53 protein-coding genes and 6 tRNA genes (1 of these 59 running past the window's edge) are annotated in these 57,671 nt (G+C 51.1%); 35 read left to right on the top strand and 24 right to left on the bottom strand.

Annotated elements, in window-relative coordinates; genetic code table 11:
• From ACTBZS_RS00810 to ACTBZS_RS00760, 11 genes are all read left to right on the top strand, one after another.
• Positions 1–163, top strand: partial view of a monovalent cation/H+ antiporter subunit D gene (locus tag ACTBZS_RS00810; protein ID WP_463043008.1) — the final stretch only. 1,355 nt of this gene lie to the left of the window's left edge; 163 of the gene's 1,518 nt are visible here — the last part of the coding sequence; its start codon lies beyond the left edge, outside the window; it ends in the stop codon at positions 161–163.
• Positions 164–165: 2 nt separating this feature from the next.
• On the top strand, positions 166–687 hold the full coding sequence (locus ACTBZS_RS00805) for a Na+/H+ antiporter subunit E (RefSeq protein ID WP_022654417.1): 522 nt from the start codon (positions 166–168) through the stop codon (positions 685–687).
• Entirely contained in the window at positions 680–949 is a 270-nt protein-coding gene (locus tag ACTBZS_RS00800; RefSeq protein ID WP_022654418.1) for a K+/H+ antiporter subunit F, read from the top strand. Before ACTBZS_RS00805 ends, ACTBZS_RS00800 begins: the two co-directional genes overlap by 8 nt.
• A 23-nt stretch (positions 950–972) precedes the next feature.
• Positions 973–1,368, top strand: a complete 396-nt coding sequence (locus tag ACTBZS_RS00795; protein ID WP_460429532.1) for a Na+/H+ antiporter subunit G — start codon at positions 973–975, stop codon at positions 1,366–1,368.
• Between the two features lie 11 nt (positions 1,369–1,379).
• Entirely contained in the window at positions 1,380–2,717 is a 1,338-nt protein-coding gene (locus ACTBZS_RS00790) for a deoxyguanosinetriphosphate triphosphohydrolase (RefSeq protein ID WP_022654420.1), read from the top strand.
• A 142-nt stretch (positions 2,718–2,859) separates the two neighbouring features.
• Positions 2,860–4,236 (top strand): Trk system potassium transporter TrkA, encoded by a 1,377-nt coding sequence (trkA, locus tag ACTBZS_RS00785; protein ID WP_022654421.1) that lies wholly within the window; start codon positions 2,860–2,862, stop codon positions 4,234–4,236.
• Between the two features lie 2 nt (positions 4,237–4,238).
• Positions 4,239–5,693: a TrkH family potassium uptake protein gene (locus ACTBZS_RS00780; RefSeq protein ID WP_463043007.1), complete on the top strand. Its 1,455-nt coding sequence runs from the start codon at positions 4,239–4,241 to the stop codon at positions 5,691–5,693.
• An 18-nt stretch (positions 5,694–5,711) separates the two neighbouring features.
• Entirely contained in the window at positions 5,712–7,166 is a 1,455-nt protein-coding gene (locus ACTBZS_RS00775) for a TrkH family potassium uptake protein (RefSeq protein ID WP_460429530.1), read from the top strand.
• A gap of 39 nt (positions 7,167–7,205) precedes the next feature.
• Positions 7,206–9,092: a lytic transglycosylase domain-containing protein gene (locus tag ACTBZS_RS00770; protein WP_463043006.1), complete on the top strand. Its 1,887-nt coding sequence runs from the start codon at positions 7,206–7,208 to the stop codon at positions 9,090–9,092.
• 40 nt (positions 9,093–9,132) lie between these two features.
• A complete protein-coding gene (locus tag ACTBZS_RS00765) occupies positions 9,133–10,080 on the top strand; it encodes a complex I NDUFA9 subunit family protein (RefSeq protein ID WP_463043005.1) in 948 nt (315 codons plus the stop codon).
• Between the two features lie 28 nt (positions 10,081–10,108).
• Positions 10,109–11,332: a multifunctional CCA addition/repair protein gene (locus tag ACTBZS_RS00760; protein WP_463043004.1), complete on the top strand. Its 1,224-nt coding sequence runs from the start codon at positions 10,109–10,111 to the stop codon at positions 11,330–11,332.
• Between the two features lie 25 nt (positions 11,333–11,357).
• On the opposite strand, the gene ACTBZS_RS00755 is transcribed toward ACTBZS_RS00760, so the two are convergent.
• Positions 11,358–12,497 (bottom strand): Fic family protein, encoded by a 1,140-nt coding sequence (locus ACTBZS_RS00755; protein WP_463043003.1) that lies wholly within the window; start codon positions 12,495–12,497, stop codon positions 11,358–11,360.
• Between the two features lie 209 nt (positions 12,498–12,706).
• Between ACTBZS_RS00755 and ACTBZS_RS00750 the strand changes: the two genes are divergently transcribed.
• Positions 12,707–12,783: transfer RNA gene (locus tag ACTBZS_RS00750), tRNA-Pro, on the top strand.
• A gap of 81 nt (positions 12,784–12,864) precedes the next feature.
• Here the strand turns inward: ACTBZS_RS00750 and ACTBZS_RS00745 are convergent.
• Both ACTBZS_RS00745 and ACTBZS_RS00740 read right to left on the bottom strand, forming a co-directional pair.
• On the bottom strand, positions 12,865–14,718 hold the full coding sequence (locus ACTBZS_RS00745) for a methyl-accepting chemotaxis protein (protein WP_463043002.1): 1,854 nt from the start codon (positions 14,716–14,718) through the stop codon (positions 12,865–12,867).
• 297 nt (positions 14,719–15,015) lie between these two features.
• Entirely contained in the window at positions 15,016–15,792 is a 777-nt protein-coding gene (locus tag ACTBZS_RS00740; protein WP_460429525.1) for an alpha/beta fold hydrolase, read from the bottom strand.
• Between the two features lie 274 nt (positions 15,793–16,066).
• On the opposite strand from ACTBZS_RS00740, the gene ACTBZS_RS00735 reads away from it, so the two are divergent.
• The 6 genes from ACTBZS_RS00735 to ACTBZS_RS00710 all read left to right on the top strand — a co-directional run bounded on the left by ACTBZS_RS00735 (position 16,067) and on the right by ACTBZS_RS00710 (position 17,751).
• Positions 16,067–16,142 (top strand) — tRNA-Val (locus ACTBZS_RS00735).
• Between the two features lie 4 nt (positions 16,143–16,146).
• Positions 16,147–16,223: transfer RNA gene (locus ACTBZS_RS00730), tRNA-Asp, on the top strand.
• Between the two features lie 7 nt (positions 16,224–16,230).
• Positions 16,231–16,307, top strand: a tRNA-Asp gene (locus ACTBZS_RS00725).
• Between the two features lie 26 nt (positions 16,308–16,333).
• Positions 16,334–16,410 (top strand) — tRNA-Val (locus ACTBZS_RS00720).
• Positions 16,411–16,421: 11 nt separating this feature from the next.
• Positions 16,422–16,498: transfer RNA gene (locus ACTBZS_RS00715), tRNA-Asp, on the top strand.
• Positions 16,499–16,566: 68 nt separating this feature from the next.
• Complete coding sequence (locus tag ACTBZS_RS00710) at positions 16,567–17,751, top strand: alpha/beta hydrolase (RefSeq protein WP_463043001.1); 1,185 nt, start codon at positions 16,567–16,569, stop codon at positions 17,749–17,751.
• Here ACTBZS_RS00710 and serA read toward each other — a convergent pair whose 3' ends face one another.
• Entirely contained in the window at positions 17,752–18,978 is a 1,227-nt protein-coding gene (gene serA / locus ACTBZS_RS00705) for a phosphoglycerate dehydrogenase (RefSeq protein ID WP_463043000.1), read from the bottom strand. It lies immediately after the preceding gene.
• A 93-nt stretch (positions 18,979–19,071) separates the two neighbouring features.
• Here serA and ACTBZS_RS00700 point away from each other — a divergent pair, with 93 nt between their 5' ends.
• The gene (locus tag ACTBZS_RS00700; RefSeq protein ID WP_463042999.1) at positions 19,072–20,463 is read left to right on the top strand and encodes an FAD-binding oxidoreductase; all 1,392 of its coding nucleotides are present in this window, start codon (positions 19,072–19,074) and stop codon (positions 20,461–20,463) included.
• Between the two features lie 41 nt (positions 20,464–20,504).
• Here ACTBZS_RS00700 and ACTBZS_RS00695 read toward each other — a convergent pair whose 3' ends face one another.
• Positions 20,505–22,193 (bottom strand): AMP-binding protein, encoded by a 1,689-nt coding sequence (locus ACTBZS_RS00695; RefSeq protein WP_463042998.1) that lies wholly within the window; start codon positions 22,191–22,193, stop codon positions 20,505–20,507.
• Between the two features lie 115 nt (positions 22,194–22,308).
• On the opposite strand from ACTBZS_RS00695, the gene ACTBZS_RS00690 reads away from it, so the two are divergent.
• From ACTBZS_RS00690 to ACTBZS_RS00650, 9 genes are all read left to right on the top strand, one after another.
• Positions 22,309–22,716, top strand: a complete 408-nt coding sequence (locus tag ACTBZS_RS00690) for a MerR family transcriptional regulator (RefSeq protein WP_463042997.1) — start codon at positions 22,309–22,311, stop codon at positions 22,714–22,716.
• Positions 22,717–22,824: 108 nt separating this feature from the next.
• The gene (locus ACTBZS_RS00685) at positions 22,825–23,994 is read left to right on the top strand and encodes an isovaleryl-CoA dehydrogenase (protein ID WP_444541695.1); all 1,170 of its coding nucleotides are present in this window, start codon (positions 22,825–22,827) and stop codon (positions 23,992–23,994) included.
• A gap of 21 nt (positions 23,995–24,015) precedes the next feature.
• A complete protein-coding gene (locus tag ACTBZS_RS00680) occupies positions 24,016–25,614 on the top strand; it encodes a carboxyl transferase domain-containing protein (protein WP_022652556.1) in 1,599 nt (532 codons plus the stop codon).
• 12 nt (positions 25,615–25,626) lie between these two features.
• Positions 25,627–26,415 carry an enoyl-CoA hydratase/isomerase family protein gene (locus tag ACTBZS_RS00675; RefSeq protein ID WP_022652557.1) on the top strand — a complete coding sequence of 263 codons (789 nt, stop codon included), beginning with the start codon at positions 25,627–25,629 and terminating at the stop codon, positions 26,413–26,415.
• Between the two features lie 13 nt (positions 26,416–26,428).
• Positions 26,429–28,390 (top strand): acetyl-CoA carboxylase biotin carboxylase subunit, encoded by a 1,962-nt coding sequence (locus ACTBZS_RS00670; protein WP_463042996.1) that lies wholly within the window; start codon positions 26,429–26,431, stop codon positions 28,388–28,390.
• Positions 28,391–28,414: 24 nt separating this feature from the next.
• Positions 28,415–29,314 (top strand): hydroxymethylglutaryl-CoA lyase, encoded by a 900-nt coding sequence (locus ACTBZS_RS00665; protein ID WP_463042995.1) that lies wholly within the window; start codon positions 28,415–28,417, stop codon positions 29,312–29,314.
• Between the two features lie 46 nt (positions 29,315–29,360).
• On the top strand, positions 29,361–31,301 hold the full coding sequence (locus ACTBZS_RS00660) for an acetoacetate--CoA ligase (RefSeq protein WP_463042994.1): 1,941 nt from the start codon (positions 29,361–29,363) through the stop codon (positions 31,299–31,301).
• A 129-nt stretch (positions 31,302–31,430) separates the two neighbouring features.
• Positions 31,431–32,585, top strand: coding sequence for a sialidase family protein (locus tag ACTBZS_RS00655; RefSeq protein WP_460429515.1), 1,155 nt, complete (start codon positions 31,431–31,433; stop codon positions 32,583–32,585).
• The gene (locus ACTBZS_RS00650) at positions 32,582–33,205 is read left to right on the top strand and encodes a hypothetical protein (RefSeq protein ID WP_460429514.1); all 624 of its coding nucleotides are present in this window, start codon (positions 32,582–32,584) and stop codon (positions 33,203–33,205) included. Before ACTBZS_RS00655 ends, ACTBZS_RS00650 begins: the two co-directional genes overlap by 4 nt.
• Here the strand turns inward: ACTBZS_RS00650 and ACTBZS_RS00645 are convergent.
• A complete protein-coding gene (locus ACTBZS_RS00645; protein WP_463042993.1) occupies positions 33,202–35,379 on the bottom strand; it encodes a patatin-like phospholipase family protein in 2,178 nt (725 codons plus the stop codon). The genes ACTBZS_RS00650 and ACTBZS_RS00645 overlap by 4 nt on opposite strands.
• Positions 35,379–36,461, bottom strand: coding sequence for a pyridoxal phosphate-dependent aminotransferase (locus ACTBZS_RS00640; RefSeq protein ID WP_463042992.1), 1,083 nt, complete (start codon positions 36,459–36,461; stop codon positions 35,379–35,381). The genes ACTBZS_RS00645 and ACTBZS_RS00640 overlap by 1 nt, the downstream gene beginning before the upstream one ends.
• Before the next feature lie 131 nt (positions 36,462–36,592).
• On the opposite strand from ACTBZS_RS00640, the gene ACTBZS_RS00635 reads away from it, so the two are divergent.
• From ACTBZS_RS00635 to ACTBZS_RS00625, 3 genes are all read left to right on the top strand, one after another.
• Positions 36,593–37,357, top strand: a complete 765-nt coding sequence (locus ACTBZS_RS00635; protein WP_460429511.1) for an endonuclease/exonuclease/phosphatase family protein — start codon at positions 36,593–36,595, stop codon at positions 37,355–37,357.
• Between the two features lie 7 nt (positions 37,358–37,364).
• The gene (gene clsB / locus ACTBZS_RS00630; RefSeq protein WP_463042991.1) at positions 37,365–38,531 is read left to right on the top strand and encodes a cardiolipin synthase ClsB; all 1,167 of its coding nucleotides are present in this window, start codon (positions 37,365–37,367) and stop codon (positions 38,529–38,531) included.
• Positions 38,532–38,601: 70 nt separating this feature from the next.
• The gene (locus ACTBZS_RS00625) at positions 38,602–39,042 is read left to right on the top strand and encodes a hypothetical protein (protein ID WP_463042990.1); all 441 of its coding nucleotides are present in this window, start codon (positions 38,602–38,604) and stop codon (positions 39,040–39,042) included.
• Here ACTBZS_RS00625 and rarD read toward each other — a convergent pair.
• The 11 genes from rarD to ACTBZS_RS00570 form a co-directional block, all read right to left on the bottom strand.
• The gene (gene rarD, locus ACTBZS_RS00620) at positions 39,035–39,931 is read right to left on the bottom strand and encodes an EamA family transporter RarD (protein WP_463042989.1); all 897 of its coding nucleotides are present in this window, start codon (positions 39,929–39,931) and stop codon (positions 39,035–39,037) included. The genes ACTBZS_RS00625 and rarD overlap by 8 nt on opposite strands.
• 177 nt (positions 39,932–40,108) lie before the next feature.
• Positions 40,109–40,369: an acyl-CoA-binding protein gene (locus ACTBZS_RS00615; RefSeq protein WP_022653146.1), complete on the bottom strand. Its 261-nt coding sequence runs from the start codon at positions 40,367–40,369 to the stop codon at positions 40,109–40,111.
• A 78-nt stretch (positions 40,370–40,447) separates the two neighbouring features.
• Positions 40,448–41,191, bottom strand: a complete 744-nt coding sequence (locus tag ACTBZS_RS00610; protein WP_463042988.1) for a DsbC family protein — start codon at positions 41,189–41,191, stop codon at positions 40,448–40,450.
• A gap of 10 nt (positions 41,192–41,201) precedes the next feature.
• Positions 41,202–42,371: a UbiH/UbiF family hydroxylase gene (locus tag ACTBZS_RS00605; RefSeq protein ID WP_463042987.1), complete on the bottom strand. Its 1,170-nt coding sequence runs from the start codon at positions 42,369–42,371 to the stop codon at positions 41,202–41,204.
• Between the two features lie 3 nt (positions 42,372–42,374).
• Positions 42,375–43,562: an FAD-dependent oxidoreductase gene (locus ACTBZS_RS00600; RefSeq protein WP_463042986.1), complete on the bottom strand. Its 1,188-nt coding sequence runs from the start codon at positions 43,560–43,562 to the stop codon at positions 42,375–42,377.
• 6 nt (positions 43,563–43,568) lie between these two features.
• Positions 43,569–44,885, bottom strand: a complete 1,317-nt coding sequence (pepP, locus tag ACTBZS_RS00595) for a Xaa-Pro aminopeptidase (protein WP_463042985.1) — start codon at positions 44,883–44,885, stop codon at positions 43,569–43,571.
• Positions 44,886–44,917: 32 nt separating this feature from the next.
• Positions 44,918–45,646: a YebC/PmpR family DNA-binding transcriptional regulator gene (locus ACTBZS_RS00590; protein WP_460429477.1), complete on the bottom strand. Its 729-nt coding sequence runs from the start codon at positions 45,644–45,646 to the stop codon at positions 44,918–44,920.
• Between the two features lie 57 nt (positions 45,647–45,703).
• The gene (locus tag ACTBZS_RS00585; RefSeq protein WP_463042984.1) at positions 45,704–46,477 is read right to left on the bottom strand and encodes an ATP-binding cassette domain-containing protein; all 774 of its coding nucleotides are present in this window, start codon (positions 46,475–46,477) and stop codon (positions 45,704–45,706) included.
• Positions 46,471–47,415: a FecCD family ABC transporter permease gene (locus ACTBZS_RS00580; RefSeq protein ID WP_463042983.1), complete on the bottom strand. Its 945-nt coding sequence runs from the start codon at positions 47,413–47,415 to the stop codon at positions 46,471–46,473. The genes ACTBZS_RS00585 and ACTBZS_RS00580 overlap by 7 nt, the downstream gene beginning before the upstream one ends.
• A 3-nt stretch (positions 47,416–47,418) precedes the next feature.
• Positions 47,419–48,222, bottom strand: a complete 804-nt coding sequence (dapB, locus tag ACTBZS_RS00575) for a 4-hydroxy-tetrahydrodipicolinate reductase (RefSeq protein WP_460429480.1) — start codon at positions 48,220–48,222, stop codon at positions 47,419–47,421.
• A 31-nt stretch (positions 48,223–48,253) separates the two neighbouring features.
• Complete coding sequence (locus ACTBZS_RS00570; RefSeq protein ID WP_460429481.1) at positions 48,254–48,616, bottom strand: outer membrane protein assembly factor BamE; 363 nt, start codon at positions 48,614–48,616, stop codon at positions 48,254–48,256.
• Between the two features lie 101 nt (positions 48,617–48,717).
• On the opposite strand from ACTBZS_RS00570, the gene fur reads away from it, so the two are divergent.
• Genes fur through ACTBZS_RS00555 form a run of 3 tightly spaced genes read left to right on the top strand, consistent with a single transcriptional unit; the run spans position 48,718 to position 50,577 of the window.
• Positions 48,718–49,155 carry a ferric iron uptake transcriptional regulator gene (gene fur, locus ACTBZS_RS00565; RefSeq protein ID WP_460429482.1) on the top strand — a complete coding sequence of 146 codons (438 nt, stop codon included), beginning with the start codon at positions 48,718–48,720 and terminating at the stop codon, positions 49,153–49,155.
• Entirely contained in the window at positions 49,152–49,862 is a 711-nt protein-coding gene (gene aat / locus ACTBZS_RS00560; protein ID WP_460429483.1) for a leucyl/phenylalanyl-tRNA--protein transferase, read from the top strand. Before fur ends, aat begins: the two co-directional genes overlap by 4 nt.
• The gene (locus ACTBZS_RS00555; protein WP_463042982.1) at positions 49,843–50,577 is read left to right on the top strand and encodes an arginyltransferase; all 735 of its coding nucleotides are present in this window, start codon (positions 49,843–49,845) and stop codon (positions 50,575–50,577) included. The genes aat and ACTBZS_RS00555 overlap by 20 nt, the downstream gene beginning before the upstream one ends.
• Here the strand turns inward: ACTBZS_RS00555 and ACTBZS_RS00550 are convergent.
• The 6 genes from ACTBZS_RS00550 to rluC are packed head-to-tail and all read right to left on the bottom strand — an operon-like array spanning position 50,574 to position 55,469.
• Positions 50,574–51,734: a quinone-dependent dihydroorotate dehydrogenase gene (locus ACTBZS_RS00550; RefSeq protein ID WP_463042981.1), complete on the bottom strand. Its 1,161-nt coding sequence runs from the start codon at positions 51,732–51,734 to the stop codon at positions 50,574–50,576. The genes ACTBZS_RS00555 and ACTBZS_RS00550 overlap by 4 nt on opposite strands.
• A 35-nt stretch (positions 51,735–51,769) precedes the next feature.
• On the bottom strand, positions 51,770–52,570 hold the full coding sequence (gene motD / locus ACTBZS_RS00545; RefSeq protein WP_460429486.1) for a flagellar motor protein MotD: 801 nt from the start codon (positions 52,568–52,570) through the stop codon (positions 51,770–51,772).
• A gap of 22 nt (positions 52,571–52,592) precedes the next feature.
• Positions 52,593–53,537, bottom strand: coding sequence for a S49 family peptidase (locus ACTBZS_RS00540; protein WP_460429487.1), 945 nt, complete (start codon positions 53,535–53,537; stop codon positions 52,593–52,595).
• Positions 53,534–53,833: a Rieske (2Fe-2S) protein gene (locus tag ACTBZS_RS00535; RefSeq protein WP_463042980.1), complete on the bottom strand. Its 300-nt coding sequence runs from the start codon at positions 53,831–53,833 to the stop codon at positions 53,534–53,536. Before ACTBZS_RS00535 ends, ACTBZS_RS00540 begins: the two co-directional genes overlap by 4 nt.
• A 17-nt stretch (positions 53,834–53,850) precedes the next feature.
• Complete coding sequence (locus ACTBZS_RS00530; RefSeq protein ID WP_022653163.1) at positions 53,851–54,537, bottom strand: HAD family hydrolase; 687 nt, start codon at positions 54,535–54,537, stop codon at positions 53,851–53,853.
• Complete coding sequence (gene rluC / locus ACTBZS_RS00525; protein ID WP_460429490.1) at positions 54,534–55,469, bottom strand: 23S rRNA pseudouridine(955/2504/2580) synthase RluC; 936 nt, start codon at positions 55,467–55,469, stop codon at positions 54,534–54,536. The genes ACTBZS_RS00530 and rluC overlap by 4 nt, the downstream gene beginning before the upstream one ends.
• A gap of 534 nt (positions 55,470–56,003) precedes the next feature.
• On the opposite strand from rluC, the gene ACTBZS_RS00520 reads away from it, so the two are divergent.
• A partial coding sequence (locus tag ACTBZS_RS00520; protein ID WP_463043023.1) for an Rne/Rng family ribonuclease occupies positions 56,004–57,671 on the top strand: 1,668 nt, incomplete at its 3' end.

Raw genomic sequence — 57,671 nt, 5'->3', positions numbered from 1 at the left:
TTCGGTCTTGCCGTGGGTGGCGGTTGGTTTGTTATTGAGTGGTATCGTTGCGCTCACCGTGGGTGCCGGTGGGGTACATGACTACCTCAGCCAAACCGCACAACAGCTCTATCAACCACAGCTCTATATCAATGCCGTGTTGTTTCCCCAAGGAGGACAATAACGATGGCCTCGACCACGCCAAAACGCAGTTGGCGACAACGCCATTTTCCCCATCCCTTACTCAGCCTCACCTTATTTGTTGTATGGATGTTGCTACAAAATAGCCTCTCTCTGGCCCATGCCGTCTTAGCACTGTTTTTGAGCTGGGGCATTCCCCTGCTGACGCACAGCTTATGGCCAGAACGACCTAAAATCCGCCATTACGGTAAAGCCATGGCTTATGTGTTGTTGGTGATGTGGGATATTGTGGTGGCAAATATTCAGGTTGCGGCGATTATTCTGTTTCGGCGCAATAACAGCCTGCAAAGCTGTTGGTTGGAAATTCCACTGAGCGTGCGTTCGCCTGAAGCGATTACCGCCTTTGCCGGCACCATCACCATGACCCCCGGCACAGTCAGTTGTGATTTGTCGGCTGATGGTCGCAGCCTGTTGGTGCATTGTTTGGATGTCAGCGATCAAGCTGAAGCGATTGCCGGCATGAAGGCACGCTATGAAGCTCGGTTACAGGAGATTTTCCATGATTGACTACGCCCTACATTTTGGTTTTTTTGCCTTGTCATTGGCCTTACTGATGAATATCTGGCGCGCCATCAAAGGCCCAACTGATATGGATCGCATTTTAGCGGTCGATACGATGGTGATTAACTTAATTGCAGTGATTATCTTGTATGGTATCTACGAGAAAACCACCCTCTATTTTGAAGCGGCCTTGTTATTTGCCATGTTTGGTTTTGTCTCAACCGTTGCCTATTGCAAATTTATTTTGCGCGGCGATGTGATTGAATAATTTGACCAGTTTAAGGAATTACCGTGCATTTGATTCATGAATTGCTTATCTCTGGCCTCATCGTATTGGGTGCTATTTTTGCCTTAGTGGGTTCGTATGGCATGTTGAAGTTCCCCGATCTGATGACGCGCCTCCATGCGCCAACCAAGGCCACTACCTTGGGTGTCGGGGGGGCGTTGGTGGCTTCAATGGTGTATTTCCTCACCTTGGAAGGCCATGTCTCTATCCATGAGGTATTGATTTCGCTGTTTTTATTTCTCACAGCACCGATTACAGCGCATTTCATTGCCAAAGCGTATATGCACAAGCATTTGAAGCCAAAACAGTTGCCCAAAACACAAAGCGGTTGGAGCACCTATAGCGCCAGCCCAGCGGAGCAAAGCCACAAGCACAGCCAATCTTCCACCTCTCATCAGTGATGCCTCATGTCATGGACTGGACACAGTTGCTCTCCACCACCCGTTTTAAAGTACGCGGTGGGCGGGTGTTGCCGGCGAAAAACAATGGCAGCTTGCCCGGCCATGATGGTTTACGCAGCGATTTTCATGTTGATCACGACCGTGTGGTGTTCTCCAGTGCCTTCCGGCGCTTAGGACGGAAAACCCAAGTCCATCCCCTTGCCGTTCACGACCATACCCACAATCGCCTCACCCACAGTGTGGAAGTCGGCTGTGTTGGGCGCAGCCTAGGCAATCGGGTCGGTGCCATGTTGCAAGCAGGGGGACAGCTGCCACCCCACAACACGCCTTTTGATATTGGTAACGTGGTGCAAGTCGCTTGTTTGGCACACGACATTGGCAATCCGCCGTTTGGCCATACCGGCGAAGAAGCCATTCGCGATTGGTTTCGACAACCACGCCATGCCCATTGGCTTGCCAGTTTACCGCCGGCACAGCGGCTGGATATTCAAACCTATGAAGGCAACGCCCATACCCTGCGTATGGTTTCAACGCTGGAAATGTATCGTCATGCAGGGGGAATGCGCTTAACCGCTGCAGCCATTGGCAGCTTAATTAAATACCCTTGGGCGGTAGAGCACGGTGGCAAACGCGGCAAATTCAACCTTTATCAAGCCGAATTGGCCTATTTCCGCACAGTGGCACAAGAGCTTGGGTTGCCAGAATATCAACCACGCCGATGGGCACGACATCCCTTGTCTTATCTGATGGAAGCGGCTGATGATATTTGCTATGCCATTCTTGATTTAGAAGATGCGGTCGAAATGGGATGGCTAGATGCGATTGAATTCGAGCGTTTGCTATCGCCGTTGGTTGATACCGAACGGGTGTGGCATGAACCCGATGTACGGCAAAGATGTGCCATGCTGCGCGGCATGGCGGTGGGACATTGTGTTGTTGATATCGCTGACGTGTTTATGCGCCATCATGATCGTTTGTTAGCCGGCGATCTGCCAGCCCACGATTTATTAGAACTGGCCAGCGAACCCGTGGGAGCCACTGTTGCAGCGGCGAAAGACTTTGCCAGCCGCCGCATTTATCGCCATCGCAACAAACAAGTGATGGAAATTGCTGCCTATCCCTGCCTTGCCGCTTTGCTTGATGTATTAGTCCCTGCCGCACATCAGCTCTGCACCAAAGGCGATATTTCCACCCGCCAACGGGCAGAGTTGAGCTTATTAGACTATCCTCTCAATCCAGAGCAAGGCTTGTATGCGGCTTATATGGCGATTCTGGATTTTGTTGGTGGCTTAACCGATAACGCTGCGGCGCGCTTGGCGCGGGATATTTCTGGCCTCGGTTTGGGCTAAAACGCTGCACTGCAACATCTTTACGCCACAAAGCGGCGCAAGGCATTCGCAAAGCCCCGATTTGCTCAGTACAATGGGCGCCATTTTTGTGCACGCTCAACCTGATCGTGTGCGTGGCCTCGGTCATTGAAGGACAAATGACGTGAAGATTCTGATTCTTGGTGGTGGGCAAGTCGGTTCAACGGTGGCAGAAAATCTTGCCAATGACGCCAACGATATTACGGTAGTCGATCAAGATGAAGTCGTGCTTAAACAACTGCGCGACCGGCTGGATATTCAAACCTTAGTGGGTAACGCCGCCCACCCTTCGGTGTTAGCCGCCGCCGGTGCCGACGACAGCGATATGCTGTTAGCCCTCACCCGCAATGACGAGACCAATCTGGTTGCGTGTAAGTTGGCAAAAGACTTATTCAATATCCCCACCAAAATCGCCCGTGTTCGTGCCGCCGATTATATGGAATATGGCGACAACAAAGCACTGAACTACTTTAGTGTCGATACTTCGATTTGTCCCGAGCAAATTGTTACCGACAATATCTATCAGCTCTTTGAATACCCCGGTGCACTACAGGTACTCGATTTTGCCGAGGGGCGTGCTCAATTGGTCGTAGTCAAGGCCCTAAAGGGCGGTTTATTGGTTGAACGGCCACTGCGCCGCATCCGTGAAGACCTACCGCGTGCCGAATGTCGTATTTCTGCCATCTATCGCCGTGATCGTTTGATTATTCCCGATGGCGATACGGTGATTGAACAGGATGATGAGGTGTTTTTTATTGCCTCACGGCGTTTTATTCCCGCGATGTTGCGTGAACTGCGTAAAACGGAAAAACCGATTAAACGGGTGATGATTGCCGGCGGGGGGAATATTGGTTTTCGCTTGGCCTCTCGCCTAGAAAACGATGGCTACGAAGTCAAAATCATCGAAAACCGCACGCCACGTTGCGAATGGCTGACGCAGAATCTGTCACATACTTTGGTTTTGAATGGCGAAGCCACCGATGAGGAATTGCTCGAGGACGAAAATATTGATGAGATGGATGTGTTTGTCGCCATCACCAATGACGACGAAGACAATATCATGTCCTCTCTCCTTGCCAAACGGCTAGGCGCACGCAGCGTTATCGCCTTGGTCAACCGCACCAGCTATGTCGATTTGTTACAAGGCAACCGCATCGACATTGTGATCTCGCCCCATTTATCTACCATCGGCTCATTATTAGCCTACATCCGCCGAGGGGATATTGAAGCTGTCCATCCCCTGCGACGTGGGGCGGCTGAAGCCATTGAAGCCGTGGTACATGGCAATCGCAAAACATCACGCATTGTCAGCCGTCGTGTCGATGAATTACCGCTGCCACAAGGCTGTTATCTCAGCGCGGTGGTACGCGGTGAAGAAGTATTAATGGCACATCATGATTTGGTCATTGAATCCGGCGATCATCTGATTATCTTTGTCTCTCGCCGCCGCCAAGCGAAACAGGTCGAGAAACTGTTAGAAGTGAAGTTTGGATTCTTATAATCATGCACAAAATCCTGCCGATTGCTCATGTCTTTTCCAAACTGGTGATGCTGTTTTCTTGTATGTTTGTCTTCCCAGTGTTGGTATCGCTGTATTACCGTGATGGCACAGTGGATGATTTTTTAGTGTCAACGTTTGTCGGGCTGGCCATTGGCTTATTTTTATGGGCCACCACTCGCCAATATGAACGAGAACTGAAACCCCGCGATGGGTTTATCTTGGTCACTTTGCTGTGGCTGGGTTTCTCGGCCACAGCCACCACGCCGTTTTTATTGCATTTTCCGGGGATGAGTTTTACCGATGCCTATTTCGAGGCACTGTCCGCCCTAACCACCACCGGCGCTACCGTATTAACTGGCTTGGATACCCTGCCACCGGCGATTAACTTTTGGCGACACTTCCTGAATTGGTTAGGCGGCATGGGGATTATTGTGCTGGCGGTGGCGGTATTACCATTGCTGGGGGTGGGGGGGATGCAGCTGTATAAAGCCGAGATGCCCGGTTTGATTAAAGACAGCAAACTCACACCGCGCATCGCGACCACAGCTAAAAATCTGTGGGTGTTATACAGCGCGCTCACGCTGGCATGTGCCGTCTGTTTACATTTTGCAGGCATGAATTGGTTTGACTCGGTGTGCCATGCTTTTGCCGCGCTCTCCCTCGGCGGTTTTTCGACTAAAGACAGCAGCATCGGTTTCTACAACTCGCTGGAAATCGAGTTGGTGTTATCGTTTTTTATGTTGTTGGCTGCCATGAATTTCACCTTGCACTTTGTTGCATGGCGCAGCCGCTCTTTACGCAGCTATTGGCAAGACAGTGAAGTCAAAGCGATGTTGCTATTGGTGACGGGCAGCATTCTTTTGCTCAGTTACTATCTTTACCGTCATGGCTTATACGATTTCCCTACCGCCTTACGTCATGTCAGCTTTAATCTGATTTCGATTGCCACCGATAGCGGCTTTGCCAGTGTCGATTTTGGCGCATGGCCTACCCTAGCACCAATGTGGATTTTGGTGTTGTCCTGTATTACCTGTTGTGCTGGCTCAACCGGCGGTGGGGTCAAGATGGCGCGTAACTTGGTGTTATTACGTCAAACCACCTCGGAAATGCTGCGCTTACTCCATCCAAACGCTGTTGTACCGCTAAAAATCAACAGCAAGGTATTACCCAACCAAATCGTGTTATCCGTATTGGCTTTTGTGTTTGTGTATATTGCCAGCGTGATTGTCTTGGGTTTCGTTTTAATGTTCAGTGGCTTAGACTACATCACCGCCTTCACTGCGATTGTTGCCTGTATTAATAATGCAGGGCCGGGTTTAGGCGAGGTGGGCCCAGCATCGAATTACGGTGGTCTTACTGATTTTCAAACATGGGTCTGTTCCTTAGCAATGTTGCTAGGACGTTTAGAAATTTTTACTCTGCTTATTCTGTTCACCCCCGCCTTTTGGCGTAAATAAAGTTTATCTCCGCCAGCTATGCATAAAATTCTTCCCATCGCCCATGTGCTGTCGAAATTCATCATGTTATTTTCGTGCATGTTTGTTTTTCCGGCCTTGGTTTCTCTGTACTACCGCGATGGCACGCTCGATGAATTTTTGCTGTCTATCTTTGCTGGTTTGGCTGTCGGTTTGTTTTTATGGGCTGCCACCCGCCGTTATGAACGAGAACTCAAAGCCCGCGATGGCTTTATTTTGGTGTGCTTAATGTGGTTTGGCTTTGCGGTCACGGCGACCACGCCGTTTATGCTGCATTTCCCGGGGATGAGTTTTACCGATGCCTGTTTTGAAGCGCTCTCTACCCTCACCACCACCGGTGCCACCACCTTAACCGGACTCGACGACCTACCGCCCTCCATCAATTTCTGGCGCCATTTTCTAAGCTGGTTGGGTGGAATGGGGATTATTGTGCTGGCAGTCGCTGTATTGCCGATGTTGGGTATCGGGGGGATGCAGCTCTATAAAGCCGAAATGCCAGGGTTGATCAAAGACAATAAACTCGCCCCCCGTATCGCCAGCACAGCCAAAAGCCTGTGGATTATCTATACCGGCCTGACCATCCTCTGTACCTTCGCCTTATGGATTGTCGGCATGCCGCTATTTGATGCGGTGTGCCATGCTTTTACCACGATTAGCCTTGGCGGTACGTCAACCAAAGACGCCAGCATTGGCTTTTATAATTCTGTCGAGATTGAGATGGTCATCTCATTCTTTATGGTGCTCTCGGCCATGAATTTTGCCCTACATTTCATCGCATGGCGTGAAGGCTCGGTTCGAGTCTATTTTCGTGATACCGAAGCAAAATCGATGTTGGTGTTGTTGGCGGTGAGTATCGTCGGGATCAGTTATTATCTACACCACCACGGCGTGTTTGACTTTATGACCGCGCTGCGTCATGTCAGCTTTAACCTGATTTCAATTGCCACCGCCTGTGGCTTTGCCAGCACTGACTTTGGCGCTTGGCCTACCTTTGCGCCAATGTGGATTTTAGTCATGTCCTGCTTTACCGCCTGTGCAGGCTCTACCGGCAGTGGGATTAAAATGGCGCGCAATTTGGTGTTGATTAAACAGACTACCTCTGAAATCACCCGTTTATTACACCCGAATGCCGTGGTTCCCCTGAAAATCAACGGTAAAATTTTACCGAATCAGATTGTGTTATCAGTGTTAGCCTTTGTTTTTGTCTATATCGCCAGCATCATCTTGCTTGGCTTTATTATGATGATCAGCGGCTTAGACTACATTACCGCCTTTACTGCCATTGTCGCTTGTATGAATAATGCCGGCCCAGGCTTAGGTGAAGTTGGCCCTGCTTCGAATTATTCAGGCTTAAACGATTTCCAAACTTGGATTTGTTCATTGACGATGGTGTTAGGCCGCTTGGAAATTTTTACATTATTGATTTTATTAACGCCGACTTTTTGGCGAAAATAAGCCCATCGCTGATGGCATCCTGATAAAAGAGTTCATTATATGAGTTACCCCCGCTTCGTGATTGGCACATTGTGGCTGCTACCAACGTTGACCTATGCCAACCCCGCCCTGCTCGCCGCTCGTGATGCAGTCAAAAACAGCGACTATTCCGGTCTTATACAAGCCGAAAGCGAATTACAAGATCATCCACTGCAAGCCTATCCACGTTATTGGTGGCTGAGTAAAAACTTGGGGCAAACCTCGGGTAATGAGGTACAACAATTTCTCACCCGCTACGACAACACCGTGCTCGCAGAGCGTCTGCGAGTCGATTGGCTCAAGCAACTTGGTAAACAAGAACAATGGTCTGAGTTTCAGCGTGAATACCAAAAACTCGCGCCCGTGGCACGCGATAACGAAATTGTGTGCTACGAACTACTGAATAAAACCCAACTTGGCCAAGCCGATAGCCAAGTGTGGGAGCAAGCACGCAAACAATGGTTTAGTGGCCGCGCCAGCACCGAAGGGTGTCAAGCCCTACACGATGTGCTGTTTAATCAGGGTAAATTACTTGAAGCCGATGTGTGGTATCAGGTGCGTTTAGCATTTTCAGCCAACAATCCCAACCTCGCTCGCCAAATCAGCCAACGCAGCAATACCCCACTGGCAAGCCAACAGGTGAATAGCCCTAGCTATGATGGCGATTTAAGCCAAGCCCCACAGCGAGAACTGGCACTCTACGCGGTACAAAAACAAGCGCGACAAAATCCAGAAACAGCGGCTTTACAGCTCAATGCCTTAGAAAAAGCGGGTTTAAGCCGCGAAGCCGCCGGTTATGGCTGGGGACAGTTAGCGTTAATCAATGCCAAAAAATTACGCATGGTCGATGCTTTGGCACAATTTGCACGCGCCGATCAAAAACAACTCAATCGTGAGCAGTGGGAATGGTGGGTTCGCGCAGCATTGCGTGAAGGACAATGGGACACTGTGCAACGCACGATTGATGCCATGCCAGCTGAGGTCGCTGCAGAAGCAGATTGGGTATATTGGAAAGCCCGCGCCTTGAAAGCGCGTGGCCGCAGCCATGAAGCCAATCCACTGTTTGCGCGATTAAGCCAACAACACCATTACTATGGGCAATTAGCCCGCGAAGAGCTCGGCCAAAGTGTCACCGCACCATCGGGCCGCTACACCCCATCCTCTCGCGAAGTTCAAGAGATGCGACAACAGGGCAGTCAAACTCGTGCCCTGAGTTTGTTCGAGATTTCCCGCCAAAGTGCTCGGCCAGAATTGCGTGAAGACGCCAAACGAGAATGGCGCTTTGCCATGCGTGGGCTCAACGACAAACAGCTCTTGGCCAGTGCCGAAGCCGCACAACAAGCAGGGTTTTATGAAATGGCGATTTTTAGTGCCGACCGCACACAAGAATTGCACGATTTCAACTTGCGCTATCTCGCCCCTTATCGCGAGATTACCCGCCGCTATAGCCAAGAGTTCGATGTTGATGAAGCATGGGTGTATGGTTTGATGCGACAAGAAAGCCGCTTTGTGCATATCGCTCGCTCTGGCGTGGGTGCCAGCGGCTTAATGCAGTTAATGCCCGCCACCGCAAAATGGGTGGGCAGCAAGCTCGGCGTCAGCAATTTCTCGGTGAATCAAGTAGATACCAATATTCAATTTGGTACATGGTATTTGCGCCATGTGCAAGACACGTTGAGCGGCCATCCGGTCCTCGCCACTGCCGCCTATAACGCCGGCCCCGGCCGCGCCAGACAATGGCAAGCCGATCGTGCCCTTGAAGGGGCAATCTACGCGGAAACCATCCCTTTTAACGAAACTCGCGATTATGTGAAAAAAGTTTTTGCCAATGCAGTGTATTATGCGCAGCGTTTTGGTGGGGATACGACGCGGTTAAAAGATCGTCTCGGCGTTATTCCAGCACGTTAATGTGCATTTCATGTCGAAAAACAGCAAAAAAGGAAATGGTATGCAATATAAAAAAATCGCTCTCATTGGGGGCAGCGGTTTTGTGGGCACACAAATCGCAGCACGTTTAGCCAGCGTAGAACGTGAATTGGTCATCCCCACCCGTCGTCGCGAGCGTCGCAAAGAAGCCTTAATTCTGTTGACCAACACCCAGATGATCGAAACCGACATCTTTAACGAACAAGAATTAGATCATCTGTTGGCAGGCTGTGATGCAGTGATTAACTTGGTTGGGATTTTGCACGGTAGCCGTGATGAATTTGAAAAAGCCCATGTTGAAGTGCCACGCCGTTTAATTGCCGCCTGTCAGCGCAATGGTATCCAACGTCTGTTGCACATGAGTGCCCTCGGTGCCGACCCGCATGGCCCGTCGAACTATCAAGACACTAAAGCAGCCGGTGAAGCGTTAATCCAACACTCGGGCCTAGATTGGACGATTTTCCGCCCCTCGGTAGTGTTTGGTGCTGATGACAACTTCCTGAATATGTTTGCATGTTTGCTCAACACCTTCCCCGTATTGCCATTGGCTGGCGCCAGCACGCGCTTCCAGCCAGTATGGGTGCAAGATGTGGCACGCGCTTTTGTCGAAGCCCTCGCCCGTCCAGCGACGATTGGCCAAACCTTGGAATTGGTTGGTCCAGATACCTACACCTTAAAAGAACTGGTGCAATATGTTGGTGAATTGATCGAACGGCCTCGGTTGGTTGTGGGAATTCCGACTGGCGTAGCAATGCTGCAAGCCATGGTCTTACAGATGGTGCCAGGTCAACCGTTGATGAGTTTTGATAATGTCCGTTCTTTAGAACGTGATAACGTCAGCGAAAGCGGCTTCCCAAGCGAGTTGTTAGGTTTTGCCCCTTCCAAATTAGAAGCGATTGCCCCTGTCTATCTTGGTCCCTTGAGCAGCCAAGCTCAGCTCGACGCCTACCGCGCCGGTGCACACCGTTAATTGATTGGGCAATGGCGAGGCATATTCGATGCAAGTGTATATGGTGGGCGGTGCAGTTCGCGATCAATTATTAGGTTTACCTATTCGTGATCGTGATTGGGTTGTGGTGGGTAGCCACGCAGCAGAAATGGTTGCCGCAGGCTATCAACCGGTCGGGCGCGATTTTCCGGTCTTTCTCCATCCACGAACGCATGAAGAATATGCCTTAGCTCGCACCGAGCGTAAAACGGCAGCGGGTTACCATGGCTTTCAATTTCATGCCAGTCCCGAAGTGACGCTAGAACAAGATCTGGCACGCCGCGATTTGACAATCAATGCGATGGCACAAGCGACAGACGGCAGTGTGATTGATCCCTATGGTGGACAAACCGATTTAGCTGCTGGGTGTTTGCGTCATGTCAGCCCTGCTTTTGCAGAAGATCCTGTCCGTATTTTGCGGGTAGCGCGCTTTGCCGCACGCTTTGGCTTTCATGTTGCCCCCGAAACCTTAGATTTAATGCAAAAGATGGTGCAAGCAGGTGAAGTCGATGCTTTGGTACCTGAACGTGTGTGGCAAGAAATCGCTCGTGGTTTACAAGAACCTAAACCTTCGGTGATGTTCGAAGTATTACGGCAATGCGGTGCTTTAGCGCGTATCTTGCCCGAAGTGGATCGCTTATTTGGTGTGCCACAACGCGCAGACTACCACCCTGAAATTGATACGGGGATTCACACCATGATGGTGATTGATGTCGCGGCACAGCAACAACGCTCGCTGGCAACACGATTTGCTGCACTGTGTCACGACCTCGGCAAAGGGCTCACCCCCCCCAGCCAGCTACCCCGCCACGAAGGACACGAGGCCCGAGGGATACGCCCCACCACTGAGTTGTGCCAACGATTGAATGTGCCAGCAGAATGCCGTGAATTAGCCTTATTGACCTGCGAATATCACACACACGTTCACCGAGCGAAGGAACTGCGGGCAGAGACAGTGTTAAAACTGTTCCGCAGTTGTGATGCCCTGCGCCGTCCTCAGCGTTTTCTTGAACTGTTACATGCGTGCGAGGCCGATAGTCAAGGCCGCCTTGGTTTCACTGAGCAAGCCTACCCACAAGCAGCCTATCTCACTCGCTTACTCGCAGCAGCCCGTAGTGTCGATGCTGGTGCAATTGCTCAACAATGCAGCAACCCAAAGCAAATCAGCCAACAAGTCGATGCTGCCCGCATCAACTATATCCAACAAACCAAACAACACCTGCTTGCCGTTTGAGGCGGACAACAACACCTCAAGGCCTCTAGTAGCGGGCGCTTTCAGCTTTAACAGGATTAAGCACATACCCCGTACTACGCCCACCTGCATCTGTTTTTTGTAACACACCCCGCGCAAGCAAATCGTTAATGTCACGCAACGCGGTATCCGGCGAACATCTAGCGATAGAGGCCCACTTGCTGCTCGTCAATTTACCTTCGAAGCCATCCAGTAGTTTGTTCAATACCTTGATTTGTCGCTGATTCATTGGTGTGGTCGCCCAGCATTGCCAGAACCGTGCTTTACTCAGCACCGTATTAAGTGTCTGCTGAGCCTGATCGACAGCATCATGAAGCGTATTCAAAAACCAAGCAAGCCACTCGGTTACATCCATCGACCGCTTCTGTGTCCGCTCCAAGATGTCATAATATGCCTTACGTTCACGTTGGATTTGTGCCGACAAACTATAAAAGCGTCGTGAGCTGCCATCAGCACGTGCCAATAGCAAGTCACCGATAGCACGTGCAATCCGTCCATTACCGTCTTCAAACGGATGCAGGGTGACAAACCACAGATGACCCAGTCCCGCTTTAATCAGCGGAGGTTCCTTTGAGGGACCATTGAGCCAGTCAAGAAATTGACAGAGTTCTGTGTCTAATCGCTCAGCCGGTGGTGCCTCGAAATGCACTCGCTGACGGCCGATAGAGCCCGATACAACCTGCATTGGACCATTGGCATCATCACGCCAACCACCGACTGTGATTTTGGAAAGACCAGAATAGCCAGTAGGAAACAATGCGGCATGCCATGAAAATAAACGTTCCTGTGACACCGATGCATGACAGTTGGCAGTTGCATCCAGTACCATTTCAACCACACCTTCAACATGCCGATCGACTGGGGCTAAAGCACCGATATCGACACCCAATCGGCGGGCGATACTTGAACGCACCGATTCAACATTGAGTCGCTCCCCTTCAATCTCGCTGGTTTTGACTACATCCTCGGTAAGGATGGCCAAACTTGCCTGATCGCATAGAGACATCCCTATATCAGCCAAACGCCCTATTAAAAGCCCTTGGGCACGACTCACATCCGCCATAAGGCCAGCCAGCGCAGCAAGATCGAAGCGCCAGTTAGGCCAATCACTGGCCTGCCAAATGTATTTGTAATCTCCGCTATCCATGCGGAGATTATCAGCTTCAATCTCCGCATAAGCAAGTCTTTCTCCGCAAATAGTACGGAGAAAAAGACCATCATTCACCGCATCTGTCTCTTCACAATGACGCACCTCACGACCTTATTGCCAACCACTTGATTTGATCAAAGACCGCAAGCCAATTCGCTCTCTTGGCAAACGGACGGTTAAGCATTATAATGCGCTTCTCTTTCGGTCGGAGTGTGGCGCAGCCTGGTAGCGCACCTGCATGGGGTGCAGGGGGTCGAAGGTTCGAATCCTTTCACTCCGACCATCGAATAGAAAAAGCCAGCGTACATCACGCTGGCTTTTGTTTTATCTATTTCTGGCAGTCGTCAAACGACTGCCCAAAAAATCATACCTGATGGTGCTCCAACATCTGATTAGCATCAAAGCCTAACCGCAACGCCCCCCAATGTTTGCCATTCAAGTAAATCGGCAATGCAATCTCCGACAAAATTTCACCCGTATCACGGATATACGTCTGCAGCAGGAACGGTTGGGTATTTTGCGCTGACTTTAACCCTGTTGGATCGTTAAAGATGCGTTTATCACGGCTATGAACCAGATCTGCCCGTGGGTCACCCGTCAGGGGATGTGAGTAAAAGCTATTATGCGTGGGCGCATAGCCTTTGTTGTCCACCAATAGGGCAAAACGCCCGCCTAACGTTTCATTCACTAACTGGTCATACACCGGCTGTAATAGCGACTCCACTTGTTGGTCATAACTGACATGGTACTTTTTCGGATTGGTGTTAGCGACTAAACGATAATTTTGATCAAACAAATTAAGCTGTTTTTTGCTACTGAATTCATGCAGTAGCTGTTGCAATTGATCGCGATAGCGCCGCGCACGGTTAATCGTGCGGTCAAACTCCCCTTCGCCGACTACAAAACGACTGACCAACTCTTGCACCTGCTCACTTGCAGCCGACAGGCTGCGCGATACGGCCTCGGATTTATGTAATTTTTGGCTAACGGTGTCGCTCAGTTGGTAGATCTTCGACACATTTTTATTCACCTGCTGATTGCTTTCCGCAAATTGCTCCATCGTCAGCGCAATGTGGCTTAGATTTTCAGCTGTGGCACCAAAATCACGTACCATACCTTCAAAATGCTGCGATGCCTTATCCACTGCTTGAGTAGCAATTTGTGTATCACTGGTGATCACCGCCGTTTCAGTCAATGTATTACTCACCAAGCCAAGCATGGCATCGATATTGCCAGAGATGTCTTCTGTCGCCACTTTCACCCGTTCGGCGAGCTTACGCACCTCATCAGCCACCACCGCAAACCCCCGTCCCGACTCACCAGCCCGTGCGGCTTCAATCGCTGCGTTTAAAGCTAATAAATTGGTTTGCTCAGAAATCGCTTTAATCAGGTCGATGATATTTTTGATACTGGCCGAACGCTCGTTTAACCCCTCAACCGTGGTATTAAAATGCCCTACTTTTTCGCTAATCAGCGTAATACGCGATGACACGTCCACCAATTCACGATGAGAAGTTCGTGCCAGTTCCAAATTCAGTAAGGTCGATTCCGAGATATGGTGAGTCTGGTCGGTGACTTGGTTAATGCCTTGTGTGGTTTCATCACTGGCCACCCGCACCTGCTCTGCTAACGAAGATTGCTCTTTGGCACTGGCTAATGATTCATCAACGTTCTTGAAAGAACGGGCCGACTCCATCGCAATCCGCACCGCCATCAGACGTACATTGCTGATAATTTGCCGCATCTTAGCTAAAAAGCGGTTGTACGATTCAGATAACTCACGAATTTCATCGTAAGTCATCACCGGAATATTACGCGACAGGTCACCCTCACCTTGGCCAATATCATTGAAGATGCTGATAATCAGTTTGAGTGGTCGCACAATAAGATAGCGCAGATACCACACCATAAAGCCAATAAATACTAAGGAACCGCCCCAAACCAACCATAGCTGCCATAAGAGAACACGAAATTTTTCGTGCACCTCAGCAGCCACACTCGCTTCCAGCTGTGCCTGAGCCAAAGTGCGATTGATATCTGCAAAGCCAACATAGACTAAAAATAGAAAAACCAACTGAAATAAACTAATAAAGAAAAAACTACATAATTTTCGGCTTAATGAATTCCAAAACGTTTTTTCTATTGTTTCGTAGAAACGCCAAAAATTGTCCATACTATCCCCCAATCCAACCAAGATGCCAGCCAAAAATGATTTCATTTGAAATTTTTTGTATATTTTTATATTGGCGGCATCGGCATAAAATATAAAAAAGAAACGGAATTCTAATGCAAGAACGGCGAGATGTTTACCAAAAATTTGGCAATTTCTATGCTGCAGCGCAAGAATTCCCTAGTAATCACACAGAATTGATATTAACAACAAGCCTATTGCATATCGTGCAAAGGGCAAGGTATTTTTTATTCGGCACGGGTAACATTAGAGATATTCCTAAGAAATAATAGATATTAAAAAATGACAAAAACTTCTATGTCACCACAACAAAACACCTTCAACTTAGCTTAGCCAATTTTTCAATACTTGCGCAGCAAGGTCAGGGTCTTCGAGAGGAAACAGATGACTGCCTTCCACTTGAGCAATGTCAAGACCAAACTTATGTTGTAGCCAAGGCAAGAAATACGGCTTCACCACATTCGATCCTTTAGCAGCAATAAAGAGGCCAGGTATCGTCAATCGGTTCCGCTCACGGTATAGCGCATGTGGCAAAGTACGATAAATTTGATATTCCACCTGTGGCCGAAAGAACAAGCGCCGGCCTTGTTGATGTTCCTCAGTGCCATAACAAGCATAATCGCGTAACACTTGTGGATGAAACTTCGCAAACACCGACTTACTGGCAAAAAATCGCTGCGCCTCGTCCACCGAGGGCCAATAATCACGCCGGTTTAAGGTGTAACGTCCGGGCGTTAATTTATCTATCCAGCCTAGTTTCTTCGCCAACCATAAACTGCGGCCACGCCACGGTGGCATCAACGGTGAATCTACAATCACCACTTTCGAAAACAAGTCAGGACGTTGTAAAGCCGCCATCAGTGTCAAATAGCCACCCAACGAGTGGCCGACACCAATCACCGGCTGCTGATAAGTCTGTTCAATAGTATGAATCGTCTCAGCCACCAGATGCGGCCATCCATCAGTAATTGGATAGTGTGGGTTGTGACCAATACGATCCAGAAATCCAATGTCGAATTCAGGCCTCAAAGCGGCAAATAAAGCGTGATAGCAACCGGCAGGAAAGCCATTGGCGTGTGAAAAGTGAATAGTTGGCTTCATCAGAGCTCCAAACGACCGTTTGAAAGTAGCAACATAACATGCAATATCAGTCAGGTGTAGCCATCTATCTTCATGCGCTTAGAGCCAACGGCTCAAGTAATAAAGAACAAGCCCAGCGATAAGCAAAATTTTTTAAAAGTTTTTTTCTTGAAAAATCAAAAAATTAGGCTATGGACGTACATTTCCCAGCGGTTTTCTGCTAAAAAATGCTTGCGCTCAAAACCCATCCATGATTAAATGCAGTTCTTCGCTGCAGCGACAAGCAAACAGCGACGGGTGGTTAGCTCAGTTGGTAGAGCGTCTCCCTTACAAGGAGAGGGTCAGCGGTTCGAATCCGTTACCACCCACCACTGCGGAGTGGTAGTTCAGTTGGTTAGAATACCGGCCTGTCACGCCGGGGGTCGCGGGTTCGAGCCCCGTCCACTCCGCCAACGCTTTGGAGCGGTAGTTCAGTTGGTTAGAATACCGGCCTGTCACGCCGGGGGTCGCGGGTTCGAGTCCCGTCCGCTCCGCCAAAGCACCTTTGTATTGTCTATCGTTTGGGCGGTTAGTCTCAGTTGGTAGAGCGCTGCCTTCACACGGCAGAGGTCACTGGTTCGAGTCCAGTACCGCCCACCAGAATTCAAAACGGAGTGGTAGTTCAGTTGGTCAGAATACCGGCCTGTCACGCCGGGGGTCGCGGGTTCGAGCCCCGTCCACTCCGCCAATCTTGTTTTATCCATCATCAAGCAAAGATTTTAAGGCACAATAGTGCTTTTTTTGCGTTGATGAACCATGCGTTTTCTCCCTTCCGTTATTTGCTTATCAGCCTTATTGAGCCTGAGTGCTTGCCATAGCCTCGAAACAGTCCCCACCAGCCAAGCCACCCCCTTTAAGCAATATCGCCACATCACACAGCAACATATCGCGCAACAACGCCAATTTGATGGTCGTTTTGGTCAACGGTTTGAAATCGAGGCCAATAGCCCACAAGAATGGCGGCCTGCTACAACAAACCAACCAAGCCGAGGTATTTTATTGGTTCACGGTTTAGGTGACTCGCCTTTTTCGTTCCATGATATCGGTCAGCAATTAGCCGCACAGGGCTTTTTAGTGCGTACTGTTTTATTACCGGGACACGGTACCAAGGTCGAGGATCTGTTAACGGTACGGTTTGCTGATTGGCAACAGGTCGTCAAACAACAGACTGAGCAGCTACAACGCGAAGTCGAACAGGTTTATCTTGGTGGCTTTTCAACAGGGGCGAATTTGGTGGTGCTCGAAGCACTGCAACGGCATCACACGGCCGGTTTATTGTTGTTATCACCCGCGTTTAAATCCAGCAATGCCTATGATTGGCTCACCCCTTGGGTGGCGCCCTTCAAACCGTGGTTACGCGAGCCAAGTCCAGACCGACCACAACGCAATCCTGTGCGCTATTTCAACACCCCAACCAATGGTTTTGCGCAGTATTACCACAGCAGCCGAGCGGTACGACGTGCACTGGCGGCACAAGCTTATCGCCAGCCAGTGGTGATGGTGGTGGCAGAACATGATTCCGTGGTAGATGTCGAATTCTTAGCCAAACACTTTCAACAGTATTTTCCACATTCGTGCAGTCGCTTACTGTGGTATGGCAGACCCGAGACCGCAAACAAGTGGCAGTCCCCCCAGCTCTATTTCCAACCAGACCGCTTACCAGAACAACGTATCAGTCAGTTTTCCCACATGAGCGTTATGTTTTCACCACAGAATTGGGTGTATGGGCGACAGGGCAAAGTCCGGCTTTGTCACAATGGCCAAGCGCCATCACAACAACAGCAATGTGAGCAAGGTGCAGAGGTATGGTATTCCGACTGGGGGTATCGTGAGGCAGATAAAGCACACGCCCGCCTCACGTTTAATCCCTATTTTGATTGGCAAATGCAACATGTGGCGCAGGTTTTCAATAACACCACTTGCTCAATACCAGAAAAATAATCAGTACAACACTCGACTGCGTAAGGTGCCGTCTAACGCGGCAAGGGTGGCCAAAGCGGCGTCCGGAGCCTCGCTGTCAGTATCAATCACCACATAACCGATATTGTCGCGGGTCTGTAGATATTGAGCGGCAATATTGACACCCGTGGTTGACAGCGCTTCGTTAATCCGCGCCAGCATCCCGGGGCGATTTTCATGGATATGTAGCAGGCGTTTCTTGCCACCATGCGCCGGCAAAGACACCTCGGGGAAGTTCACCGCCGTGACAGTGGATCCATTATTGGAGTATTTGAGCAGTTTTGCTGCCACTTCTGCCCCAATGTTGGCCTGTGCTTCGAGCGTCGAACCACCAATATGTGGGGTCAGGATCACATTGCTGAGGCCACGCAACGGCGAGACAAACTCATCATCATTACCCTTCGGCTCGACCGGGAAGACATCAATCGCCGCCCCTCCCAAATGACCTTGTTGTAAGGCTTCTGCCAATGCAGGAATATCGACCACCGTACCACGCGAAGCATTGATGAGGTGAGCACCTGCTTTCATTTTGGCCAACTCTGTGGCGGCAATCATGTTTTGAGTTTCTGGTGTCTCTGGCACATGCAAGGTCACCACATCGCTCTCAGCCAATACCTCATCCAAACTCGCCTGACGCGCATTGCCCAACGGCAGTTTGGTTTCGATATCGGCAAAAACCACCTTCATCCCCACCCCTTCGGCCAGAATGCCGATTTGGGTTCCGATATGGCCATAACCAATAATACCTAAGGTTTTTCCACGTACTTCGTAAGAACCCTCGGCCGATTTTGTCCAACCACCGCTATGGCACAAAGCGTTTTTATGTGGAATGCCACGCATCAACATAATGATTTCGGCTAACACCAGCTCTGCCACCGAACGGGTATTCGAGAAAGGGGCATTAAAAACGGGGATGCCGCGTCGTTGTGCCGCAGCAAGATCCACCTGATTGGTGCCAATGCAAAAACACCCTACCGCCACCAATTTTTTTGCCTCGGCAAACACCGCTTCGGTGAGGTGGGTACGCGAACGAATACCGACAAAATGGGCATCGCGAATGGCCTCTAACAGCTGTGCCTCGCCTAATGATTTTTTGTGGTACTCGATATTGGTGTAGCCATCAGCAGCAAAGGCATCCAAGGCGGTTTGGTGTACACCTTCCAACAACAAGATTTTAATTTTGTCTTTGTCCAACGAGTAACGCGGCATGGTGTTTTCTCCAGGTCAATATCCGAGTAATATTCTCAACTATTATCCTCATAGAATCTCAGTTCTGCAATAAGACCGTAAGGAAAATCCGATATGACAACTTCGCATTCGCTTGCTGAACGTTTGGCCACCGCCATTCCTGCAGCGCGCATCGCTACCGATGATGATAGCCTACAGCGTTATGGCCGTGATTGGACACGTTACACCGAACCCCATGCCAGTGCGGTTGTTTTTCCAACCAGCACCGAGGAAGTTGCCGCTTTAGTGAAACTGGCAGCAACAGAAAACATTGCCCTCGTTCCCTCTGGTGGCAGAACCGGTTTGTCTGGTGGGGCATGTGCCACCCAAGGCGAGGTCGTGGTGTCGTTTGATCGCATGAACCGCATGCGTGATTTCAACCCGATTGACCGCACAGTCACAGTCGAAGCCGGCATGATTACCGAAGCTTTACAAAACTTCGCGACGGAGCAGGGTTTATATTTTCCAGTTGATTTTGCCTCGCGTGGGTCGAGTCAAGTCGGCGGCAACGTGGCCACCAATGCTGGAGGGATTAAGGTATTGCGTTGGGGCATGTTCCGTGATTGGGTTGCCGGGATTGAATGTGTCACCGGCAACGGTGAAGTGTTACAGCTCAATCAAGGTTTGGTCAAAAACAATACCGGCTACGACCTACGCCATGTATTTGTCGGCTCGGAAGGCACCTTAGGGCTCATCACCGCCGTTACCTTACGTCTCACCCAACCACCGGCCCCTCTAGCTGTGATGGTGCTGGCAATCCCCGAATTAAGCGACATCATGACGGTCTTTGCCGCTGTCCGTGCAGCCTTGCCCTTAACCGCGTTTGAGTTTTTCTCTGAAGCAGCAATGGGCCATGTCCTTGCCCGTGGCCATGTCCGGCGTCCGTTCGAGGGTAGCGCACCTTACTATGTGATTTTTGAGTATGAACATGCTCATGATGAGGACGAAGCCGCATTAGCTGTGTTTGAACAACTGCTTGAACAGGGCGTAGTGGTTGATGGTGTGTTAGCCCAATCCGATAGCCAAGCCCGTGATTTATGGCGCTTACGCGAAGACATCAGCGAATCCATCACCCCTCGTACTCCGTATAAAAATGATATTGCAGTGAAAGTGTCGCAAGTACCGGCTTTTGTCGCCGAGCTGGATGCCTTGTTAGCCGAACAATATCCTGATTTTGAAGTGGTGTGGTTTGGTCATATTGGCGATGGGAATTTACACATCAACATCCTGCGCCCAGAAGCATGGGAGATCGACCGTTTCCGTGTGGCATGTGAGCGCGTCAATGAACTGGTCTTCGCCCTGCTGGCACGTTTTAACGGCAGTATGTCAGCCGAACATGGGGTAGGTCTGCTTAAGCGCGACTATCTTCACATCAGCCGTAGTAAGGCGGAAATTGCCCTGATGCGTGGGATTAAAGCGGTATTTGACCCGCATGGAATTTTCAATCCGGGGAAAGTGCTAGCCTAAAACAATGAGGCCATACGATGCGATGGCCTCATTGACTTAATTTAAGCTGTGGTGGCTTCTTGCAAGCCAAGTTTTTCTTTCATCTGATCGCGCATGACGAATTTCTGAATCTTGCCAGTAATCGTCATCGGGAATGCTTGCACAAACTCGATATAGCGCGGGATTTTGTAGTGAGCAATTTGACCGCGACAAAATTCACGGATGTCTTCTTCTGTAGCAGTTTGCCCCTCTTTTAACTTAATCCAAGCGCACAACTCCTCGCCATATTTCTGATCCGGCACACCAATCACTTGCACATCTTGGATTTTGGGATGGCGATATAAAAATTCTTCAATCTCACGTGGATAAAGATTTTCGCCACCACGAATCACCATATCTTTCACCCGACCAACAATATTGCAGTATCCCTCATCGTCTAATACCGCTAAATCCCCAGTGTGCATCCAACCAGCGGCATCAATCGCTTCCGCTGTTTTGGTTTCATCACCCCAATAACCCAACATCACCGAATACCCTCGGGTGAGCAATTCGCCGGTGCTACCGCGAGGCACAATCCGTCCAGCGTTATCGACAATTTTCACCTCAACATGCGGATGCACCTGCCCGACAGTGGTAACCCGTTTTTCTAGGCTGGTGTGGGTTAGGCTTTGGAAGCTGACGGGGCTGGTTTCGGTCATACCATAGGCAATGGTCACTTCTGCCATATTCATTTCCGCCACCACCCGTTTCATCACTTCAATCGGGCATGGGCTACCGGCCATAATCCCCGTGCGAAGGGTAGAAAGTTGGTATTCCTCAAATTCAGGATGGTCGAGCACCGCAATAAACATGGTCGGCACACCGTGCAAGGCGGTGCATTGCTCTGCTTCAACCGTTTCTAAAACCGCTTGGGCATCAAAGGCTTCAGATGGGAATACCATCGCTGCACCGTGGGTAATACACGCTAAATTGCCCAATACCATGCCAAAGCAGTGATACAACGGCACAGGAATACATAAGCGATCTTGTTCGGTTAAACGCATCGCTTCACCGACAAAAAAGCCGTTATTTAAAATATTGTGGTGCGATAACGTGGCGCCTTTCGGCTGGCCAGTGGTGCCGGACGTAAACTGGATATTGATTGGATCATCAAATTGCAGCAGTGCTGCTTGTTCGCGCAGTGCCGCCCGTTCTTCGGCAGTGGGCTCAGCCAAGAGGCTGACAAAATTCAACAAACCACGGCTTTGGCCTTCGCCAAGGCGAATCACGATTTCCAAATTGGGCAAACGCTGTGCTTTGAGCTGACCCGGGGTAGCGTTTTTCCATTCCGGCGCTAAGTCGTACAACATCTCTAAATAATCGCTGCTCTTAAACTGTGGCGACACAATCAAAGCCCGACAACCCACCTTATTCAGCGCGTATTCCACTTCGGAACGGCGATACGCTGGGTTGATATTCACCATCACCAGCCCCGCATAGGCGGTGGCAAATTGTGTTAACACCCACTCAACATTGTTTTGTGACCAAATCCCTATCCGATCACCGGCTTGCAAGCCCAACCGTCGTAAACCACATGCCATACGTTCAACTTGCTCGAATAAATCGGCATACGTCCAACGAATGTTCTGATGCCGCACAATCAAGGCCGGACGATCAGCAAATTGTTGGCAGATTTTTGGGAAATAGGTTGCTAACGATTCACCAATTAAAGATTGATCGCTTGCACCGTGGACATAGCTAGGTAAAGGCATGGTGTCTCCTGTATTGTGATGCCTCAGCAAAAAAAGCCATTGAATGCTAGCGCATTTCGCTTACCATTACGTTAACGTAAACTTACCCCATTAAACAAGAGCCCGCCCACCGATCATGGAAAAAACCTACACCATCACCGAACTGGCCGATGAATTCGGCATTACCCTGCGGACCCTCCGTTTTTACGAGGAGCAAGGCCTTATCACCCCGATTCGTGAGGGCCGCCAACGTATTTTTTCGCGGCGTGATCGAGTGCGCTTAAAGCTGATTTTACGCGGTAAGCGACTTGGCCTATCCATCAACGAGATTCGTGAAATTATTGATTTATATGGTTCAAAACCGGATGAAGCCAGTCAATCGCTAAAATTATTGGCCTCGTTATCTATCCGCCGCCGCCAGCTCGAACAGCAAAAGCACGATATTGAAATCATCCTCGATGAAATCGAAAAACTCGAAGCCCATTGCCGCCAAGTATTGACCACCGCCACCACGCAAAACGAGGGGCAAAGCGACACGGCGTAAAGGCGATAGAGGTCATTTTGTTGAAGCTTGCATATTGACGCTTACGTCAACGTAACTTAAAGTCTCGCTTACACAACCATTCTTACATCGGACTCTCGGAGGAGACCCATCATGATTAGCCTGCCATTTGATTTGGGTGAAGACTTAGATATGTTGCGCGACAGCGTGCGCCAGTTTGCACAAAACGAAGTGGCACCCCGTGCCGCTGCCATCGATCACGACAATGTGTTCCCAGAAGATTTGTGGAAAAAATTTGGTGATATGGGATTGTTGGGGATTACCGTCGATGAAGAATACGGCGGTGCCAACATGGGGTATCTGGCGCACATGATTGCGATGGAAGAACTGTCCCGTGCTTCGGCCTCTGTCGCATTGTCGTACGGCGCGCACTCGAATTTATGTGTCAACCAAATCAAACGTAACGGCAATGCCGCACAAAAAGCCAAATATCTGCCCAAACTGATTTCAGGTGAACATATCGGTGCTTTAGCGATGTCCGAACCTAATGCAGGCTCGGATGTGGTGTCGATGAAATTGCGTGCGGATAAAAAAGGCGATCGCTATGTGCTCAACGGCGCCAAGATGTGGATTACCAACGGTGGCGATGCCGACACCTTAGTGGTCTACGCCAAAACCGATGTTAATGCTGGTCCACGCGGTATCACCGCCTTCATCATCGAAAAAGGCATGAAAGGTTTTAGCGCCGGCAGCAAGCTCGACAAATTAGGGATGCGCGGTTCAAACACCTATCCGCTGTTCTTTGATGATGTGGAAGTACCAGAAGAAAACGTGTTGGGCGAAGTCGGCAAGGGTGTCAATGTATTGATGTCTGGTCTTGACTTTGAACGTGCCGTCTTAGCGGCTGGCCCATTGGGCATTATGCAATCGTGCATGGACATTGTGTTGCCTTACCTCAATGAGCGTACCCAGTTTGGTCAATCCATCGGTGACTTCCAACTGATGCAAGGCAAATTAGCCGATATGTACGTCACCCTTTCCGCCAGCCGTGCTTATGTCTATGCCGTTGGTCAAGCGTTGGATGCCGGCCATCAAGGTCGTCAAGTACGTAAAGACGCTGCCGGTGCCATCTTGTATGCCGCAGAAAAAGCCACGCAAATGGCGTTGGATGCCATCCAATGTCTGGGGGGCAATGGCTACATCAATGAATACGCCACTGGCCGCCTGTTGCGCGATGCCAAATTGTATGAAATCGGGGCAGGAACTTCAGAAATCCGCCGCTGGTTGATTGGCCGCGAATTGATGGCCGAATTGCGTTGATTGTTTGAAGGACACTCCCCCATGCCTATCCTCGAATCAAAACTCAATCCACGCTCGGCTGACTTTCAGCTCAACGCGGAAAAAATGCGCAGCATCGTGGCCGATTTGCGTGAAAAAGTCGCAAAAAATGCTCTCGGCGGCGGTGAAGGCCCACGTGCCAAACACCTTGCACGCGGCAAATTATTGCCACGGGAACGGATCGATCTGTTGTTAGATGCTGGTGCGCCCTTTTTAGAACTGTCGCAACTGGCTGCCTTCGGGATGTATGACGACCAAGCGCCCGGCGCAGGGGTCATCACCGGCATAGGGCGAGTGTCTGGCGTCGATTGCATGATCGTCGCCAACGACCCTACCGTCAAAGGGGGAACTTACTACCCGATGACGGTGAAAAAACACTTGCGAGCACAAGACATTGCTCGTGAAAACCGGCTTCCATGCGTTTACTTGGTCGATTCTGGCGGCGCCTTCCTCCCGCTGCAAGATGAGGTCTTTCCAGACCGCGACCATTTCGGACGCATTTTTTATAACCAAGCCAATATGAGTGCGATGGGCATTCCACAAATTGCGGTGGTGATGGGGTCGTGTACGGCCGGTGGGGCGTATGTCCCAGCGATGAGTGACGAAACCATTATCGTCCGTAATCAAGGTACCATTTTCTTGGGTGGCCCACCGCTGGTACGCGCTGCCACGGGTGAAGTGGTCACTGCAGAAGAATTAGGCGGTGCCGATGTCCATACCCGTATTTCGGGCGTGGCCGATCATCTGGCAGAAAATGATGCCCATGCTTTGGCGATTGCACGACAAGTGGTGGCCAATCTTAACCACCGCCGCGCCGACGACCTCACCCGCAGCGCCAGCTTGCCCCCACGCTACGCCAGCGAAGAAATCTACGGCGTGATTCCAGCCGATGCCAAAAAACCGTTTGATGTGCGTGAAATTATTGCCCGCCTTGTCGATGATTCGGCCTTTGATGAATTCAAACAAAACTACGGCACCACCTTAGTCACCGGTTTTGCACGAATTGATGGCTGGCCAGTCGGCATTATCGCCAACAACGGTATTTTGTTCTCCGAATCAGCGTTAAAAGGCGCCCACTTTGTCGAACTGTGCTGCCAACGCGGTATTCCCTTAGTGTTTTTACAAAATATCACCGGCTTTATGGTCGGGAAAAAATACGAAAACGGCGGCATTGCCAAAGATGGCGCGAAACTGGTTACAGCAGTGGCCTGTGCCAAAGTCCCCAAATTCACCGTGTTGATTGGCGGTTCGTTTGGCGCAGGCAACTACGGCATGTGTGGCCGCGCTTACAGCCCACGCTTCTTGTGGATGTGGCCAAATTCACGCATCTCGGTGATGGGTGGTGAACAAGCCGCTGGGGTGTTAGCACAGGTCAAGCGTGAGCAATTGGGTGATGCGTTTACAGCAGAAGATGAAGAAAAACTCAAAGCCCCGGTGCGCGAACAATATGAACGGCAAGGCCATCCTTACTATGCCAGTGCGCGTTTGTGGGATGACGGCGTGATCGACCCAGCACAAACACGAGAAGTGTTAGCGTTGGCACTACAAGCGGCGTTAAACGCACCGGTTGAACCGACACCCTTCGGTGTCTTCCGTATGTAAGCGAGGGCGATCATGTCATTTGAAACACTCGAAATCACCCAAGACGATGCCATCGCGACGGTTTGGATGAACCGGCCAGCCTTTCACAATGCTTTTAACGAAACGCTGATTAGCGAACTGACACAAGCGTTTAGCCAACTGGGACAGGATGACAGTGTACGTGTCATCGTGTTGGCAGGCCGTGGCAAAAGTTTTTCTGCTGGGGCGGATTTGGACTGGATGAAACGCGCCGCTGGCTACACCATCGAGCAAAATCGAGCCGATGCCGACAAATTAGCCGCCATGTTGAAGACCATCTACCGTTGTCCAAAACCGACTGTGGCGCGGGTGCATGGTGCAGCCTTTGGTGGCGGCACAGGTTTAACTGCCGTGTGCGATATCGCGATTGCCTCTGATGCAGCGGTTTTTTCCCTGTCTGAAGTCCGTCTCGGTTTGATTCCCGCCACGATTGGCCCGTATGTCGCAGATGCAATTGGCTGGCGACAAGCCAGACGCTATTTCTTGTCTGCCGAAAGAATGGATGCTGCCACCGCCATGCGTATTGGTTTAGTCCATGAAACCGTGGTGGCCGAGGCACTCGACAGCCGTTTACAAACCGTGTGTGCAGAACTGCTCAAAGGCGGCCCAGCGGCACAACATGCGGCCAAAGATTTGTTAGAAGGTTTGCGCCAAGGCCATCCCTTCGATGACAACTTGTTAGAAGATACCGCGCAACGTATTGCGGCGATTCGCGCCACCGCAGAAGCCCGTGAAGGCTTAAGCGCATTTTTTGAAAAGCGCCCTGCCGCTTGGTTAGCGTAAGGAACTGTCAGTTATGTTCACAAAAATTTTAATTGCGAACCGTGGTGAGATTGCTTGCCGTGTCATTAAAACAGCACGCCGCATGGGGATCCGCACCGTTGCCGTGTATTCTGATGCCGACCGCGATGCGTTTTTCGTGCGGCTTGCGGATGAAGCCGTGCATATTGGCGGTGCGCCAGCGGCTGAAAGCTATTTACAAGCCGAGCGTATTGTCGAAGTCGCCAAACGCACCGGTGCACAAGCCGTTCATCCCGGTTATGGTTTCCTCTCGGAAAATGAAGGTTTTGCCGAAGCATGTGCCCGTGAAGGCATTGTCTTTATTGGCCCACCCGTGTCAGCAATTGCGGCAATGGGTTCAAAATCAGAAGCCAAAAAACTGATGGAAGCCGCCGGTGTGCCACTGGTCCCCGGTTATCACGGCGATGAACAAGCCCCCGATTTTCTGCGGCAACAAGCCGACCAAATGGGCTATCCGGTGCTGATTAAGGCCAGTGCCGGCGGTGGTGGTAAGGGGATGCGGATTGTTGAAAAGTCAGAAGACTTTATCGCCGCCCTCGAATCGTGCCAACGTGAAGCACGTGCCAGCTTTGGTAGTGACCATGTGTTGGTGGAAAAATACCTACAAAAACCGCGCCACATCGAAATTCAAGTGTTTGCCGATACTCACGGCAACACCGTTTATCTGTTTGAACGCGATTGCTCGGTGCAACGTCGTCATCAAAAAGTATTAGAGGAAGCCCCTGCCCCGAATATGGGCGAGGCACGCCGCCGCGACATGGGTGAAGCCGCCTGTGCGGCCGCACGCGCCGTGAACTATGTCGGTGCCGGTACGGTGGAATTTATTGTCGATACCACCGATGACCGTTTCTATTTCATGGAAATGAACACTCGGCTGCAAGTCGAACATCCGGTGACCGAAATGATCACTGGGCTCGATTTAGTGGAATGGCAATTGCGGGTCGCAGCAGGGGAAACCTTACCAAAACAGCAAGCAGAGCTGGTGATTCACGGCCATGCAATCGAAGCGCGGGTCTATGCTGAAGACCCTTATAAAGGCTTTTTACCTGCCACCGGTACCTTACACACCCTGCGCCCACCGGCAGAATCGGCGTATGTACGGGTCGATACCGGCGTGGTCGAAGGCGACACCATCACCCCGTTTTACGATCCGATGATTGCCAAGTTGATTGTATGGGATGAAAACCGCGAGACCGCTTTGGCGCGGATGGAACGGGCGCTGAGTGAATACCAAGTGGTGGGTTTAACCACTAACTTGCCGTTCTTACATCGTTTGGTGACCCACCATGCGTTTGCTACTGCCGATTTAGACACCGGCCTGATTGCACGTTATCAAGATACCTTGCTGACCCCGCCACCAGCGATCAGTGCCGAAGAATTGGCCTTGTTAGCTGTCGCAGAAGTGTTAGCTGACAACCCCGACAGCCGCCGTGCCAGCTGGCGCCTCAATAGCGTGGCACAACGCAGCCTGCGTTTTGATGATCTTGAAGATGCTGATCGCCATTGGACAGTACAAATCAGCCAACAAAACGGGCAATTTTGTGTCATTGTTGACCAACAGCGTTTTGAATTAAGCGCCGAACGTCAAGGGGCGCGCCTGATTGCCACGTTGAACGGTCATCGCCGCCAAGTCGATGTATTTGCACAGGGGGCACAGCGGGTTTTGTTCAGCGCCACCCGTCGCGTCGCGGTCAATCGCCACAATCCCTTTGCAGTCAATGCCGCAGGGGTCCATGGTGATACCCACTTAAAAGCGCCAATGCCCGGGCGCGTGGTGGCCTTGCTGGCCGAAGTAGGTAGCCGCGTTGAAAAAGGCAGCCCGTTGATGATTTTGGAAGCCATGAAGATGGAACACACGATTTCTGCGCCAGCAGATGGTGTGGTACAAGAGTTCTATTTTGCCGCCGGCGATCAAGTCGGTGATGGCGACGACCTCGTCGATTTTATGGCGGATTAACCCTCCCTTCAGGAGCCACTCACTATGCGAGTCAGAATTGTCGAAGTCGGGCCACGCGATGGCTTACAAAATGAAAAACAGCGCATCAGTACCGAGGTCAAAATCGAGCTGATTCGCCGCCTCGCCGCCGCCGGTGTCGATACCATCGAAGCAGGCAGTTTTGTCTCGCCTAAGTGGGTACCGCAAATGGCTGATACCAACGAGGTGTTAGCCGCACTCGATTTACATGGCAATATCAACTACCCAGTCTTAACCCCCAATCAATATGGCTTTGAACAAGCACTTGCCGCCGAGGTGAAGGAAGTCGCGGTATTTGCCGCTGCCAGTGAATCGTTCAGCCAAAAAAATATCAACTGCTCAATCAGTGAGAGCCTTGATCGCTTCTCACCCATCATGCACAGCGCCCAACAAGCCGGCATTCGGGTACGCGGCTATGTTTCTTGTGTGGTCGGCTGTCCGTATGAAGGTGAGATTGCCCCCAGCCAAGTGGCACAAGTGGCCCAGCGGCTATTGGACATGGGCTGTTATGAAATTTCGCTCGGCGACACAATCGGCAGCGGCAATCCGGCTAATGTGGCGCGGATGTTAGATGCGGTGTTAGATCATATCCCTGCCGATAAACTGGCGGGGCATTTCCACGACACCTACGGCATGGCGATTGCCAATATTTACACCGCCTATCAAATGGGTGTACGCGTATTTGACAGTTCGATTGCGGGTTTGGGCGGCTGTCCCTATGCCAAGGGCGCCTCGGGCAATGTCGCGACCGAAGATGTGGTGTGGTTGTTCCAAGGGCTCGGTGTTGAAACAGGGATTGATTTGACACGCTTATTAGATGCCACCGCCTTTATCAGCCAAGCCCTCGAACGCGCCCCAGCCAGCAAAGTTAGCCAAGCGCTATTAGCAAAACGCAAGACACAATAAAAGAGACGAATCCCTATTGCAGGATTCATTGGAGGAGAAACCTACTATGTCCGCCCCGTTATGGCAGCCAAGCGCAGAACATATTCAATCCACTCGTTTGTCAGCATTTATCCGCCACACTCGGCGTGAGTTTGCTGACTACCAAGCCCTACACCGCTGGAGTGTCGAAGACAGCGAAGCCTTTTGGCAAGAGGTCTGGCAATTCACTGGCATAATAGGGAACATGGGCAGCGAGCGCTTACGGCAACCCACGGCCATGCCCGGCGCGGAATGGTTTCCCCAAGCCAAATTGAATTTTGCCGAGAACCTCTTGCGGCGGCGTGATGAACGGCAGGCCTTGGTTTTCTGGGGTGAAGATCAGTGCAAAACCCAGTTGAGTTATGCCGAACTGTATGCAGCCGTTTCGCGATTGGCCCAAGCCTTACGGGCGCAAGGGGTGGGTGTCGGCGACCGCGTTGCGGGGATGATGCCGAACATGCCAGCCACCTTGATTGCCATGTTGGCCAGCAGTGCCATCGGGGCGATTTGGTCGTCTTGTTCGCCTGATTTTGGGGTGGATGGTGCCCTTGATCGTTTTGGTCAGGTCGAGCCCAAAGTGTGGTTTGTGCCAGATGGATATTGGTATAACGGCAAGAAAATTGATATTGCCAGCAAAGTCAGTGCGATTGCCGCCGGTTTACCAACCGTCAGCCGCATTGTCACCGTGCCATATATCCATGACGGCACGCTGGCAGGTTTCAGCGATGAACGGGCGCAAAATTGGGATGACTTCCTTGCCCCGTATCCGGCAGGTGAGATTGAGTTTGTCCGCTTGCCGTTTAATCACCCACTCTACATCCTGTTTTCTAGCGGCACCACCGGCAAGCCAAAATGTATTGTCCACGGTGCCGGCGGCACGCTATTACAGCATGTCAAAGAACATCAACTGCATGCTGATGTGCGGGAAGGCGACCGCCTGTTTTACTTCACAACCTGCGGTTGGATGATGTGGAACTGGTTGGTGTCGGGTTTGGCTTCGGATGCCACGCTATTGTTATACGATGGTTCGCCGTTTGCCGCAGGTGGTAATGTGCTGTGGGATTACGCACAAGCCGAACATTGCACCCACTTCGGCACCTCGGCGAAATACCTTGATGCGGCGGCCAAAATGGGCTTAAAACCCGCACAAACCCACGATTTAAGTGCTTTACGCGCCATTTTCTCTACCGGTTCGCCACTGGTGGCTGAAGGCTTTGATTATGTCTATCGCGACATTAAAGCCGATCTCAATTTGGCCTCAATCTCTGGTGGCACCGATATTGTGTCGTGCTTTGCCCTCGGTTGTGCCAATTTGCCGGTTTATCGCGGCGAATTGCAATGCCGTGGTTTGGGGATGGCGGTCGATATTTTTAATGAACAAGGACAACCGGTGCGGCAAGAAAAAGGCGAGTTGGTGTGCACCAAGCCTTTCCCTTCGATGCCCGTCGCGTTTTGGAATGACCCCACCGGCGAAAAATATCGCAGCGCCTATTTTGGCCGTTTCGCCAATATTTGGTGTCATGGCGACTTTGCTGAATTAACCGAACACGATGGCATGATTATTTATGGCCGTTCAGATGCAGTGCTAAATCCGGGTGGTGTCCGTATCGGCACAGCAGAAATTTATCGCCAAGTCGAACAAGTCCACGAAGTGTTAGAGTCCTTGGCCTGCGGCCAACGCTGGGATGGCGATGAACGGGTGGTGTTGTTTGTTAAATTGCGAGAGGGCATTGCACTGGACGACAGCATCAGCCAACGGATTAAACAGCAAATTCGTGAGGGTGCCAGCCCACGCCATGTGCCAGCCAAGATTCTGCAGGTGGTTGATATTCCAAAAACCATCAGCGGCAAAATCGTTGAATTGGCAGTAAAAAATGTCATTCACAACGAACCGGTACACAATTTGGGGGCGCTGGCCAATCCTGAGGCACTGGCACATTTCCGCGACAGAGCAGAATTACAAAATTAACAAAATCTCGGCTTTTCGCCGGTGAACTTAACAGCAATGAAAATGAGCCGAGGGGATCCACACATTCCCCTCGGTTTTTCTGCTTTTTGACAAAACAGTGCGGCAATACGCTGTGCTACACTGCGGCCCATGTTTGCTTCTTCTCGTCGCGCTTGGCGCATTCGTCCTCTATTTCTTCTGTTGTTGGTATGTGGCTTAGCGCCGTTGTTGTGGCGACAAGAAACCCAGACCAACCAGTTGGCTTTACCTGCTCACTTTCCGTTTAGCCCAGAGCAGCGCATTGCAACCTATCGCGAAACCAGTTTACCCACCGTCAGCGGTTCACCTTCGGTTCACGCCGCCAGTGCAGTGGCGCTAGAAGGGGGCCAGCTATTGGCTGTTTGGTTTGCTGGCAGCCGCGAAGGCGCCGCCGACGTTGCGATTTGGTCAAGCCGCTTTGATGGTGTCAGTTGGTCAACCCCACAAAAATTAGCCGACCGGCAGAGCACGATGCAGCAAACACAACGCTATGTGCGTAAAGTTGGCAACCCCGTGCTCTACAGCAGCTCAGACGGTGCGTTGCATCTGGTCTATGTCTCGGTCAGTTTAGGCGGTTGGGCCGGCAGTGCGCTTAATCACCGCATTTCCTACGATCAGGGCAAAACATGGCAACCGGCACAGCGCCTGATCAGCAGTCCCTTTTTCAATATCAGCACCCTCGCCCGCGCCCAACCTCTCGCATTACAAGATGGTCGGGTGTTGCTGCCGGCTTATCACGAGTTTGTGAACAAATATCCGCAGTTTTTATTATTGGATAAAGGAACGGTCCAAGGTTCGAGCGCGATTCTACGGGCAGTCGATACCCTGCAACCTGCCCCGCTTGCGCTCAATGGGCAACAAGCGATGGCTTGGCTGCGTAGCAGCGGGGAAACCCGCAAAGTGCAATTTGTCAGCAGCCGCGACGGTGGCAAAAAATGGAGCCCCCCGCAGGCCACCAATGTCGATAACCCTAATGCAGCGGTAGCCAGTGTGCGATTGGACGATGGTAAAATTTTATTGCTGGCCAACCCGTCAACCGGTGGCCGCTATCATCTCGCGGCCTTTCTGTCGGATAACGGCGAACAATTTGAATTTGTCCGCAGCCTAGCCGGCAGCAGCACCCCCAGTGGTGACGAGTTTTCTTATCCCTACTTATTGCAGCATAACGGGGTAATTGATTTGCTCTACACATGGCAACGCAAAGAAATTCGCCATGTGCGCTTTAACCGCGCTTGGTTACAAGCAGGCAAGGAGACTCTGCCTTGAATCCGCTTTCTTTAACTGATGCCGTCGGGCTGGCTGGGCAAGCATGGTTATTGGCCGCTTTAAGCAGTTATGGCCTGCGGCAACATAGCCCGGTGGTCGTGCGCTTTGGCATTGGTCTTGTGGTGTTTCTCTTGGCACTATCGCTACCGATTGCGGGTTTGTCTATCGCAGCTTGGTTGCGCGGTCTGTGGGGCGATCTGAGTATCAGCAGCATGTTGGTATTGCTATTCCTACAGCGTCAGCCACCCCGCGATCACTATCAAGGTGAAATTGCTGGCCTAACACGCCCAGAATGGTTAATCGGTTTGTTATTGCCAGCGCTGGTGTTGTATAGCAGTGCGTTGGGATTTGTGCCGTGGGATGGTTATAGCCTCGGTTATCACACCCCATTTGCTATTGCCGTTGCTGCGGTTGCTTTGTTGTGGCATAGCTTGGGCTATCGCCTTGGCTGGTATTTGGTGTGTGGCTTAATTGCATGGCAGTTAGGGTTATTAGAATCCCAAAACCTGTGGGATTACCTGTTTGATGCAGGGTTAATTTTGGTTGGAGCAGTGCATAGTCTATACCGCTGGTGGCGGCCACTGTCACAGCGGCACGCCTATGGTCGCGGTTGGCTTTAATAATCCACCCCCAAATAGAGATAACCCGTGGCATCGCCGCCCTTAGCATGTCCAACGCCCAAGAACAACGGCCCAAGCAAGGTATCGGTTACCACAAAAGCCGATGCCGCTGGAATCCACTCATCACGAACCTGAATCAGCCCTTGGCCTTCCCACACTCGCCCAGCTTCAAGGGAAAAACCCGCATACAAGCCGGTGCCAAACGGTTGTGACATAGCAGCAATTTGGCGATAACTCATTAGGCGTGCAAACGCTAAGCGTGAACCCAGCAGCTGTTTCGGTTTTAACCCCGACAAATTCAAGAAGCCTCCCAAGGCAAAGGCATTGACCTCGGCAGCACGGCCAAATTGTTGTGCATAACGGCCACTTAACCGCCATGTCTGTTTGCCCCAAGTCTGTGCCCAATCTCCGCGAGCCCGTAACACGGTACTGTCTTCACCAAGCAAATGCGCCAGTTCGGCACTGACAAAATAACCTTGGCGCGGCAGGCGTGGGTTATCAAATTGATCGATCAACAAGCGGCTAGAGAATTGGGTTAACCAACCGCGTTCATTAGCAAATAAACTCGGATCGCCAACCTTGCGTTCGGCACTGATCCGGTTGCGTTCAATCCCTGTTCGCCATTCACCATAATTGCCTAAATTAACCCCGACTTCGGCACGCAGATAGTTGCGATATAAGTTATAGCGAGAGTATTCATTGCCATCGATGTCATAGACACTAAATGGCTCGGCATTGCGCCCCGCACCCAAAGCAAAGAAATAGGGACTGGTGTAGCTGAAAGGCTGGAACCATTCAGTCGAGAAGCCACCACCGCGCCCCAGCTCGAATTCATTACGCCATTCACCACCGGCATCATTCAGCCAAATGCGGCGATGGCTGAATAACAAATTAAAGTCGCTGCTGTCGTCGGTATCGGCGCGCAGCGATAAACCAAAGCGCAGGTAGTTTGGTGCTTGTGCTCGTTCAAGTGCTTCAATGGTGAGGATGTTGTGCTGCTCACGTTGATCGAGGCGATAATTCAAGCGGTCAAAATCACCACTGGCAAATAAATGTTCAATTTGCTGGTGCAACTGCGGTTGATCTAACGGCTGCCCAGTTGTCACGGGCAAGGCCTGTTTAATCCATTCCCGATTGGCAATGTCTAACGGCTTGACTTCCACTTGATCGACACGCGGCGCGTGAGGTTGCCATTGTTCGCGGCGTTGTTTCCAAGCTTGATAGGCTTCTGGCGACACCGAAAAGCGTTGCAAGGTTGCCGCCAGCGGTTGAATCGCTTGTTGCCCTTTCAGCGCAAACTCAGTGCTTTTGCGGAAATCAGCAGCACTCAACGGCCCCAACTCAGGACGCAATACCATGTCTGCCGGTGTCAACAACGCCAGCTGCTGGCGTACGTTCTGCATAATGCCGACATTGGTGGTTTGCGCCAGCACATCAAACACCGTCTTAATTTGCTGTGGGGCGAGATTGTCTGAACCAACATCCACCACTAACAACACGTCGGCGCAGCGTTTTTGCTTAAGATTTTCAATTGGCAACTGGCGAGCCAACCCGCCATCGACCAACAAGGTGTCACCCTGCGCCACCGGATCAAACAAGCCCGGCACCGCCATGCTGGCACGCAATGCCGTTGCCAGTTTTCCCTCACGAAAAACCACCGCTTCACCCGTGGTTAAATCGGTGGCGACGGCTTCAAACGGAATCGGTAAACGGTCGAAGGCCGCCACTTCAGCATCACGGGTTAACTCACGGATAAATAAATCAATTTTTTGTGAATTGATGGCACCACGCGGAAATTGGAATTGCCAATTACGCACCCCAAGCACAACATCAAAATAATTTTTATAGTCATCGCGCTTGCGTTGATATGGCACTTGTTCACGCGGCACCCGCCCTGACAAAATGCCATCCCAATCCGCCGTGGCAAAAGCACGTTCCATCGCTGGCAACGGCATTCCACTGGCGTAAAAACCGCCAATCAGCGAACCAGCGCTGGTCCCCGCAATACACGCCACCGGCACCCGCCATGCTTCCAGCTGTTTTAACACCCCCAAATGGGCAAAACCACGCGCACCACCGCCCCCCAGTACAAGGCCCAAACGCGGTGGTGTCGTTTGTGCTATCGCCACGCTAGAAAATAATGCCAACACCGCCGCCGTTTTTAGCCAACGCATCACAGTGCCCCACGTTGTGCAGCAGCAAAGACGGATAAGAACGCTGGGGTTAAAGCAGCAGGATGAGCACTGATGCGGAGGAGATGGGCACTGGCAGGATGAGGAGGGCGATGAATTGCAATCCCGTCTTGCCACAATCGCCGCTGAATGGCCTGTGCTTGTTCGACTTGTGGCAACACCACACAAACAAAATTAGTGGCCGAAGGCAACACACAGTAATCGAGTTGCTGTAGCGCCTGTGCCAGCTGATCGCGGAGGGCAATGCTATGTGCGACCAGACCACGCGACCACGCCGGATCAGCCAACGCTGCCAAGGCGGCTAACTGTGCCGGATGAGACACGGCAAATTGGATGCGAATTTGATCTGCTTTAGCAATGACTTCTGGCTCTGCCAACACATAAGCCACCCGCATTCCAGCCAAAGCATAGGCTTTGGAAAACGTTCGAACACGTGCAGTATTCGGCAAGATCGTGCCTTGTTCGCTATCTTGATAAAAATCGATATACGCTTCATCAAGCAGCAAGAAGGTCTCGGCCGGTAAACGGGCACGGAAGGCGGCAATCTCAGCAAAAGAATAAACCGAGCCGGTGGGGTTGTCTGGATTGGCTACATACACCAGTTTGGCCTGATGTTGCTCGGCCGCCGCCGCCAAAGCGGTGAGATCGTGTTGCAGGGTCTCAGGATGGTAAGGACATTCAAATAAGCTCACACCACAACCGCGAGCAAAATAAGGGAAAGTGGGATAACTCCCTGCGGTTAACACCACCGCATCACCCACTTGGCAAAACAGACGCAAAAACAGCAATAACAGCGCATCCGCCCCTGCATCAACAGCAATGCAGTCGGCGTTCGTTCCCCATCGTTCGGCCAGTTGTTGCCGTAAATCACGGGCATACGGGTCGGGATAATAGGGCGCACAGTCGGCTAAATTAAGCTGTGCTACGGGATGTGCTGGATAAGGGGGACTTTCATTTGAACCAATACGAGTTGGAACAGCATGCCCCAATTGTTGTTCTAATGTTCGAATCCCGGGGAAAGGGTTGATAATAGGATGTTGTAGATGTGGGACAAAAGTTGCCATATTGGTTTTCCTATGTTCAAAAGCGGCACAGAGACGACAGGCAATCGCAAAAGCATAGAGGGCTTGAGTTGGCCTTGCGTTGTGCTAGATTGCCCATCATCTTGCCTCTATCACTTTGCGCGCGGTGCCCGATGCTAAAACCTCTCCGAATTGCCTCATACAATATCCACAAAGGCATGTCGCCGCTCAACCGCCGCCTTCAGTTGCCGAATATGGCCGAGAGTTTGCAACAACTCAACGCAGATGTGTTGTTTTTACAAGAAGTGCAAGGTCGTCATGGCCAACGCGCCTTGCGCTTTGCCGATTGGCCCCATGAGCCACAGCATCACTACCTCGCCCGCCGTTTGCAACACCGTGTTGCCTATGGCTTAAATGCCCACTATGCCCACGGTCATCATGGCAACGCGATCTTATCGCGCTTCCCGATTCAGCAATGGTGCAATCTTGATATTTCAGTCAATCGTTTTGAAAGTCGTGGCCTATTGCATTGTGAATTACAGCTACCACGCTGGCCGGTAACAGTATCGGCGCTGTGTGTTCACCTCAATTTATTGGCACGCGACCGCCGCAAGCAATTTTCTGCATTAAAAGACTATATTCAACGCGCCGTACCTGCTGATCATGCTTTGATTTTGGCAGGGGATTTTAATGATTGGCGTGGCGAAGCCTGCGACCATCTGAGCGAAGACCTTGGCTTGCAAGAAATTTTTCACCATCTCCACGGTCACTATGCCCGTAGCTTTCCGGCACGTTTCCCCTTGTTGTCATTAGATCGCATTTATGTGCGTGGTCTGGTGCCACATCATGCCGAAGTGCTGCGCGGCGCACCGTGGGGTGCCCTTTCCGATCATCTGCCCCTCGCGGCAGAACTGTTACCTCGCCTTTATCTGCACTGATTTTGTGATGGTTCATTCTTGGTATTCTGGCAATCAGGTTGATTTACTCGAAACCGGCAGCGAGTTTTTTCCTGCTTTATTACACGCCATCGAGCACGCCACACAGGAAGTTCATCTCGAAACCTATATTTTCCGAATCGACAGTGCCAGCCAGCCGATTGCGATGGCCTTGGCAGCGGCAGCACAGCGTGGTGTACGTTGTTATGTGTTGGTCGATGGGTTTGGCTCGCGTGATTTTCCTGAACAATGGCAACAACGCTTTCAAGCCACTGGCGTCGAGTTTTTATTTTTCCGCCCCGAACGGCTACGTTGGTTGCCACGGCGCAACCGCCTGCGCCGCCTACATCGTAAATTGGCAATGATTGACGGCACGATTGCCTTTGTGGGGGGCATCAATTTACATCACGACTTGGATGATGCCGAACCCCATTTTTTGCCGCGTTATGACTATGCCGTGCGGCTACGTGGCCCGATTGTGTTGCCGATTTATCAAACCATCAAAAAAATGTGGCGGCGAGAACGGTGGTTACGCGGTTCAATTGCCCCCGTTCCAAGATTGATCCCCATACAACAGCCGGCTGGTGAGTTAAATGTTCGGTTTTTGACCCGCGATAATGTCCGTCATCGGCAAAGTATCGAAATTGAATACCTCAAAGAAATTCACAGCGCGCGCCGCGAAATCATCATTGCCAATGCCTATTTTTTACCCGGCTTTCGCTTTCGCCACGCCATCAAACATGCGGCACAGCGTGGAGTGAAGGTCAAAATTTTGCTGCAAGGTCGAGTTGACCATGCGATTTTTTACTATGCCACCCGTGTGTTGTTTCGTGATTTTTTGCGCGAGGGGGTCGAAATTTACGAATATCGTGCGGGGTTTTTACATGCCAAAGTGGCCATCGTTGATGGTTTATGGGCCACAGTCGGCTCATCCAATATCGATCCCTTTAGCTTGATGTTGGCACAAGAAGCCAATGTGGTAGTCAAAAACCATCTGTTTGCCGACCATCTGCGTGATCGGGTGGTGACACGCATTGAACAATATAGCCGCCCTGTGCACTTGTTACGACTACGGCATGCACATTGGCTAGAGCGCAGTTTGATGTGGTGTTGTTATGCGTTTGTCCGAGCAGCGGTAGGAATTGCAGGATTGGGACAGCGTTATTTTCGAGGTTAATAGCTTGTCATGTCGGCGCTATCGCGTTTATTGTATCAATCACGACAACGGCAAAAAGGGAATTATCGCTATGTGGCATCGTGTCTTTTGCATCAGTGGCTTAGCCATGCTGTTCTCACTCCCCACCGCCCTTGCCACTTCGACACCACCAACGCCGCAGATTGTTGCCATGCCACAGCAAAAACTACTGCGTTTACCCAACGTCGGGAAAAGTCAGCAGCTCAGCGGCAATGTGAGCCAAGGACGGGTTCAGGATTACACGTTTCAAGGGCAAGAAGGGCAAGCCTTACGCATTTCACTACAAGGCTCGGATAGTCGCGTATATTTTCTGTTGTGGCAGATTGAGAAAAGTGCTCTGGTCGTGCCCGATACCCGAGATTGGTGGGGCACCTTACCAGAAGAGGGGAAATATCTATTACGCGTGTATACTTTTGAAGATGAACTCAACCCACTCCCCCATCAAGGGAACTACCCGTTCCGCCTGCGGATTCAACAGGCAAAAACTAAGTAAATCCATAGCGCCGCCGCCATAATCCTTCGGCGCTAAATACCAATAAAGCAGCCCAAATCAGGACAAAACCGGTCAGCCGGCCTGCATCGAGTCCCTCACCAAACACCAAAACACCGAGGGTAAATTGGATACTTGGTGACAGATATTGCAATAAACCCAACGTGGCTAAATCGAGCTGTCGGGCGGCGGCGGCAAACAGCAACAATGGCACCGCTGTCACCACACCCGCCCCCACCAATAAACTATTCACCTGCCACGACACTGCCGCACCAAACATCGCTGTGCCTTGCCATTCCTGCCACAACAAATAAGCCAAGGCCGGCAAAACAATCAGCCATGTTTCTAATGCCAATCCTTCTAACGAACCAAGCCGAGCAACCTTACGCAACAAACCATACGCACCAAAACTCGCAGCAATCGCCAATGCAATCCACGGCGGTACACCTGCTTGCCAGCCCATCCACGCCACGCCCATCATCGCCAATAACACCGCCATTTGTTGTGGCCGGCGCAGGCGTTCTTTCAATACGATTGCCCCCAACGCCACATTCAGCAGCGGTGTAATGAAATAGCCCAGACTAGCCTCTACCACATGCCCCGCGTTCACCGCCCAAATGTAAATCAGCCAGTTCGTTGCTAATAAAACAGAAGACAAAGCAAAAGCCTGTAGAGTTTTGCGGTCAAGTTGGGCCAGCCACACCCATTGCTTACGCCAGCCCAAGATCAGGAATAACAACAGGGCAGACCAGATAATGCGGTGAGCAAGGATTTCCAGTGCTGGAACAGCAGCAAGCGGTTTCCAATAAAGGGGAAATAAGCCCCAAATGACATAGGCCAACAATGCCAACGTCACCCCATTTTCTTTCACATTTTGTGTCAGATTAGGCATAACCTTCTACTGATTAAACAAAGAAAGCCATCTTACGCTTAAACTGTGGTTTAGGATATGCAGCACAACAAAAAAGAACAAATGGTTTTAATAATGAAAAACAGGTAAAAAAAAGGGACGCTTTCGCGTCCCAGATGGCTAGTGCGCCACCAATTTTTGGAGAGAGAGAAGCAGAAATCACTTACCTAACAACCGATTGACCAAGTCAATATACGCTTGCATCGCGCTATCTGAAGATTGGCCTTTTAACTTTTCCCAAGCATCGTATTTACTGCGATTGATGAAATCCATCATCCCTGGGCGTTCGCCACTGACATCACCGCTGCTGGCTTGTTTAAACAAGGCATACAGTTGTAACAGGGTTTGTGGGTCTGGCTTTTCTGCCAGTGTTTTCACATCGGCTTGAGCTTGGGCAAACAAAGAGGCCAAATCAGACATCGTATCTTTCCCTTGGTGGAAATCAGGAGATGGACTGATTGTGCCAGCCGTTATGGATGCTGTCAAACAGTCGTTTGATTATTTTTTCTGGCTCAACAATTTTTCAATATCTTCCGCCGGAATTGCGCCAGCAACCAACTTACCGCTTTCAAAAATCAACGCCGGTGTGCCCTGAATACCCAATTTCTGGCCTAAGGCTTGAATCTCGGCCAAGGGTGTTTTGCAATCACCGCTGCCACTGGTGGCTTGGTTATTGCGCATGGTTTGTGCCCACGCCTGTAGCTTATCTTTTGAACACCAAATCTGTGCCGATTTACGCATTGCATCCGGGTGTAATTGCTCTAATGGATAGAGAAAGGTGTAAATCGTGACATTATCGAGCTTGGCGAGGCCTTCTTTTTCTAACTTCTTGCAAAACGGGCAATCTGGATCAGAAAACACCGCGATTTTCCGCTGACCGTTACCACGTTTATCTTGAATGGCGTGCTGGAGGGGTAAGGTTTTCCAATCGACACGGGACAGTTCTGCCACCCGTTCCTCGGTGAGGCTCACTCGGCCTTCAATATCGATTAACTCACCAACAAACATGTGCGCAACTTTGGCATCGGTATAGACCACCTGCCGTCCAGCTAACACCACTTCATACACCCCACTGACTGGGCTGGCTTGTACCTGCACCACTTCACGTTGTGGAAACTTTTGGCTAAACAATTTTTTGACCGTTTGGCTTTCATCGGCGGCTTGCGCTTGGCAGGCGAGCAGGGTTGCGCTCAGGGTCAGTAACGTAGTGGTGCGCAAAAAGCGGCGGGGAATAGCAAACAAAATACACTCCTTAAAAGCCGATGGCGTAACGTGCCAACTGGCGTTTGACTGGGCCGATATGGTTGGTGAGGTTGAGTCCGGTGTTGCGTACCCAACGCGATAACGGTAGTTGGGTATGGAATAACTGATGCAGTGCATCACATCCGAGTTGCATTGCCAGCACGGCTTCACGGCGGGCACGTTCATAGCGCCGCAATAATAGCCATTCGCCTACATCGCTGCCCTTGGCATTGCCCAATAAGCGTTCTAATTCGCGAGCATCACCAAACCCTAGGTTGACGCCTTGTCCGGCGAGAGGATGCACCGTGTGGGCGGCATCGCCAGCGAGTACTACCCGTTGGCTAATCATGTGTTCGGGTTGAATTAACCGCAGAGGGAAGGCTTGTGCGGGAGTGAGGGTGGTGAAATGCCCGAGGGCATGTTGGCCTGCGGCGGCAACTTTTTCGGCTAATGCTTCGGGGGATAATGACAGCAAGCTGTCGGGGTTGGCATGTGACCAAACTATCGAAATGCGTTGTTGTGGCAATGGCAACCACGCCAAAATGCTGTCACCGACAAACCATTGACGGGCAATATCACCATGTAAGTATTGACAATGGAAATTTGCCACGACGCCGGATTGACCATAGGGTTTGATTTTGGCCTTGATGCCAATTTGTTCACGAACCCATGAATTGGCACCATCACATCCAACCAGCAAAGCCGCTTCTAGCTGGCTACCGTCCTGCAGGGTAAGCAACACGCGGTCTGGTTCGCGGACAAAGGCACTGACTTGAGCAGGGGTGTAAAGCGAAACCTCGGATACCAACAACTGCTGCCAAATACTGTGCAACAACCAACGGTTTTCGACAATCGATGCCAACCGTTTTTGTTTAGCGTCGTGGGCATCAAACATAATTTCGCCACCGTGATCGCCTTTTACCTGCATGGCGTGCACATTCCCCACTCGGTGTTCCTGTGGCCAAGCCCCCATTTGTTCTAACCATTGGCGATTGGCTGGACTGATAGCGTAAATCCGCGCATCCCATTCGGTATCATCATCGAGTGTGATCTGGCGTTCGCTTGGAGGATGCGGCTCAATCACGGCGACGTGTAATCCTTTGCGCGATAACGCTAACGCCAAGCTTGCACCGACCAACCCGCCACCCAGAATTACTACATCATAATGGGCTGTATTCATCGCTCAATACTCCAAGCCAAAGACTAATTTATGTGTAAATCGCTGTCGTAGTGGAGTCAGCATGTCCAAAGCAGAAAGCGCAATGCCACGCCCTAGACGGCTGATAGGATCGTGATGATCGAACAGACCGATTAGACTGTGAGTAAACGCAGTAATCGTTAGGCGGTCACGTTGACGTTGGCGTTGGTAGCAATGCAGCAATGCCGGTGCACCAATATCGCGAGCATGTGCCAATAAAGGCAATAAAGTGTCCGCATCACGCAAGCCGAGGTTCAAGCCTTGTGCTGCCACTGGGTGTAAGGTTTGTGCTGCATTTCCCACTAACACTACTCGTCCGGCATGCAGTTTGTTCGCTAATTTTAAGCGCAGCGGAATGGCCTGCGGTGGGCTGACACAGGCAGCAAAACGCAGTTTATGACCACAAATTTGATGCAGCGCATCAAGAAACTCAGCTGGGGTGCTGTTAAGCAAGGCTTCCGCAGCGGCATGGCGGCGTGTCCACACTAACATCATCTCCGACCCCACCGGCAACAAGGCAAAAGGCCCGCCTTCGGCAAAGCGTTCATAGGCAATGTGTTGGTGTTGATAACCCTCAGCGAGGGCTAAACGGCACAATAGGGCCGATTGTTCATAGTCATGAACATGATGATGCAAACTGGGAAGTTGCTGTAAGACGCTGCCGCCCTCGGCTGCGATCAATAATTTACTGGTCAACAGTTGTTGACCCTGTTCAGGGTGACGAATGGTTAAGCTGGCATACGCAGCAAGATTACCGATTTTTTCCCCACGCCACCCCTGAAACAAATGGATAGGCGCTTGGTTAAGTGCGTGTCCCACCGCTTGGTCGAGATCGTGATAGGCCATGGTATAGCCCAAGTCAGTCACACCAATATCGGCTCCACTGAGTAAAGTGCGGCCAAAGGCACCGGCTTGGCTGACATGGACTTGTTGAATCGCAGTCAGTTGCTTGACGGGAAGGGTGACACCGGCTTGTTGTAGTAAATCGACACTCAAACGTGAAAGCGCCAGAATCCGAGGATCTTGTGTCGTGCTGTCGGTGTTGACACGGCTGGCGCGAGCTTCAACAACGGCGACCCGCCGGCCTTGTTTTGCCAGTTGTAGGGCAATGACCGTCCCCACGGGGCCGGCGCCGACAATGATGGCATCAAAATCATGGCTGGTATTTTGCATGATGGTTTATCCCTTCGTGGTTGCCATCAATGTCTCAATCGCCACCGGATCAGTCGGGACTTCCGCAGTCAATACTTCATGTCCCTGTTCGGTGATTAACACATCGTCTTCAATACGGATGCCGATATTGGCAAATTCAGTCGGTACACCGTCACCAGCGCGAATATATAAGCCGGGTTCGATGGTGGTTACCATCCCTGCTTGTAGCGGACGCCACACACCTTGTTGCTTATAGGCCCCGACATCATGGACATCTAAGCCCAGCCAATGGCCAATGCGGTGCATGTAAAACCGTTTATAAGTTTCGCTTTCGATATTGCCGTCAACGCTGCCTTGTAATAAGCCTAAATCGATCAAGCCTTGTACCAAAATGGTGAGAGCCGCATTGGCTGGGGTATCCCAACTTGCACCGACCTGACAGGCGGCAATCGCTGCTTGTTGGCTAGCCAACACAATATCGTATACCGCCCGTTGAGCTGGGGTGAACCGGCCATTGATCGGGAATGTTCGCGTAATATCACCAGCGTAACCGTGGTATTCACACCCCGCGTCAATTAACAACAACTCACCATCACGCAAGCGATCACGGTTGCTGACATAGTGCAAAACGCAGGCATTTTTACCGCTGGCAACGATGGATTCATACGCTGGTGCACGTGCACCACTGGCAACAAAATGATGCAGTAACACTGCTTCGATTTCATATTCGTAGCGACCGGGGCGACTGGCTTGCATCGCAAGGCGATGGGCTTGGGCTGAAATACGGGCGGCTTGGCGCAGTAAGGTGCGTTCGTGCTCATCCTTAAACAAACGCATTTCTGCCAATAAAGGCTGTAAGTCATGCAGCTGCGATGGGGCTTGAATGCCTAAACGTGCTTTGCTACGGACTTGGTCTAACCAATCTAACACTTGCCGGTCAAAACCGGCACATTGACCTAATGGGTAGTAAATCGCTGGTCGGTCTGCCAGATAGGTGGGCATCTGGTTGGCTAATTCTTCAATGGGGTGTGCTTCGTCAAAGGCAAATTCTTCCGCCGCTGCCGCAGGGCCATAGCGGAAACCATCCCAAATTTCGCGTTCTTCGTGTTTGCTACGACAAAACAAAATGCTTTTACCGGTACGGCCATCCAGTACCACCACCGCCTCGGGTTCAGTAAAACCAGTGAGATAGTAAAAATTGCTATCAAAGCGATAGGGGTAGTGGGCATCGGCATTGCGCTGGCGCTCTGGCGCTGTGGCCAACACCACCACACCATCGCCCACCTGCTGCAAGAGATGTTGTCGGCGATGAAGATAAACCGAGGCAGGATGGGCGATAGACATGGTATTTCTCTCTTGTTTAATTCAATCGACAATTAGGCTTGGTCAAACACGGCAGAGGTATAAACCTCTTGCACATCGTCCAGACTTTCTAACGCATCTAAAAGTTTCTGCATTTTGACAGCATCATCACCTTCTAACACTGTGTCATTCTGTGCCCGCATGGTAACTTCGCCCATTTCGGCTTTAAAGCCTGCCTTTTCTAACGTCTCACGGATATTGACAAAGTCATACGGTGGCGTGATGACCTCTAACGAACCATCTTCATGGTTAATTACATCATCGGCACCGGCTTCTAACGCGGCTTCCATCAGCGCATCTTCGTTGATGCCGGGGGCAAAGATAAGGTAACCACAATGGGTAAACTGGAAGGCGACACAGCCATCGGTGCCAAGATTGCCACCATGTTTGCTAAACGCATGGCGCACATCGGCTACGGTACGGGTTTTGTTATCAGTCAGACAATCCACCATCACCGCTGCGCCACCAATGCCATAGCCTTCGTAGCGCATTTCTTCGTAGTTCACCCCTTCTAAATTGCCGGTACCACGATCAATTGCCCGTTGGATATTGTCCTTTGGCATATTGGCGTCGAGTGCTTTATCGACAGCCAAACGCAAGCGGGGATTGATGGCTGCATCACCCCCGCCCATTTTGGCGGCAACGGTAATCTCTTTAATCAAACGGGTGAAAATTTGTCCGCGTTTTGCATCCTGACGGCCTTTGCGGTGTTGGATATTGGCCCACTTAGAATGACCTGCCATGTTGTCCTCAAATGATTAGGAATACGATACGGCAGCCATTTTAGCACAGCGCCTTTTTTAGGCTGAAAGCGTCTGTGTGGGCACGATAATCGGCCGGTGCGGTGGTTGGGGATGAGGCAGTAACACCACCTCTTGTTGCCAAATAGCATGAATTTGCGAGGCGGTTAAACAACGCTGTGGTGGACCATAGGCGACTAAGCGGCCATTTTGTAATACCCCTACCGCATCCGCATAACGCATGGCTTGATTGAGATCGTGTAACACCATCACCACCCCAATTTGTTCTTGTTGGGCGAGCTGCTGACAATACTGTAACAGCTGTTCTTGTGCGGCCAAATCGAGGGCGGCGCAGGGTTCATCTAACAACAAATAACGCGGTGTTGCATCCGAACAGCGCAGCTGTAACACCGCATGAGCGAATGCAACCTTAGCGCGTTCCCCTCCTGACAGATGTTGATGTGGACGTTGTCGGTGAGGGTATAAGTCTAATTCGGTTAATACACGTTCGATTTGTTGTGGTGTGGGTGGGCGGTGTTTGGCAAAAGTGGCTGTTTCCAATACTTCTGTCACTGTTAAACCAAGAATGGGGGTGGCGTCTTGCAACATCAGCGCGCGGTGTTGTGCCAGTGTTGCAGGCGAATAGGCGTTGAGGGGGCGTTGACGCAACGTCACACAGCCACGCGAGGGCGTCAACAGCCCAGCAAGCAGGTGTAATAAACTCGATTTACCCGCCCCATTGCGCCCCAAAATGGCGGTCACTTGGCCAGTGTGCCATTCCCCGTCAATATCATGTAAACGTTGATCGAGACTCAAAGCATGGCAACTTAACATGGTCGTTGTTGTTGGCGTAGCAAGTAAAGAAAGAATGGCGCACCTGCGAGGCTGGTCATCGCGCCAACGGGCAAATCCAACGGAGGTGCGCAGTATTGCGCCACTGTGTCAGCGGCTAAGGCAAGGCCACCACCCGCGAGGGCAGCCAGCGGAATCAACTGGCGGTGATGTCCGATTCCACAGCGGCGGAGGATATGGGGCACCATCAGGCCGATAAAACCTACCATCCCTGTCATTGCAACCGCCCCTCCCACACCGCAAGCCACCACCAAATTAAGGGACTGTTGTTCTCGTTTAACATCCAAGCCGAGGGCGTAGGCTTGTGCCGAGCCCAATAGCAATACATTCAGTGCCGTAGCGCGGTGTAAAAAATACCCACACACCGCGACACTAATACCCCATAGCATGATGGCTTGGGCGAGTGAGGTATAGGCAAAACTGCCCAACAACCAGAATTGGATACTGCGTAACACCGGATCGGAAACCAGACTAAACAACACCGCTAAAATTGCACCACTTAGGGCATTGATAGCGACACCGGCTAAGAGAAGAGACTGCGGTTGCTGTTGTTGGTTGAGAAACTGAGCCAACACATTGGCACCGAGCGCACCAGCAAAAGCAGCGATGGCAACCACGGCCGCTGGACTATGTAGGGCAATTGCAAAGGCCGCACCTAAACCCGCCCCACCTGCAACTCCCACCAACCCCGGGTCGGCCAGTGGGTTACGAAATTGGGCTTGCATGGCGGTGCCACACACCGCCAAGATTGCCCCGACACTGATCGCAGTCAGCAAACGCGGTAAGCGTAGCTGCCACACAATGTCGGTGATGGCTTGCTGTGGCAGTGCATCGGTATGGATAAGCAAGAGGTAGGCGCTGTTGATGCTCAATAACAACAATAAGCCGATGGCAAAACGCCTACCGCGTGATAAAGCCAACAATCAGCGCAAACCCAACACATCCTGCATATCAAATAAACCGTGGGGTTTATCTGCTAACCATTGCGCGGCACGGACAGCACCACTGGCAAAAGTCATGCGGCTAGAGGCTTTATGAGTGATTTCCACGCGCTCGCCAACAGTGGCAAACAACGCGGTGTGGTCGCCGACCACATCACCAGCGCGCACAGTGGCAAAGCCGATGGTATTTGGATCACGTTCACCCGTTACCCCCTCACGGCCATACACCGCACACGTTTTCAAATCGCGGCCTAAGGTATCGGCAATCACCTCGCCCATTCGCAATGCAGTACCCGACGGGGCATCGACTTTGTGGCGGTGATGGGCTTCGATGATTTCAATATCGTAGCCATCGTTTAATACCTTGGCTGCCATTTCCAATAATTTGAAAGTCAGATTGACCCCAACCGAGAAGTTCGGTGCAAAGACAATCCCAATCTGTTCGGCAGCAGCACGAATAGCCGCTTTACCGGCATCATCAAACCCAGTCGTGCCTAAAATAAGCTGAACCTGATGACGCTGACACGCCGCCAGATAGGTCAAACTGGCTTCGGGACGGGTAAAGTCGATCAGGACATCTGCCCCAGCTAACACAGCGTCGACATCATCAGAAATCAACACACCGCAAGGTTGACCAACCAACATCCCGGCATCGTGACCGATAAACTCGCTACCACAGCGCTCTAGCGCGCCATGTAACACCGCGTCGGGGTGGCTAAATACCGCTTCAATCAGGGTCCGTCCCATGCGGCCACTGCTACCTGCAATCACAATACGACGTTGCATAAACAATTTTCTCACAGCTTAAAAAGAAAAATTACGACTGAGGGGTTGTGTCTTGACGTGTGCTATCAGGCAAAGCTTGCCCTTCGATTCGTTCCAAGACTTCACCTTTGAAGTACAACGTCAGGTGGGCCTTGCCAATCAGCTGATGTTTACGATAGTGCTGATAGGTGTAGTCCCAACGATTGGCATGGAACATATCTTTTAACAACGGCGTGCCGACAATCGCTTGTACCTGTTGTCGCGTCATACCGGGACGCAGTTTATCAACTTGGTCTTGCGTGATGGCATTACCCTGTTGGATATCGATGGCATGTGGTGATAACCAAGTGGGTAGCTGAGAGATACTGCAGCCGCCAAGTACAGCGGCAAGGCAAACAGAAAGTAAAATTCGCATGACAGTCCTGTGCAACAGCATGGGCGCCTGCCTGTGATTAGGCAACTGGCGGTGAAGGGCTGTATCATAACCGAATGATTTGACTTTGCGACACACTCGTTATGAACCCAGCACATCATCTTAAAGACATTGGTTTAAAAGCAACCGGCCCTCGGCTCAAAATTTTAAACCTTTTTGAAACCTCTGAACTGCGTCATATGTCGGCAGAAGATGTCTATCGTCAGTTACTGCTAGAAAATATCGACGTTGGTTTGGCCACGGTGTATCGAGTGCTGACCCAGTTTGAACAAGCTGGCATCTTAACTCGACATCATTTTGAGACCGGTAAAGCGGTGTATGAGCTCAATCAAGGCCATCATCACGATCATCTGGTTTGTGTGCAATGTGGCCGTGTCGTTGAGTTCTTTGACGCGGAGATTGAAGCTTTACAAGATAAAGTGGCCGCTAAACATGGCTTCCGCATTCAAGAACATGCCATGTATCTGTATGCAGAATGTACCAAGACCGACTGTGAGCACCTGCAACACAACGCGACATGATTCCGTTTTTGTCGCCTGAAGCGCCCTTCCCTTCGCCCGAACGGGCCCTAACACAGCCAAATGGTTTGTTGGCGGCGGGAGGGGCGCTGTCGCCTACGACTTTGCTACGCGCTTATCAGCAAGGCATTTTTCCTTGGTACTCTGCCGGTGAACCAATTCTTTGGTGGTCTCCCGATCCAAGAATGGTGCTGTATACCGATGAACTGCATCTGTCTCGTGCCTTGGTCAAGGTACGCCGTAACCGGCCGTGGCGGGTGACGTTTGACACTGACTTTCCGGCAGTGATGCGCGCTTGTGCAGCGATGCCACGCCCGGGACAAGATGGCACTTGGATTACACCGCAGATGATCGCGACTTATACCGAGTTGCATCGCCTTGGGTATGCCCATTCGGTAGAAACATGGATGGAGGGTGAGCGCGTTGGTGGCCTGTATGGGGTGGCAATCGGGCGCATGTTTTACGGAGAATCGATGTTTTCATTGCGACCAGACGCATCTAAGCTAGCATTAGTGTGTCTGGCCGAGCATTTGCAACAAGCCGGTTTTTTGTTGATAGATTGTCAAATCTACACCCCACATTTAGCCCGTATGGGGGGGCGTTTAATCCCTCGGGCAAGTTTTTTGCAACATCTTGCGACTGCCACACAACAGGAAGCGCCTGCTGGCCTGTGGGAAAAGGAATTCGCTCATGACCCATCGTGCCCCTGATCGCTTAACCAGCCTACATTTTTATTCGACTGCACCCTATCCGTGTAGCTATCTGGACGACCATCTAGCACGTTCACAAGTGGCGGTGCCCAGCGATGGTATGGATGTCCACACCTATAGCCAACTGGTACGCAGCGGTTTTCGCCGCAGTGGCTATTTTATTTATCGGCCCTATTGTGATGACTGTGTGAAATGTATCTCGGTGCGGGTGCCGGTGGCAGAATTTGAACCCAGTCGTACCCAGCGCAAATTGTGGCGCCGGCATCAGCCGCTACAGGCCCAACTGCACAATCTGCATTTTGATGAAGAACATTATCAGCTCTACAACCGCTATCAACAGGCACGGCATGACGGCGGCAGCATGGCAGAAGACGATCGCCAACAATATGGCGATTTTATTCTCAAAAGCACGATGGAGAGCTGGTTGGCGACGTTTCGTGAGCCAGACCAAACCTTGCGTATGGTCAGTTTGATTGATCGCCTAGATGATGGCTTGTCGGCGGTCTATACCTTTTTCGATCCCCAGCCGGCGAATGCAAGTTTTGGCACGTACAACGTACTGTGGCAAATCGAACTCTGCCGCCGCCTGCGCTTACCCTATCTCTATCTAGGGTATTGGGTGAAAGAGTGCCGGAAGATGGCTTATAAAACCAACTTCCAGCCATTAGAGCGCCTCAGTCAAGGCCGTTGGCAACGGCTAGAAGGATCGATTTAAGCCGTTGCAGGAGGTTGGCTGTCGGTTGTGGCCGCGTTAGCCGCCTGTGCTTCTACTGCTGCTTTTGCCGCCTCGGCTTCGGCGCGGGCCTGTTGCCACATCGCACGCTGTTTTTGCCGTTTGGCTTCTAATTCAGCCAAGAAGGGGCGGGCAGCTTCGACACATTCGTTAACCAACACCGGGCCTCGGAAAATCAAACCACTGTAGATTTGAACCAAGCTGGCACCGGCGTCAATTTTTTCCCATGCATCTCCGCCGCGAGTAATGCCTCCGACCCCGATAATCGGCACCGCACCTTCGAGTTGTAACGCCAACTCGCGAATCACCAGTGTCGATTTGCTATTCAGCGGCGCCCCACTCATCCCACCTTGCTGTTCTGCCCCCGGCAGGTGCATTAAACCATCACGAGATAAGGTGGTATTGGTGGCAATCACACCATCAATCCGATGTTCAATAAATAATTTCGCTATCCCTGCAATCGCCTCGGTGGTCAAATCGGGGGCAATTTTTACGACCAACGGCACATAACGGCCCGTCTGATCGGCCAACTCTAACTGACGCATTTTGAGCTGAGACAGCAACACCGATAAGGCTGCTTCATTTTGCAGATCGCGCAGACCTTTGGTATTCGGTGAAGAGATATTGATGGTGATATAACTGGCGTAGGGATATACCTTGTTCATGCAAATCAGGTAGTCATCCACCGCTGATTCAATCGGTGTGGTGGCATTTTTACCGATGTTAATCCCTAAAATACCGCGATAGCGGGTCTTTTTCAGGTTTTCCAGCAGCGCATCCACACCGTGATTATTAAATCCCATGCGGTTAATGATGGCATCTGCCCCCGGAAAGCGGAATAGACGCGGTTTATCGTTACCTGCCTGTGGTTTAGGGGTAACCGTACCGACTTCGATAAAGCCAAAACCAAGGCCGGCCAAGGCATCAATATACTCGCCATTTTTATCCAAACCTGCGCCAATTCCCACTGGATTAGGGAAGGTCATCCCCATCACTTCAATCGGCAGCGGTGCCGGACGCGAGCCAAAGAGAGTATCAAGGCCATAGTTATTACAGACGCGCAGCCCATTGAGGCTGACTTCATGCGCTTGCTCAGGATCTAAACGAAACAGCAAGGGGCGCAGCAAAGAATAAAGCATGCTCATTGCAATACAATCAAAAAAAAGAAAAGAGGTTATTCGCTGCGGTCAACGCTACTAAGGGCATCAATGGGCACCGAGCTGTCATTGCGGCGGTCGAGCAGAATACTGATAGCGACACGGCGGTTTTTGGCGCGGCCTTCTGCGGTGTGATTGTCGGAAATCGGTCGTGTTTCAGCGCGGCCAATTGCCACTAAACGGGCAGGGGGGACACCACTTTCTTGGAACAGTCGCACAATACTACCGGCGCGAGCCGCTGAAAGCTCCCAATTCGAAGGATAGAGGGCAGTGCTGATGGGAATATTGTCGGAAAACCCTTCGACCCGTACGGGATGATCGTCATTCGCAAGAATTTGCCCGACTTGCCCTAAAATATCCGCCGACATGCCGCGTGGCAGCGCGCGGCCCGATTCAAACAGCGCGCTGTCGTTGATTTCCACCGCGATTGAAAACTTATCTTGAGTGACTTTTACTTGGCCTGTTTTGACCAAGGGGTCGAGTGCCGCCAACAGCGCACGGTTTAGCCGTGCAATACGCTCTTGGCGTTCGATTTCCGTGTTGCTTTTGACATGCTCAGCGATGGTTTTCGGGTCTTCAATTGCCACCATCGAGTTAGCCGCCTGACCCGTTTGTTGCAACACCGTTGGTGTAATCGAACCATCACGAAACGCTGAAATCACCGCCGCTGACAGTTCTTTGTATTTGCCTTCATTGACCGAGGAGATGGCATACATCACCACAAAGAACGCAAATAACAAGGTAACAAAGTCGGCATACGACACCATCCAACGTTCTAGGTTTTCGTGTTCTTCCGTGTTTTGACGACGGCGGGCCATGTTGGATCTCCTCAAGCAACGATTAACGCAATTGTGGGCTGAATAGCTGATTTAGATAGCTGTGCACACCACTGCTAAACTCAACACCAAAGCGCTTCGCAAAGCGATCCGCCAAATCACCACGAGGCGAAAAATCGACCACTTCTTCCGCTTTAATCACCTCTCGGGCCACCGATTGTACACTGCCATAGCCGTCTGCCAATCCAAGCGGAATACTTTGTTCACCCAGCCACACCAGACCACTGAATAAATCAGGGTCGTTGCGCAAACGCTGGCCGCGACCTTGTTTCACCGCCTGAATAAACTGGTTGTGAATGCCATTTAACAGTTGTTGCCGCCATTGTTGATCGCTCTCTTTGCTTGGGGAAAACGGATCACCCAAGGCTTTGTTGTTGCCGGCGGTTTGCAAGCGACGTTCCACGCCTAATTTCGCCATGGCTTCAGTAAAGCCAAAGCCATCGGACAACACCCCGATCGAACCGATAATGCTGGCTTTATCAACGAAAATTTTATCAGCAGCACTGGCAATGTAATAACACCCCGAAGCACAGACTTCCTCAACTACCACATGCACTGGAATCTCGGGGTGTTTTTGTCGCTGGCGGCGGATTTCATCAAAGACACGGCCTGACAACACTGGACTGCCGCCCGGACTATTGGCTTGGATGATAATGCCTTTGGTGTTGCTGTCTTGATAGGCGCTGTCGAGCCCTTCAATCAGATAATCGGCGGTTTGGTTTTCGCTGGAAATGGCGCCTTCCAAACGAATCAGTGCCGTGTGGCCGTTGATGCTGCTGGCAAGGTGTTCTGGTTTGGTACCAAACAGACTGCTAAATACCAGCACAGCAATCAAACTTAGCCACACAAAACGAAAGAAAATTTGCCACCGACGGGCACGGCGTTGTTCGGTAACGGCAGCCAGCGCCACCCGTTCTAATACACTGCGTTCCCAATTTGGGTCATTCATCGCAAATTCTCTCCATTGCAAGCGGGCGGTACCAGATAGACCTGCCCATCACGTTCTTCAACCTTGACCGAGTGTAACCGGCTGCCACGGCATGGCCCTCGCACACATAATCCGGTGTCTGGTTGATAAGTCGCACCATGTAGCGCACAGATAAGATAGTGTTTTGATAAATCAAAAAAATCACCATCACGATAATCCATTTCAACCGGAATATGCCGACACTGATTTAAGTAGGCATACACATGGCCTTGATAGCGAATGGCAAAAGCAGCTTGTCCTGCGACTTCAAAGCGCACGCCAAGCCCACCCTCGCTTAGATTGTCGCTGCTGCAGAGCCACTGAGCCGAGGGCGTAGCCATTGGTCACACTCAACAAAAGAAGAAAAACAAGCCAGCGGCTGTGTCTGTTGTAGGGCATCGGCAGGATGTGCACCAGAGGCAATGCCAATACCGTGGGTGTTCGCGTGTTGGGCCATCAATAAATCATGTGTGGTATCGCCAATCATCACCGTTTCTGTTGCATCAACCGCGAAATAAGCCATCAACTCTAACAACATCTGTGGATGAGGTTTAGATTGGCATTCGTCCACCGTCCGCGTGGCATGAAACACACGGTCTAAGCCGGTGCTATTTAACACGCGATCCAATCCCATCCGGCTTTTCCCTGTGGCAACCGCCAGAAAAATATCTGGTTGTTGTTGGTAATGCGCCAAAGCGGCTTCCACGCCATCAAATAATGCCACTTCGGTATCGCGTGCCAAATAATGATGGCGGTACGCTGCGACCATCTCAGCGTACTGTGTTGGTTTAAGTTCGGGGCAAGCATGTTGTAGTGCATCAACCAATCCCAACCCAATCACGTGGCTGGCGCGCTCACGGGAGGGAATGGGCAAGCCTAAATCTTGACAAGCCAGTTGAATCGAACGGGTGATGTGGGCGGTGGAGTCCATCAAGGTTCCATCCCAATCGAACACTACAAGGCGAAATTGAGAGGCAATCATGGCTGTAACTCGGTTAAAAAACGGCTTAAATCATCCGGTAGTGGCGCTTCTAGCACTAACGGCTCGTCGGTAAGCGGGTGTTTCAACTGCAGGCGAGCGGCATGAAGGAACATGCGCTTGAGGCCTTGTTTGGCTAACTGTTTGTTGAGAGAAAAATCGCCATATTTATCGTCCCCTGCTATCGGATAGCCAGAAGATTGCATGTGTACCCGAATTTGATGGGTTCGGCCGGTTTTTAACTGGGCTTCAACCAAAGTAAAATCGGCATACGGTTGCATAATGCGAAAACGAGTATGGGCGGCTTTGCCATCACTCTGTACCTGCACCCGCCGCTCACCATCTGGCAGCAAATACTTATGCAACGGTAAGGTTACATCTTTTAGCTTAGCGGGCCATTGACCACAGGCCAACGCCAAATAGCGTTTATCAATCCGTGGGCCACGCATCACTTCGTGCATTTTCACCAAACAACTGCGCTTTTTCGCAATCATCAACAAACCCGAAGTTTCACGGTCGAGGCGATGAATTAACTCTAAAAAGCGGCTTTCAGGGCGGGCTGAACGCAATTGTTCAATCACACCAAACGACACCCCTGAACCGCCATGCACAGCAACACCAGATGGCTTATTGATGACCAATAAAGCGTCATCCTCAAAGACCACAGTAAATTGTTGGGCTGGCGCGATAGGGCCAGTTTGGCTGCGTTCGGCCACGCGCACCGGCGGAATTCTGACAATATCGCCGGCCTGAAGGCGATAACTCGCATCAATCCGGCCTTTATTAACGCGGACTTCGCCGCTGCGGAGGATGCGATAGACATGACTTTTTGGCACCCCTTTGAGGTGGCGCAGTAAAAAGTTATCGATGCGTTGTCCGGCATCGTTGTCATCAAGTGTCAACAATGTGACAGAGTCTTTGCTTATGAGGGTCATCTTGCTTATACTTCGTTGGCTTTCGCTTGCCTTTGCCCTGTTGGCGCGGCAAAAAAGCAAACCGCGATCTGGCGGTTGGGGTGATGCACAATGATGCAAGAACTGCCGACACCTCGACACAAAGCCGGCGATGACAGAGTGGTTTTCCCTCCCGTTTCATCGACCTGATGCTTTGGCCTGCCAACTTCATTGTGATCGTTTAGGCAGTTCTCGGTTGTATTCGCTCACCGAAAAGCAGCGATGGTAAAGCATTTATACGCGACACGCACTCACGAGATTTCCGTCCCCTGTCTTGAATCGACAAGGGCATTGCAGCAAAGTTTGACCCAACATAGGAATAGTCCCCGCGTTGAAGCCCTGCGCCATAGCCCAAAAAAACTGTGAACAAGGCTGGCGGCTCGCTAAATTACCCTCGATCCTGCTCTTTATTGTCTGTTACTGAAAATCTTTTGATCGATCTATCGTTCTGAACGGAAACAGAACGTGTCAAATACTCGCTGCGTCCTTGCGTGTGTGTCGCGCAAGGAACACATGATGAAACGTATGTTATTTAACGCCACCCAAGCAGAAGAACTGCGAGTGGCGATTGTCGATGGACAAAAACTGGTTGATTTAGATATTGAAACCGTCGGCAAAGAACAAAAAAAAGGCAACATTTATAAAGCAATCATTACCCGTATCGAGCCTTCGTTAGAAGCGTGCTTTGTCGATTACGGTTCTGAACGCCACGGTTTTCTACCGTTTAAAGAAATCTCTCGTGCCTATTTCCATACCCAAGATGCAGGTCGTGATGCACGCATTCAGGATGTGTTGTCCGAAGGCATGCAGCTGATTGTTCAAGTGGAAAAAGACGAGCGCGGTAACAAAGGCGCTGCACTGACCACGTATATCAGCTTAGCCGGTCGTTATTTGGTATTGATGCCAAATAACCCGCGTGGCGGTGGGGTATCGCGCCGCATTGAAGGCGAAGAGCGTAACGAACTGCGCGAATTGATGAGTCAGCTCTCGACGCCACGCGGCATGAGTTTGATTGCTCGCACCGCTGGCATTGGTCGCTCGCTCGAAGAATTGCAGTGGGATTTAAACTATCTCTTGCAACTGTGGAGCGCGATTGAAGGCGCTGCGGGCGCACAGCCAGCACCTTTCTTGATTTATCAGGAAGGCAGCTTGGTGATCCGCGCCATTCGCGATTATTTCCAGCCTGATATTGGCGAAATTTTGATCGACACTGAAGAAGTGTACGAACAAGCACGCCAATTTATGAGCCATGTGATGCCGGGCAATGTGGCACGGGTACGCTTGTACCATGATGATGTGCCGCTGTTCTCGCGTTTCCAAATCGAACACCAAATCGAAACTGCCTACTCGCGCCAAGTCGCTTTGCCTTCTGGTGGTGCGATTGTGATTGACCATACCGAGGCCTTGGTGTCGGTGGACGTCAACTCAGCCCGTGCAACGAAGGGCGCTGATATCGAAGCTACGGCGCTAAATACCAACTTGGAAGCGGCAGAAGAGATTGCTCGTCAACTACGTTTGCGCGATTTAGGTGGTTTGATCGTGATCGATTTTATCGACATGGACAACCCAAAAAACCAACGTGAAGTCGAAAATCGCTTAAAAGATGCGCTGAAAACCGATCGGGCGCGGGTACAAATGGGCAAATTATCCCGTTTTGGCCTGTTGGAACTATCGCGTCAACGTCTGCAACCTTCCCTTGGTGAGACCAGCCACATGCCATGTCCACGTTGTCATGGCACCGGTTTTATTCGTGGTACAGAATCGTCGGCCTTGCATATTCTGCGCATCATTCAAGAAGAAGCGATGAAAGACCATAGCTTGGCAGTTCATGCCCAAGTGCCGGTGGATGTAGCGACGTTCTTATTGAATGAAAAACGGGCAGAATTGTTTGGGATTGAAGCACGCTTGCGTGTCAGTGTGGTATTGATCCCCAATATGCACTTGGAAACACCTAACTACCAAATCTCTCGTATTCGTCACGATGAAATGAATGAGGCAGACGAAAATCTGCCGAGCTATCGTCGTGCGGCTAAACCGATGGATTCGCTTGCTGCGAGTTATACACAAGAACGTGAACGACCAGCGCGGCAACAAGCCGCTGTGCAAGGGATTACCCCCGACCAACCTGCGCCGATCTCGAGCCGCGATCAAGCTGCTGCACCCGCCCCCGCACCTGCGCCAACC

It is taken from the genome of Aquaspirillum sp., from assembly GCF_055136605.1.
The sequence above is the reverse complement of the archived record's forward strand: the minus strand, read 5'-3'. Positions and strand labels throughout refer to the sequence as shown.

What these genes read in the sequence shown, in the direction of transcription:
- ACTBZS_RS00805 (WP_022654417.1), top strand. Translation starts at nt 166, where the DNA reads ATGGCCTCGACCACGCCAAAACGCAGTTGGCGACAACGCCATTTTCCC.
- ACTBZS_RS00800 (WP_022654418.1), top strand. Translation starts at nt 680, where the DNA reads ATGATTGACTACGCCCTACATTTTGGTTTTTTTGCCTTGTCATTGGCC.
- ACTBZS_RS00790 (WP_022654420.1), top strand. Translation starts at nt 1,380, where the DNA reads ATGGACTGGACACAGTTGCTCTCCACCACCCGTTTTAAAGTACGCGGT.
- ACTBZS_RS00780 (WP_463043007.1), top strand. Translation starts at nt 4,239, where the DNA reads ATGCACAAAATCCTGCCGATTGCTCATGTCTTTTCCAAACTGGTGATG.
- ACTBZS_RS00775 (WP_460429530.1), top strand. Translation starts at nt 5,712, where the DNA reads ATGCATAAAATTCTTCCCATCGCCCATGTGCTGTCGAAATTCATCATG.
- ACTBZS_RS00770 (WP_463043006.1), top strand. Translation starts at nt 7,206, where the DNA reads ATGAGTTACCCCCGCTTCGTGATTGGCACATTGTGGCTGCTACCAACG.
- ACTBZS_RS00765 (WP_463043005.1), top strand. Translation starts at nt 9,133, where the DNA reads ATGCAATATAAAAAAATCGCTCTCATTGGGGGCAGCGGTTTTGTGGGC.
- ACTBZS_RS00760 (WP_463043004.1), top strand. Translation starts at nt 10,109, where the DNA reads ATGCAAGTGTATATGGTGGGCGGTGCAGTTCGCGATCAATTATTAGGT.
- ACTBZS_RS00755 (WP_463043003.1), bottom strand. Translation starts at nt 12,497, where the DNA reads ATGGATAGCGGAGATTACAAATACATTTGGCAGGCCAGTGATTGGCCT.
- ACTBZS_RS00745 (WP_463043002.1), bottom strand. Translation starts at nt 14,718, where the DNA reads ATGAAATCATTTTTGGCTGGCATCTTGGTTGGATTGGGGGATAGTATG.
- ACTBZS_RS00740 (WP_460429525.1), bottom strand. Translation starts at nt 15,792, where the DNA reads ATGAAGCCAACTATTCACTTTTCACACGCCAATGGCTTTCCTGCCGGT.
- ACTBZS_RS00710 (WP_463043001.1), top strand. Translation starts at nt 16,567, where the DNA reads ATGCGTTTTCTCCCTTCCGTTATTTGCTTATCAGCCTTATTGAGCCTG.
- serA (WP_463043000.1), bottom strand. Translation starts at nt 18,978, where the DNA reads ATGCCGCGTTACTCGTTGGACAAAGACAAAATTAAAATCTTGTTGTTG.
- ACTBZS_RS00700 (WP_463042999.1), top strand. Translation starts at nt 19,072, where the DNA reads ATGACAACTTCGCATTCGCTTGCTGAACGTTTGGCCACCGCCATTCCT.
- ACTBZS_RS00695 (WP_463042998.1), bottom strand. Translation starts at nt 22,193, where the DNA reads ATGCCTTTACCTAGCTATGTCCACGGTGCAAGCGATCAATCTTTAATT.
- ACTBZS_RS00690 (WP_463042997.1), top strand. Translation starts at nt 22,309, where the DNA reads ATGGAAAAAACCTACACCATCACCGAACTGGCCGATGAATTCGGCATT.
- ACTBZS_RS00680 (WP_022652556.1), top strand. Translation starts at nt 24,016, where the DNA reads ATGCCTATCCTCGAATCAAAACTCAATCCACGCTCGGCTGACTTTCAG.
- ACTBZS_RS00675 (WP_022652557.1), top strand. Translation starts at nt 25,627, where the DNA reads ATGTCATTTGAAACACTCGAAATCACCCAAGACGATGCCATCGCGACG.
- ACTBZS_RS00670 (WP_463042996.1), top strand. Translation starts at nt 26,429, where the DNA reads ATGTTCACAAAAATTTTAATTGCGAACCGTGGTGAGATTGCTTGCCGT.
- ACTBZS_RS00665 (WP_463042995.1), top strand. Translation starts at nt 28,415, where the DNA reads ATGCGAGTCAGAATTGTCGAAGTCGGGCCACGCGATGGCTTACAAAAT.
- ACTBZS_RS00660 (WP_463042994.1), top strand. Translation starts at nt 29,361, where the DNA reads ATGTCCGCCCCGTTATGGCAGCCAAGCGCAGAACATATTCAATCCACT.
- ACTBZS_RS00655 (WP_460429515.1), top strand. Translation starts at nt 31,431, where the DNA reads ATGTTTGCTTCTTCTCGTCGCGCTTGGCGCATTCGTCCTCTATTTCTT.
- ACTBZS_RS00645 (WP_463042993.1), bottom strand. Translation starts at nt 35,379, where the DNA reads ATGCGTTGGCTAAAAACGGCGGCGGTGTTGGCATTATTTTCTAGCGTG.
- ACTBZS_RS00640 (WP_463042992.1), bottom strand. Translation starts at nt 36,461, where the DNA reads ATGGCAACTTTTGTCCCACATCTACAACATCCTATTATCAACCCTTTC.
- ACTBZS_RS00635 (WP_460429511.1), top strand. Translation starts at nt 36,593, where the DNA reads ATGCTAAAACCTCTCCGAATTGCCTCATACAATATCCACAAAGGCATG.
- clsB (WP_463042991.1), top strand. Translation starts at nt 37,365, where the DNA reads ATGGTTCATTCTTGGTATTCTGGCAATCAGGTTGATTTACTCGAAACC.
- ACTBZS_RS00625 (WP_463042990.1), top strand. Translation starts at nt 38,602, where the DNA reads ATGTGGCATCGTGTCTTTTGCATCAGTGGCTTAGCCATGCTGTTCTCA.
- rarD (WP_463042989.1), bottom strand. Translation starts at nt 39,931, where the DNA reads ATGCCTAATCTGACACAAAATGTGAAAGAAAATGGGGTGACGTTGGCA.
- ACTBZS_RS00615 (WP_022653146.1), bottom strand. Translation starts at nt 40,369, where the DNA reads ATGTCTGATTTGGCCTCTTTGTTTGCCCAAGCTCAAGCCGATGTGAAA.
- ACTBZS_RS00605 (WP_463042987.1), bottom strand. Translation starts at nt 42,371, where the DNA reads ATGAATACAGCCCATTATGATGTAGTAATTCTGGGTGGCGGGTTGGTC.
- ACTBZS_RS00600 (WP_463042986.1), bottom strand. Translation starts at nt 43,562, where the DNA reads ATGCAAAATACCAGCCATGATTTTGATGCCATCATTGTCGGCGCCGGC.
- pepP (WP_463042985.1), bottom strand. Translation starts at nt 44,885, where the DNA reads ATGTCTATCGCCCATCCTGCCTCGGTTTATCTTCATCGCCGACAACAT.
- ACTBZS_RS00590 (WP_460429477.1), bottom strand. Translation starts at nt 45,646, where the DNA reads ATGGCAGGTCATTCTAAGTGGGCCAATATCCAACACCGCAAAGGCCGT.
- ACTBZS_RS00585 (WP_463042984.1), bottom strand. Translation starts at nt 46,477, where the DNA reads ATGTTAAGTTGCCATGCTTTGAGTCTCGATCAACGTTTACATGATATT.
- dapB (WP_460429480.1), bottom strand. Translation starts at nt 48,222, where the DNA reads ATGCAACGTCGTATTGTGATTGCAGGTAGCAGTGGCCGCATGGGACGG.
- ACTBZS_RS00570 (WP_460429481.1), bottom strand. Translation starts at nt 48,616, where the DNA reads ATGCGAATTTTACTTTCTGTTTGCCTTGCCGCTGTACTTGGCGGCTGC.
- fur (WP_460429482.1), top strand. Translation starts at nt 48,718, where the DNA reads ATGAACCCAGCACATCATCTTAAAGACATTGGTTTAAAAGCAACCGGC.
- aat (WP_460429483.1), top strand. Translation starts at nt 49,152, where the DNA reads ATGATTCCGTTTTTGTCGCCTGAAGCGCCCTTCCCTTCGCCCGAACGG.
- ACTBZS_RS00555 (WP_463042982.1), top strand. Translation starts at nt 49,843, where the DNA reads ATGACCCATCGTGCCCCTGATCGCTTAACCAGCCTACATTTTTATTCG.
- ACTBZS_RS00550 (WP_463042981.1), bottom strand. Translation starts at nt 51,734, where the DNA reads ATGCTTTATTCTTTGCTGCGCCCCTTGCTGTTTCGTTTAGATCCTGAG.
- motD (WP_460429486.1), bottom strand. Translation starts at nt 52,570, where the DNA reads ATGGCCCGCCGTCGTCAAAACACGGAAGAACACGAAAACCTAGAACGT.
- ACTBZS_RS00540 (WP_460429487.1), bottom strand. Translation starts at nt 53,537, where the DNA reads ATGAATGACCCAAATTGGGAACGCAGTGTATTAGAACGGGTGGCGCTG.
- ACTBZS_RS00530 (WP_022653163.1), bottom strand. Translation starts at nt 54,537, where the DNA reads ATGATTGCCTCTCAATTTCGCCTTGTAGTGTTCGATTGGGATGGAACC.
- rluC (WP_460429490.1), bottom strand. Translation starts at nt 55,469, where the DNA reads ATGACCCTCATAAGCAAAGACTCTGTCACATTGTTGACACTTGATGAC.